Origin of the sequence: Streptomyces sp. NPDC015661, from assembly GCF_043077765.1 — a bacterium.
Lineage (GTDB): Bacteria > Actinomycetota > Actinomycetes > Streptomycetales > Streptomycetaceae > Streptomyces.
On the sequence record NZ_JBIBST010000022.1, the window covers coordinates 1 to 55914 of the forward strand.

The window sequence follows — 55914 nt, forward strand, 5'->3', positions numbered from 1 at the left end:
GGAACGACGCGACGACATCCACGAAGCCTTCCTCGGCCTCGCTACCTGCCTCATCACCCACCGACACGTCCAACGCCTTTGTTAGGACCTCTAAGCGCAGATGCGCTTGAAGGCACTCGCACCCGGTCGGGCACGGAACCTCACCTCATGCCCTGCATCGTCGGTGAAGACGGCCTCGGTCTCGGATTCCAGCGTCATCGTGCCGCGCTGGGTGGGGTTGTCCCATCCTTCGGGCGGGTTTCCCGAGCCGTCGGAGAGCGGGGTCTCCGCTTCGAAGTACGTCGAGCCGATACGGGCCTCGCCGATTCCGCAGTGCGTAGAGAGGTCGAAGGGAATCGTCCGGACGGACGGTGTCGCCCGGACGGCTACTGCGCCCTCTTCGGCCTTGGCACAGCCCGTGAGTACCCCCGCAGCCAGCGCGAGGGCGAGGATGATCTGCCCAGTTCTCTCAGCCATGGCCCTTCGACGCGCGCGACAGGTCGACGGTTCCGCACCTCGCGGCTGCAGGTCACGCGGAGACCGGCGCGAAGCGACGTCCATCGGCCCGGGCGGCCCAACCGGTGCCGGCAGCCCTTTCGAGGGCCGGTCTACCCTTGCGTCGTGACATGGAACGAAGCTGAGTACCTCGACTACCTGGAGTCCGAGCGGCGTTGCTACGCATGGGTCATGCAGCATCACGGCGGGCTGACGGCGGACGAGGCCAGTGGGGCCGCCCTGGAGCATTACCCGTACGAGCCGGCGGAGGTGCCGTTTCGCGGGCTGGTCTTTCACGACGAGGCGTGGCACTGGGCGATGCTGGAGATCCACGGCGACCGGTACGTGGTGGAACACCCCGGGCTGGTACAGCCGTCACCTGACTACCGAGCCCTTGGGTAGCCCGTCAACGAACGCGTTCGACCACCGCTGCGGTCCTCGCGACGCCGGCGTGAAGGACCCCAACGCGTACGGCACGCTACCCGCCTGCTTACCGCCGGGGGCCTCGGTCGATGCGGTCGTCGCCGAGACCCCTGGCGCTGGGCGCCGCCGCAGCGGCTACGGCGCTGCGGGGACGGTGTCCTCGAAGGTGGTCGCCGCCGCCCGGTACGTGGCGACCTTCGCGGCCACCTGGGCCGGAGTGAGGACCTGGTCCTTGACGTGCAGGACGTAGTCGACCTTCTGGTCGTAGGAGCGCGGGGTGGTCGAGGTCTGACCCGCCAGGTCGATCAGCCACTGGTTGAAGTTGAGGGACATGGGGCGTTCGGGGAGGTAGCGGGCGTCGTGACGGCCGAACTCCTGGCCGTCGATGTAGTAGACGATCGCGTTGTCGTCGATGGTCAGGACGAGGTCGTGCCAGCCGTCGTAGCTCGTGCGGGACTCGGAGTGCTGGTTGACGGCCTCCCAGGGGTCGGGCCGGTAGGTCTCCCACGAGGTCGTGTAGAGGATGTTCGCGGGCTCGCCCCAGCCGCCGTTGGGGAGGTACTCGAAGTCGTACTCGGCGTAGTCGTCGGCCATCGGGGCCTTGAGGTCGTTGATGGTGAAGAAGGTCTGGACGAGGTGGTCGCCGTCCGGGCCGGATGCCGGCGCGTCGGAGAAGCGCACGCGCGCCGCGTACGTGCCGTTCTTGAACTTCGTGGCCCTGGTGAGGATCTCGGTGTGCCTGGTGGACTCGCCGGTGCCCGCGGTGGAGGTCCGCAGGTTCATGATCGAGTTGGTGCCCTCCTTGGCGAAGGTGACGTTCTCGGGGGCCCAGGTGGCGCCGGGCACACCGGGACCGCCGGAGTTGGAACGCACGCTCCAGCCGTGGGCGTCGATCGCCGGGTCCGTGTGTCCGGTGTAGTCGAAGTCGTCGAAGAGCGCGGCGCCACCGGTGGGCGGTGGCGTGGTCGGGTCGGTCGGCGTCGGGGTGGGTTCGTTTCCGGTGGGGGCGGTGCCCCAGGCCTGGATGCCGGCCACTGTCGCGGTGACCTTGTCCCAGTCGGCGTACGTGGTCTGGTTCGGGCCGAAGGAGTAGTCGTCGTTCTGGTTGAGCGGCTGCCAGTTGGAGCGGTAGAAGCGCAGCTGCATGTCTCCGGTGTCCGCGCCGGGGGCGAGCGAGCCGGCGCCGGCGGTGAAGCCGACCTCGAGGTAGCGGTCGGCCGTCGCGGTGGGGTTGGTCAGGGTGCCGAAGGTGCCGGTCAGGTTGGCGCAGCCCTTGACGGCCCAGGAGCAGGCGTAGGTGTACGAGGCTCCCGCGTCGGCCTTGAAGTAGTAGCGCACCTTGACCTGGCTCAGCGGGATGCTCGACGTCCCGGTGTTGACCACCTTGAGCCAGGGCTCGGCCTGGTCGCTGCCGGTGGCGCTCTGCCGGTACTGGACGGTCACGGCCTCGCCGGTGGCCGCCGCCGGGAGCGCGGTGAGGGCGGTCGCGCCGAGCCCGGTCATCGCGGCGACGGCGAGCGCGGCTCGGATCCGCGGGCTCCTGGCCGTTTTCCGGTCGCTCATGGGGATTCCTTTCCTTCGGTGGGGGTGAGTCGGCGCGGCACCCCGAGGGTGTCGAGCCGGGTCCTGTGGTGGCGGAGGCGCTCCTGGAAGCCGGGCCAGTCGTGGCGGCCGGTCCAGACGACCTCCGCGAGGGCGCAGAGCCGGGGGAAGGTGAGGTACTCGGCGTGCGCCGCGGTCGGCACGTACTCGGTCCACAGCTGGGCCTGGGAGCCGAGGACCCGGGCGGCCTCCTCGGGGCTCCAGTCGGCCGGCGCCGGGTCGTTGCCGTGGACGGCGCGCAGGTCGACGATCTCGCCGGCCTGGCCGGGCGGCTCCTCGGGCCCGGCGGACTGCGGGTAGTCGAGGTACGTGGTGCGGTGGGGGGCCATGACGACGTGGTGGCCGCGGCGGACGGCGGTGCGGCCGTGGTCGAGGTCGCGCCAGGGCATGACGGTGAAGTACGTCGGGAGGTCGGCGCCGTTCTCGGTCCAGCTCAGCGGCCGTCGGCCGGCATCGAGGAGGTGGCGCCCGATCCGCTCCATGAACCAGCCGTGGAGGGCATCGGGCCCCGGCAGCCCTTCCTCGGCCGCCCGTCGGTGGGCGGCCGAGGAGGCGTGCCATTCGGTGGTGGGGCACTCCTCGCCGCCGATGTGGACGTACGGGGAGGGGAAGACGTCCATCACCTCGTCGAGGACGGTGCGGCAGAAGTCGAGGGCCTGGTCGTGAACACCGAGGATGGTGTCGCACACGCCCCACTGGTCCCAGACGTCGTAGGTACGGCCGGGGGTGTTGCCGAGTCCGGGATAGGCGGCGAGGGCCGCGCGGACGTGCCCGGGCATCTCGATCTCGGGCACGACGGTGATGCCGCGTTCCGCCGCGTAGGTCACCAGGCCGGTGAGTTCGGCGCGGGTGTAGGCGCCGCCGTGGGGTGCTCCGCCGACCTCGGTCAGGCGTGGGAGGGCGGGGACCGGCATGCGCCAGCCCTGGTCGTCGGTGAGGTGGAGGTGGAGGACGTTGAGCTTGTGGAGCGCGAGGAGGTCCACGTACCGCCGGAGGTAGGAGACGGGACGGAAGCGGCGGGCGACGTCGAGCATGGAGCCGCGCCAGGGGAAGCGGGGTCTGTCGGTGATCTGCACACACGGCACGGACCACATGACGCCACCCACCGGTGCGGCGGAGAGGGCCTCGACGGGCAGGAGTTGACGGAGGGTCTGGATTCCGGCGAGCAGTCCCTGGGGGCGGGCGGCCCGCAGCAGCACCCCCTCGGTACCGACGGTGAGTCCGTAGCCCTCCTCGCCGAGGCCGGTGAGGGCGGGGTCGAGGGCCAGGACGACGGAGCCGTCCGGGCGGGCGGGCAGGAGCAGTCCGGTGGCGGGGCCGAGCAGGGTGCGCAGCAGCCGGGCCGCGCCTTCGGCGCCGGGCGAGATCCTGAGCGCGGTCGCCGCGTCGAAGGTGAAGCTGCCGGGCAGGGGCACGAGCTGGGTGGGGGCGGGGACGAGTCGGGGCGGGGGCATGGGAGGCGTCATCCCTTCACGGCTCCACCGGTCATTCCGGCGGCGACCCGGCCCTGCAGGACCAGGAAGAGGAGGAGGACGGGCAGGGCGAAGAGGGTGGAGGCTGCCATGGTGGCGCCCCAGTCGGTGCCGAAGACGTTGGAGAAGGACGAGAGCCAGACGGGCAGGGTGCGGTCGTCCTGGTCCTTGATGATCAGCATGTTGGCGAAGGCGAACTCGTTCCAGGCGGTGATGAATCCGAAGAGCGAGGTGGCGAGCAGCCCGGGGGCGAGCAGCGGGAGGGTCACCCGGCGGAAGGCCCCGGCGCGGGTGCAGCCGTCGACCTGCGCGGCCTCTTCGAGCTCGGCCGGCACGGCGGCCAGGAAGGAGCGGAGGGTGACGATGGTGAAGGGCAGCGTGACCATGAAGTAGATGAGGCTGAGGGTGGTCAGGCGGTCGAGCAGGTCGGCGTCCCGGGCGATGACGTACATCGGGATCAACAGCGCTTCCCAGGGCGCGACTTGGGCGACGAACACCATGAGGATGAAGCCGCGGCGGCCACGCCAGCGCATCCGGGCGACGGCGAAGGCGGCGGCGAGCGCCACCACGAGCGCGAGCAGGACGCAGCCGGCGGTCACGAGCAGACTGTTGCGCCAGAAGATCCAGAACCCGTCCGCGGCGACGGCGTGCCGGAAGTGCTCCAGGGTGACGGACACGGGCAGGAAGTGCGGCGTCTCGGACTGGATGTCACGGGTGGGCCGGAAGGCCGTGAGGACCATCCAGTACACGGGGAAGACAGCGAGGACGAAGACGAGCGCCGCGGCGGTGTTCAGGGGAATGCGGCGCAGGGCGCGCGGTGTCACCGGTCGGCCTCCTGTCGGAGCATCTGGCGGAAGTAGGCGATCAGCGCGGCCACGAGGAGCAGGACGGTCAGGGTGGAGACGGCCGCCCCGAGGTCGTAGCGGTGCAGGGACTGCGCCACCCGGTAGGCGTAGACGGGCAGGGTGGTCGTGGCCTGGCCGGGTCCGCCCTTGGTGACGGCCCAGATCTGGGCGAAGCAGCGGAACACCCAGATGATCTCCAGGCAGAGGACGAGTCCGAAGATCGGCCGCAGGAGGGGGAGGGTGACCGAGCGGAAGATCCGCCAGGCGCCGGCGCCGTCCAGCCGGGCCGACTCGTACAGCTCGGCCGGGACGGTCAGCAGTGCCGAGTGCAGCGTGACGGCGGCGAAGGGCACCGACTGCCAGACCACGAGGAGCACCAGGACGGTGAAGGCGGCGGGGCCGTCGGCCAGCCACGAGTACCCCTCGAAGGATTCGAATCCGAGGTGTACGAGTACCCAGTCGACCACTCCGAGGCGGGAGGCGAAGAGCCACTGGAAGACGGTCGTGGTCGCGATGACCGGGCTGGCCCAGGCGAGGACGAGTCCGCTCGTCACCAGGATCCGCATCCGCCGGCCGAGTCGTTGCAGCATGACCGCGACCAGGGTGCCGATCACCATGATCAGGACGACGTTGGCCAGGGTCCACCAGAAGGTGCGCCGCACGACCTCCCAGAACTCGGGGTCGGCCAGGACGGTCCGGTAGTTGCGGAAGCCCACGAACCCGGCGCCGCCGCGGATGAGTTCGCCCATGCCGTACTCCTGGAAGGAGATCAGCAGATTGCGGACGAGGGGATATCCGAGGAGAAGTGCTCCGCCGAGGACGGTAGGGGCGACCAGGAGGTACGGCCAGAGGGCCGTCCCATGAGGGCGGATGGCGAGCCGAGGCCGGTCGGGATGGCTCCTCGGGCGAGGCCCTTCGGGATGATTCATCGGGCGAGGCCCGTCGGCATCGCTCCTCGGGCAAGGCCGGTCGGGATGGCTCTTCAGGCGAGGCCGGTCGGCATCGCTCCTCGGCCGAGGCCCGTCGGCATCGCTCCTCGGCCGAGGCCCGTCGGCATCGCTCCTCGGGCCAGGCCCGTCGGCATGGCTCTCTGGCCGAGGCCCGTCGAGGAATCTCACGAGCCCAGGGTCTTGGTGATGCTCCGGGACGCGGTCGCGGCCGCCCGGGAGGGATCGGTGCCGGTGAGAACGGCGGTCATGTACTGCTTGATCGGGTTGGTGGCCTCGACGGCAGCCCACTGCGGGGAGTTCGGTGTCGCCCGGCCTTGCGCCGCACCGGCGGCCATGGCGGCCGTTCCCGCGTCGTCCTGGATGACGTGCGCGAGGGAGGTCCGGTTGGGGACGTAGCTCATCGTCCTGGCCATGTCCGTCTGCCACTTCTCGCCGGCCAGTGCCTTGACCACCCGGTAGGCGGCATCGGGGTGTGTCGAGGCCTCGGGGACGATCAGGTCGGAGCCGCCGGTGAAGACCGCGCCGGGCTTGTCCGCCGACTTGCCGGGGATGGGGAAGAAACCGAGCTTGCCCTTGAGGGCGGGGTTGATCTCCTCGACGATCTTCGCACCGCCGGGGACGGCGATGATCTGGGCGACGTCGCCCTTGGCGAAGACCTCGGCCTGCGGGGGCTTGGCCTCGTCGGAGTCCTTCGGGCCCTTGCCGAGGGCCTGGAGCTGCCCGTAGAAGTCCATGCCGGCGAGGGCCTGCGGCGTGTCGAGCGCGCCCTTCCACGTCTTGCCGTCCTTGACGGCGAGGTCACCGCCTGCCTCCCAGACGAAGCCGGAGAGGGTGTACCAGTTCTGGCCGGGGAGGTAGATGCCCTGGGTCTTGCCGTGATTGAGCTTGGCGGTGGCGGCGAGCCATTCGGCCTGGGTCTTCGGCGGCGCGGTGATGCCCGCCCGGGCGAAGAGGTCCTTGTGGTAGATGACGACGCGGTTGGCCGCGTACCAGGGGATGCCGTACTGCCTGCCGTCGACCTTCCCGGGCTCGGCGAGCCCGGGCAGCCAGTCGGTGCCGCCCAGTTCGGCGGTCCTGGCGCTCAGGTCCCGTACGCCGCCGCTCGCCGCGTACTGCGCGACCTGGGTGTTGCCCACCTCGATGACGTCGGGGGCGTCCTTGCTGGCGAGGGCGGCCGTGACCTTCTCGCCGATGCCGTCCCACTCCTGGATCTGTATGTCGAGATCGATGTCCTTGTGCTCGGCCTCGAAGCCGGTGCGGAAGCGGGTGAGGAAGGCGTCGGTGACGCTGTCCTTCATGATCCAGACGGTGACCTTTGCCGGCCCCGAGGAGGCATCGGGGTCACCGGACCCGCTGCATGCGGTGGCCGCGAGGGCTACGGCCGCCGCGAGGGCGACGCTTCTGGCGAGAGGACGAGTCTTCACGGGCACCTCGATCGGTAGACGATGGGCAGACGAATGGGAAGTTGACCAATTGGTAAGGTGGTCGGGTGTGTGACCAGAAGGTGGCACGGACCGCCTGAGCCGTCAATCCCCCTAAAAACATGAGCTGTTCACTGACTGAAGGCCAACACGTCCGGCTACGATCGGGCTTACCAGTTGACCAGTCAGGAGAATCGCATGAAGGGCAGCTCCTCCAGTGGAGTGCTGAAGAGGGAGCGGGTACGGGAGCACCTGCTGGGTCTGATCGAAGCGGGCCGCCCGGGCGACCCCATTCCGTCGGAGCGCACCCTCTGTGCCGCCCTCGGCGTCTCCCGCCCCACCCTGCGCGCGGCCGTCGACGGACTGGTGGCCACGGGGGCGCTGGTGCGGGAGCACGGACGCGGCATGTTCGTCGCCCCTGCCAAGATCGTCCAGCAACTCGCGCCCGACGAGGCGGCCTTCGGCGTCCCCCGCGCCTCGGGCAGCTGGTCCAGCACCGTCCTGGAAGCCGCCACCGTCCGGGCCGGTGCCCGCATCGGCCGCCGGCTCCGCCTCTCCCCCGCCGCCGAACTGCTCTACGTCGCCCGGCTCCGGCTCGTCGACGGCGCGCCGATCGCCATCGAGCACCTGCACATCCCCGCGGACCTCGTCGGCGCCGCGCTCACCCCCGAAGAGCTCGAAGCGGGCGACCTCTACGACCACCTGCGGGAACACCATCAGGTCCGGGTCCGGGAGGCGACGCAGTCCATCGAACCCACCGTCGTCAGCGAGGACGAGGCCGCGCTCCTGGGCATCCCCGTCCTCTCGCCCGCGCTGCTGATCGAGCGCCTCACCCTCGACGCCGCCGGGCGCCCCGTCGAGTACGTCCATTCGGTCTACCGGGGCGACCGCTACCGCATCGTCTCCCGTCTCGACTTCACCCGCGACGGCCTCGTGACCTCCTCGACCGAGGGGGATGCATACTGACCTGCGGCGTACGGCACACCGGGGAGGGGACGGCATGGAGCTCAAGCGGGAACGGGTACGGGAACATCTGCTGAGCCTGATCGACGCCCGCCGCGCCGGTGATGCCATCCCGTCCGAGCGCACGCTCTGTGCCGACCTCGGCGTCTCCCGCCCCACCCTGCGGGCCGCGGTCGACGAACTGGTGGCCACGGGCCTGCTGGTACGGGAGCACGGACGGGGCATGTTCGTCGCACCCGACAAGATCACCCAGGAGCTGGTCGCCGAGCACCACACCGCCGGCGCGCCCCGGAGCCGGGGCACCTGGACGAGTACGGTGCTCGCCCTCCGTACCGTACGGGCCGGAGCACGGATCGGCCGCAAGCTCGCGCTCTCCCCGGCGGCGGAGCTGGTCCACGTGACCCGCCTCCGGTACGTCGACGGCACTCCGATCGCCCTGGAGCACCTGCACGTCCCGGCCGACCTGGTCCCCGGTCTCACCGCCGCCGACATGGAGGGCGGCTTCTACGCGCACCTGCGCGAGAAGCGGGGCATCCGACCGGCCCGCGCCGTCCAGTCGATCGAGCCGACCGTGCTCAGCGAGGAGGAGGCGGCGGTCCTGGACGTGCCGGTCCTCTCACCCGCGCTGCTCTTCGACCGAATCACCTCCGACGCGGCCGACAGACCCGTCGAGTACGTCCGCTCCCTCTATCGCGGGGACCGGTACCGCATCGTCTCCCGGCTCACCGTGGGCGATCGGCTCTCCGACCATCCGGTCTCCGACCATCCGACGGCGGAGACCCCCCGGTCCGGGGCGTGGTGGGGGACGGTGGAGTGACCGCGGCGCGTTCGTGAGGATCACGGTGCGGTCGGCACGGCACCGGACACGCGAGGCCCGGCGCCGGTGACGATGAGGGAGACGTTCTGGCCGCCGAAGCCGAAGGAGTTGCTGAGCACGGCCTCCTGGGGGATCTCCCGTCGCTCTGCGACGACGTCGAGGTCGATGTCGGGAGCGACGCCGGCCGCGGAGAGGTTGCGGGTCGGCGGGATGACGCCGTGCTTCACGCTGAGGACGGCGATGAGCGCCTCGATCGCGCCGGCGGCGCCGAAGAGATGGCCGAGTGCCGCCTTGGGGGCTGTCACGGTGGCGCGGCCGAAGACCTCCCTGATCGCGTGCGCCTCGGCGACGTCGCCGACCGGAGTTCCGGTGGCGTGCGCGTTGATGTGGCCGATCTGCTCGGGCGCCAGACCGGCTTGCGCGAGGGCCTTGCGCATGGCGGCGGTCTGACCGGAGCCGTCGGGCGCGGGCGCCGTGATGTGGTGGGCGTCGGCGGCGATGCCGGCGCCCGCGAGTACCGCGTGGACGCGCGCGCCTCGGGCGGCGGCGTGTTCGGCGCTTTCGAGCACCATGACGGCGGCGCCTTCGCTGAGGACGAATCCGCTGCGGTCCGCGGCGAACGGCCGGGAGGCTGAAGCGGGTTCGGCCGTGTGCCGCGACAGCGCCTGTGCCTGGACGAAGCCGGCGACGGTGATCGGGGTGATGGCGGCCTCGGTTCCGCCCGCGATGACGACGTCCGCCTCGCCGGCGCGGATGAGCCTGGCTCCCAGGGCGATCGCCTCGGCACCGGAGGAGCACGCCGAGACGGGCGTGTAGACCCCCGCCCGTGCGCCGTATTCGATGCTGACCAGCGCCGCCGCCGCATTGGGCATGAGCATCGGGACCGTACGTGGTGAGACGCGCCGAGTCCCGGCCGCCTCCAGTGCGTCGTCTTCCTTCAGCAGTGTCTGTACGCCCCCGATGCCCGTGCCGATCGCCGATGCGAGCCGGTCCGGGTCCACCTCGGGGGCGCCCGCGTCGTCCCAGGCCTCGGCCGCCGCGGCGAGGGCCGCCTGCTGCGAACGGTCGAGCCGCCTGGCCTGCACCGGCGGCAACGACTGGGCGGGGTCGATCGCCATCGTCCCCGCGACGGTGTCGGGAAGGCCGGCGCTCTCGTGGCCGGGCAGGACGCCACAGCGGATGCCGGACGCGCCGGCCAGCAGGGCCTCCCAGGTGGACTGCACGTCTCCACCCAGTGGCGTGATCGCGCCCAGTCCGGTCACGACGACTTCGGTCCGGTGCATGCCCCTGAACCTTTCTTGTATGCGATACAAACGAACGCTCATTGTTGTATCACATACAATTCGGGGGTGGAGAAGAAGCGAACCGAAACCCGATCAACGCCGGCCCGGTCGCGTGACCGCGGTCGCGCGACGAGACACCGGCTGATCGAGGCCACCGCACAGCTCTGCGAGGAGCGGCCCGGCGCCGAGCTGAGCGTCGCCGAGATCGCGAACGCGGCAGGCGTCTTCCCCAATCAAGTGACCTACCACTTCGGCTCCAAGGACTCGCTGCTCGTGCACGCCGCCTTCCTCGGCCTGCTGCACGACGCCCGACGGATCGAGCGCATCGGCCGCCAAGCCTCCGACGCGGCGACATTCCGACGCAACATCGCCCGCGCCGTACTGGCCATGCCCTCGCTGCCCTCGGTCGCGCGAGCACTCGCCGCCGGGATCTCCAAGCCCGAACTCGCCCCCGTCATCGACCGGCACCTCCAGTTGCTGTTCCGGCAGTCCGAGCGCTTCGTCGGCCGGCTCATCGACAGTCGCGGCTGGAGGACCCGTCGACCGCTCAGCGTGGAGACCAGGACGTTCTGGAGCACCGCCCTCGGCGCGGTACTGCTCGTCCGCGCGGGTGCACACGGCACCAACGCCGACCTCGACCTCGCCGGAGCACTGACCATCCACGACGAACCCGAGGACGGATAGGACCTGTCGCGAGAGTGGATCTTGTTCGTCGGTGATCACGCCCTGTGGGGCGCGGGGCCTGACGGACGGCCAGTGGGCCCGGCTTGAGCCGATGCCGTCTCGGGGTATCAAGCCGGACCATTCGCAGACAGCTCGCCGGTCTGCCGAGTGCATCGGACGTGGGCCGGTCGAAACACTGCAGCCGCCTCCGGGTAACGTACGTCCCTTCGGGCACCGTCGGGGCCTGGAGTCCAAGAGGTGAACGGCCGATGACGTCTGACGAACTGTCCGTCGTGTGGAGCTTGCCCCCTGAGGACGCCCGAGCCGGGTGGCGGGCCTTGTGCTGGAGCGCCGGACCGAGTGACGTACTCGCGGTGCTACTGGTCCAGGAGCAAAACCTGCGCCATTCCTCGCATATCAAGGGATGGGTGGGATGGAGCGTGGAGGCTCCGTGTGACGGGGTCCTGGTCGTGGTGGCGGGCGGGGTGGAGCATCGCACCTCCGTGACCGGCATACCCGCGTGGACCGGCCACCTGGCTCTCCTCCCGCGGTCACGGTTCCTGCTGGCGTCAGGTCGCACGTTCCAGGACCAGAACGGGACCTGGGAGAGAAACGCGGTCGTGTACTCCGGCGATGGACAGCCGGTGAGTCACTTCTGCGTCGGTGACGACATCGACTACATCCTCACCGACCGCGACGGCGGCATCTGGACCTCGTACGGTGATGAGGGCATCTACGGAGGCCACCCGGAGTCAGGGGCCGGCCTGGCCCGCTGGGACGCCGACGGTACCCACACCTGGGGCCCTCGAGGACGCCTTCCCATATGGCCCCTCGGCGGAAACGCTGCCGCCACCGAGGACGCCGTCACCTGGCTCGCCTGGTACAGCCACAAGGGTGCCTTCCTCTCCCGGGTCGACCCCGCCACCGGCGACATCACCAACTACCGCAACCCCCTGAGAGACACCGACGGCATCGCCGTTCGCGGCACCCGGATGCTCCTCACTCGCCGCTTCCACAACCGTCCCAGCATCGAACTGAGCCGCGCGGAGCTCGTCGACGATGCCTGCGTGATCACCGCCCAGGAGACGCTGCGACTACCGGGACCAGTGGTCCTGCGCTGCGCCCAGGGCCGCGACGGCGTGCTCTGGCTTCGCGCCGGTGACAGCTGGATACTCCTGGAAGCTTGAGCCATCAAGGCCCGACCACCTGGTCCCGCGACCGAAATGCCGGCTGATCGACGGCACGGTGGCGCGTGAGCCGGTTGCGCGACGGGTCGGAACCCTCAGGACGAGCCGCGGGCGGTCCACAGCTCGGTCAGGAGCGCCTCGTCCGGGCCGAGGTCCGTCCAGGTGCCGTGCCAGGCCAGGACGGCGAGCGCGCAGGTCGGGAACTTGGTCCGTACGCGATCCAGCGCGTCGTCGACCGAGTCCCCCGCGAGCAGCATGACCAGGTCTTCCAGGCCCGGGTTGTGCCCGACGATCAGCAGGGTGCCGACCTCGTCGGGCACGTCGTGGAGGACCTCCAGGAGATCCTGTTCGTCCGCCCCGTACAGCCGCGGGTCGTGGCGGGTCGCGACAGGGCGCTCCAGTTCCGCGGCGGCCAGTCCCCAGGTCTCGCGGGCCCGCCGGGCCGGGGAGCACAGCACCAGATCGGGCAGCCCGCCGCCCTCCGCCAGGAAGCGTCCGGCCGCCGGGGCATCGCGCAGGCCGCGCGGGCCGAGAGGGCGGTCCCGGTCTGGTACGCCCTCGGGCCGGGCGCTCTTGGCGTGTCTCAGGACGAACAGTCGGCGCGGCCCGGAATCGCCGGACCGCGTGGGCCCCGGAGCCTCGGCGGGCGAAGGAACCTCGGCGGGCGAGGAAACCTCGGGGCGCTCAGCAGTCCCGCTCGACGCAGGAGCCCCGGCGGGATCAGGAGTCAAGGCAGGCGCAGGAGTCCCGGTGGGGTCGGGGGCCTCAGTGGACGGTGGCACATTCCTGAGCGTAGGGGGTGCGGCGGCTGTCGGCCATGGACGTCACGGATACGTCCGTACGTCGTCGTTGTAGTCGCGGGCCCGGTCCCGTACGACCTCGGGCAGTGTGTCCGCCGCCAGATCGGCGAGGGTCGTGCTCTCCAGCACCTGCCGCAGGCTCGTCCGTACGGCACGCCACACGTCCGGCATGCAGGCCGCCGCGCCCTGGTACTCCAGGCCCGTCAGTTTCAGGTCCCGCACGCTGACCAGCGGTCCGTCCATCGCTCTGATGACGTCGGCGAGGGTGATCTCCGCGGGCGGACGGGTGAGGCTGTATCCGCCGTCGGGGCCGCGCACGCTCCGTACCAGGCGTCCCTGTCTCAACTCGCTGAGCACGACGAAGAGGAAGCGGACAGGAATGTCCTGGCGCCCGGCGATTTCCTCGGCCTTGAGGGGCCGGTCCGGGGAACAGGCCAACTCGGCCATGGCCCGGATGGCGTAGTCCGTTCGTGCTGAGATCCTCACGCACTCAATGTCTCACGAGTGACGGGACCCTGACCTGCGGCGGTGTGTTGCGGACTCGTCAACGGCGATCCGGCGTGGCGGTGTTGTCCTGAAGCGGCGTTGTCAGTGCACTTTGTTCATCGACATAGTGAACATTGACCGTGCAGTGCCCGCCCCTGGTTCGGAGGTATCCGTGGTGTCCGAGGTGTCTGTGGTGTCCGAAGGGCTTGTCCATTCCCCGGCGTCCGCCGAGACCTCCCCTCCGCGTCCGACCGTGGCCGTCGTCGGCGCGGGCGCGGCGGGTGCCCTCGTCGCCGTCCAGCTCTGCGAGGCGGCCGCCCGGCGCCGTACTCCGCTGGATCTGGTCCTCGTCGACCCCGCGCCGGAGGCAGGACGGGGTGTCGCGTACGCCACCGAGGTCCCCGAGCACCGGCTCAACGTGCCCGTGGGCGGCATGAGCTGTTACCCGGACGACCCGGGTCACTTCCGGCGCTGGCTCTGCCGGCACGGCGAACCCACCGTCACCGCGGCGGACTTCGCCTCCCGGTACCGCTACGGCTCGTATCTCGCCGACACCCTCGGGCGTGCCATCATCACGGCACACGGCACCGTGTCCGTGCGCCGGCTGCGCACCAGGGCGATCGGGTGTGCCGACGCGGCCGGTGGGCGGATGGAGCTCCGGCTCGCCGACGGCGGCACGGTGACGGCGGACAGCGTGGTCCTCGCCACCGGGCCCGCGGCAGGCCGGGCGGCTTGGGCCCCGGCCGAGCTCGTCGCCTCCGAAAGGTTCATCGCCCGCCCCTGGGCGCCGAGGGCGCTGGACGCCGTGGGCGAGTCGGACGACGTGCTCCTCGTGGGCAGCGGTCTCACCGCCGTCGATCTCGCGCTCGTCCTCGACCGGCCCGGCCGTACGGTGCACGCCGTGTCCCGCAGTGGGCTGCTCCCCCAGCCGCACGCCCTCGCCCCGCTGCCCCCGGTGGCACCGCCGCCGGGACTCGTCGGTCTCCCGTTCCCTCGCCTCCGCAGGGAACTGACGCGCCACTTCGCCGCCACCCGCCGCGTCCACGGCGACTGGCGGCCCGCACTCGACGGGCTGCGGCCCGAGATCGTACGGCTCTGGGAGGGCCTCACCGACGAGGACCGGGCGGAGTTCCTCGGCCGCGACGCCACCCTGTGGAACGTACACCGCCACCGGATGGCGCCGTCCACCGCCGAGACCGTCGCCCGGGCGCACGCCGCCCGCCGGCTGCGCGTCCACGCGGGCCGGGTCGCCGCGGTGGCGCCGGGAGAGGACGGTGGCCTCGTCGTCTCCCTCGCCGACGGCCGTGTCCTGCGGGTGGCCTGGGTGGTGGACTGTACGGGGCCGGGGCTGCGGGCCGACGCCGGCGGTGACCCGTTGTGGAGCGGGCTGCTGGCCGACGGCATGGCCGTACCCGGGCCGCTGGGCATCGGTGTGTCCACCGACAGGGGCCGGCTGGTCGCCGCCGCGGGCCATCGCGAGCGGGCGCTGTTCACGCTGGGCACGTCGCGCCGGGGCGAGCTGTGGGAGACGACCGCGATCCCCGAGATCCGGAGCCAGGCCAAGGAGGTCGCCGAGGCCGTTCTCGGTCCGCTCGCCGGCGCTCCCCGGCCCGTGCGCCGCCGGCCCACCGACCAGTTCGGACTGCCGCTGTCCACCCATGCGGCGGCGGCCGCGTCGTACCGCTGTGGACTGGGCCGGGTGATCACCGTACGGGCGAAGGCGGCCGAGGCGTTCGCGCGCGCCGTCGAACTGGACCCCGGATTCGCGCTCGGCCACGCCGCCCTCGCCCTGCTCGGGCACGAGTGCGGAGCGGACGTCGACGTCGCGCGGGAGCTCGCGGACGCCCAGCGCAGTGTGCGCGAACGCGGGGACGAGCGCGAGCGGTCGTTCGTCGACGTCGTCACGCGACGCGTCACGGCGCACGAGGCGCAGAAGGGCGGGGCCGGTGCGGGGCTCGGAGCCGTCGACGGGGACGCGGCACTCGTGGAGCATCTGGGCCGTTTCCCCGCGGACGCCTTCGCTCTCGGCATCGCGGTCCCCACGATCGCCTTCTCCGGCGTCACCGACCTCGACGGCACCCTCGCCCTGGACTTGGTGGAGCGGACCGCCTCGGCCTACGAGGGGCACTGGTTCCACACCTCCCTGCTCTCCTTCGTACGGCAGGAGCAGGGGCACATCGAGGAGGCCGGGGAGCTCGCGCGGGCGGCACTCGCCGCGGAACCCGCCTCCGGCCACGCCGTGCACGCCCTCACCCACGTCCACTACGAGTCCGGTGAGCACCTCGTCGGGCGGGACTGGCTCGACGGCTGGATCGGCAGCCACGGGCGCGGGGCCGTACACCGGGCGCACTTCTCCTGGCACGTGGCGCTCCACGAACTGGCCCTCGACGACACCGCGGCCGTGCGCCGCCGGTGGTTCGCCCAGCTCGCCCCGGGCCAGGTGAACGGGGTCCGGGCGCTCGTCGACTCCGGATCCCTGCTGTGGCGGGCCCGCATGTCCCGGAACTGGACCGGCCGCGTCCCCGTCGACGGCGTACTCGACGCGGTCGCGCGCGACCTGGTCGAACGCCCCGCGACCGCGTTCACGGCCCTGCACAGCGCTGTCGCGCTCGCCGCCGCGGGCGATCTCCCCGCACTCCGCCGCCTGCGAGCCCACGCGGCCGGCGCGGACCCGGTGCAGCGGGAGGTCATCGTCCCGCTGTGCGGGGCGCTGGAGGCGGTGGTGGAGGAGGAGTGGGCCACGGCGGTACGGGACCTCCGAGGACTACTGCCCTCGCTGCGCCGTGTGGGAGGCAGCGCTGCACAGCGCGAGGTGATCGAGGAGACCCTGCTGTACGCGCTGGTGAAGGCGGGCCACAGCGACAAGGCCCGCGACCTCCTCGAACAGCGCCTCGACCGCCGTGCATCACCGCTCGACAGCCGCAGGCTGGCCGGGCTGAGCGGGTGAGGGAGGTCGGCTGGGTGCGCGGGTGACGGAGGGGAGGCTGGCCGGGGATGCGCGGGTGGCGGAGAGGACGTCGGCCGGGGATCCAATCCAACCCACGTCAGGGCTGTCCCGTAACTGCCCTGTATCTGCAGCCGGGGTGGGGGGTCGGCAGCCTGGACCTCATCAACGTCAGAGGAAGATGAGTTCGACGCCCTTGTCCACGCAGAAGCGCAGGACGACCGTCAGTTGTTGAGCGTCCTGGATGTGCTGCTGGAGGAGTGGTTCGTCGGGCTCCTCCAGCCATTCGCCGGTGATCGCTTGCAGGCGGGGCAGCATCGCAGCGCAGTCAGGAGCAGAGAGGGCGTCACCACCGACATCCGGGTGATCGAGGAGCGGCTCCAGGGGGGTGGAGACGTCACTCCACGACCGGTCGCCTCCGAAGCCCCGCATCTCCGGGAGGCTGAACCCCTCGGACTGTGCGAGCCGTTCCCGGAACGCGTGGAAGCGGATGCAGGACCATGAGACGTCCGGGCTGCTGTTGTCTCCGTCTCCTGGGAACAGGGTCAGGCCCACGTGGTCCTCCTCGCTCGCGAAGTGGACAGGATCGGCCAGAACGAGCGTCATCGGCAACAGAAATGATCGCCGCGTGGCTGGTGTGATCACGGCGTCGGAGCCGTCTGGCGACGGTTCTGCGGCGCCAGGGTGCGGACGCGGTCCGCAAGGGCCGGCCGGCCTCATCGCGTTCCGACCGGTGCTGGTCAGCCTCAAGGGTCAGTTGTCCCCGAGTGCCAGCTTGATGCCGAAACCGACGAGTAGCGTGCCGGTGATCGCGTCGATCACCCGCTGCACCGAGCCGCGGTTCAGCCACCTGCGGACGAGCTGGGTGCCGAATATCAGCGCGCTGAACCAGACCAGCCCCTCCAGGTCGTGCACGGCCGCCAGGACGACTCCCATCAGCAGGTGCGGGGCTTCGCTGGGGATGAACTGAGGCAGCATCGCCATGTAGAACACGCCGTTCTTCGGGTTCAGCAGGCTGGTGCCCAGCCCACGCGCCCAGGAACGTGCCCACGTCGCCTCCGCGGACGTGACTCCCTCTCCATCCGCCGCATCCCCCGCCGTGCGGCGGCCGCGCTCCTTGATCGTCCGGCGGAGCATGCTGATGCCCAGCCATGCCAGGTACCCGGCACCGGCCACACGCAGCGCGTCGTACAGCAGATGGGATGCCGTGAGCACGGCCGTGGCCCCGGCAGCGGCGACCACGCCCCACACGAGCACGCCGGACAGGATCCCCAGCGCGGTCGCGAAGGCCCGGCGCCTGCCCAGAGTGATGGCGGATCGCAACACCAGCACGGTGTCCAGTCCCGGCATGATGGTGAGCATGCCCGCCACTACGGCGAAGGAGGCGATGGAAGAGGAAACGGTCATGCGGCCATCCTGAATCCGTGGCCACGATCACGTCCAATGCGCTCTGCTTCTCTGCGCATCAGCAGGACTGATACGTGGGCGTTCGGCATGCTCCGCCCCGCGCCACTCGCCACTCGCCACTCGCCACCCGTCGCCCACACCGGCACATCCGCCTTCAGTACTTCCTCGCGCGCGGGGCGTACGAGACGACGGCCTGCTGGCATTGGGGAGCTCTCGGCCCTGGGGCGGAAGTTTCCCGTGCGGGTGAGGATCAGGCCCCGTCGGCGCACCCCCAGCACCACGCCCCACCGCTGACTCCACCGCCGGAACCCGCTGTACCCGTGGGACAGGGCGCCCTGCTCCGTCACCGGCTTTTCAAGACCGATTCCATACAAGCGTATAGCGCCAGAACAGCCGTCGCCGCAACCGTGCACCTGGGAGGACCTTCCCGGCTTCACGGACGATGTCACCAAAGGCCATGTCCGCTGAGCGAGTAGCAGCCGTCATCGAAACGGGCCGAGGCGAGGGTCGACCCTTGTTCTTCAGCCAGCCCATGGCGGCGTTCGCCGGGATGGCGAGGGCACCGAGCAGGTGGTCCGCCGGCGTCCGGGGGCGGGAGAGGCCGACGACCACCAGGGTGCCTCCCGGCGCCAGATGACGGCGGCAACGGGCCAGCGTCTGGGCGAACGGCAGGTGGTGGATCGTGGCGACGCACGTGATCACGTCGTACGAGCCGGCGGGAAACTCGGCTGTCGCATCCACGACGAGGTAAGTGACGGGAAGCGCCGAAGGAGTCAGATTCCGTGCCTGCGCGATGATCACGGGATCGGAATCGACGGCCCGTACAGCGTCGGCCCGTCCGGCCAAGAGCCTCGCAAGATCGCCACTGCCGGAACCGACATCCAGGGCATCGTGGAAACGAGGGGGCAACTGCCGCAGAATCCAGCGATGGTAGTGGGCGTTGTGGTCCCAGGGATAAGTGGCGTTGAACCGTTCAAGAGCCCGCAACACACGCGACGACAAGGTCTTCATCGCCCCAGTCCATCAAACTCCCCGCGGCATGCACTCCCCGGGAACAGTCACCGCGCCCGGCACAACACGGAGGCTCGAGCGAACAAGCACAGATCTCCCTACGGACACGGGGAGAGAATCCCGCGCGGGTACGGAAAGCAGCACGCCGCCCCATAGGAGAGGATCCTCACTGGCAGCAGGCGGCCGCGCGCCAGCAGCTGGGCTTGGATCACCACCAGCCGCCGGCCCACGGCGTCAAGTGGCGGCCACAGCGACGGCACAGACCAGAGCAGCCATGGCTGCAACCACGTGACCGGAACGCGACCATGACCTCGCGGGTACGCGAGGCGTTCCCACCGGGATTGTCAGAAGCGAAGGCAATCTGATCGATCCTGCGCAAGGCTTGCCCCACAGGGAGCCAGGCTCCCGCTCGCAAGACCTAGCCATTGGGGGAAAAGTGAACTGGTACGTCGAAGTTCTCAAGAAGTACGTAGTGTTCAGTGGGCGTGCGCGCCGCAAGGAGCACTGGATGTTCTTCCTGTTCAACATCATCGCGGTGATCGTCGTCGCGACGGTCGACCTCGCGATCGGCACCTTCCCGCTCCTGTACCCGATTTACTTCCTGGCCGTGCTCCTGCCGCACCTGGGTGTGACCGTCCGCCGCCTGCACGACACCGGCCGCTCCGGCTGGTTCATCCTCCTCAGCCTGATTCCCCTCGTGGGCGGCATCATCCTGATCGTCTTCCTCGCCACCGAGAGCGAAGAGCGCCCGAACGCCTACGGACCGAACCCGAAGGCGGCCGCGGCCTACTGACGGTCCGTGTCCCCGCGCCGAAGCCCCGAAAGGTCGCCTTCCTGGGGTTTCGGCGCAACGAGAGAGCCCACAGCAAGTGACGGGCGGAGGCGTGCGCCGTCGAAGTTCACCTGGCCGCACTGGGACCAACCCACGCGAGCGCAGAGTCACTCCCCCGTTGCCGGCGGAGGAGTCCACACCTGCGGCAGGTAGGGCCGTTGATGCCGCCGGGCAGCGCTACTACGCGCCAGTGGCAGGCCACACCATCGGCGCCGCAACTGGCATCCTGGCACGGGGCGGAAACGCTCAGCGCGCGTCGAATGCCGCCTGCAGCGCCTTCGCCGTGGGAGCGATGACAACCGCGCCCCTCTGAAGCTCTGGAGAGAGGTGCCGACGGTCCTCCTCATGGAAGATCAGTGCCCCACCGCTTTGAGGGACGATCGAGGCTCCGAGGGCTGCCCCCAGCCGGGCAAGCACGCCGAGCATCGCGCCACGGGCAAAGTGCGTCGCTGTCACGCACGGCATCCCATGTTCGCCATGGGCCTCGTGGTAGACATCCGCTTCTCCCCCGTCCTCCGCGCGGAGCTGGGAGAAGCCTTCCTCCGGACCGCCCGCCACGACGTACGGCTCCGTCATCTGCCGGAACCGTTCGGTGTCCAACCCGACGACCTCACCGTCGACGAATCGGAGCAGGAAGATGCTGTAACTCACGGACCCACTCTGTCATCGTGGTGATCCGCCGGACAGAGCCTGGGCCCGGTCGGGCTGTACCTCGCCTGGCAAGGACGTCTTGTCACATCGACGGTGGACGAGTTCGTCCGTCTCCTGGGGCGCCCGCCGGCCCTTGCCCCCGCTGCGTGCCGCCTTCCGGGAGGCGCTCGCTGCACCAGTGGCCCCCGAGCTGCCCCGGTCCAGCCGTACTCGCCATGTGGCCGCGGGGTCGCGTGAGGCGACGGGTCGCTACACCTTGTTGAAGAGGATCTTGTGCTTGCCCGAGAAGAGGGGGTCGGCCCGGATGAGCTTGGCCTGGACGCTTGCGCCCAGGTCGAGCTTGGCGCCGGACGTGATCCTGCCCATCACGGCGGGTTCCGCCAGGTGCACGGTGCCCTCCTTCGGCTTGCCGTCCTCCGCGTCGGTGTTGATGACCGTACCGCCGAAGACCTCGTCCACCCTGTTCTTCAGCACCGCGGCCTCCACCAGGTCCACCGCGCGCCGGTCCGCCACTCTCCCCTTCCCCCGCGCCATGTCGCACGGCAGGCAGTTCAGGGCGTCGAGCACCCAGCTCGGCGGGGCCTGGTCGGCGCACGCGGCCACGCACAGCTCACCGGTGTACCGGTCGATCAGGCGCCGCAGCGGGGCAGTGCAGTGGGCGTAAGGGGCCGCGATCGCCGCGTGGCCCGTGTGCTCGGGGATGTGGTTGTCGCGGAAGGTGGTGTACTCCGCCTTGAGCAACATGGCCGTGGCCTCACTGAGGAAGGCCATGTGCTTCTGGTCGGCCGGATTCAGGGAGTTGGCCAGCGCGGCGTACGAGACGCCGGGCTTCCAGTCGATTCCCAGCAGCTTCGCGACGTCGTGCACGCGCTGGACCACCTGCGGGTCGGTCTGCTCCTGCTGGGTTCGCAGGATCCCCGTACCGCTGTCCAGCATGATCCGTGCCGCGGCCATTCCGGTCATGAGGGAGATCTGCTCGTTCCAGCCTTCCACGGGCAGCGTTGCCACGTACCTCAGCCGGAACGTTCCGTCCTCCAGGGTGACCTCCTGGTCCGGCAGGTTCACCGAGATCCCGCCCCGCGCGGCCTCGACGGCCTCCCGCAGTTTGCCGATCTCGCGCAGCAGGGCGACGGACTCCTCGGCCGTACCGGCGTCGATGTCCTGCTGGACGCCCTCGTAATTGAGCTTGGCCCGGCTGCGGACCTTGGCCCTGCTCACGGTCGAGTCGGTCACGTTGCCGTCGGCGTCGAGGTCGTGCTGCCACAGGAGAGCGGGGACGACCTGGTCCGGGAGCAGGCTGGCCGGCCCCTCGGAGATCGAGGGCGGGTGCAGGGGCACCTTGAGATCGGGGAAGTACAGCGTCTCGATCCGGTCGTGGGCCTCCGCGTCGAGCGGGCTCCCGGCCTTCACGAAGGCCGCCACGTCGGCGATGGCGTAGTGCACGCGGTACCCGCCGCCGGGCCGCCGCTCCAGATACATGGCCTGGTCGAGGTCCTTCGAGGCCGGCGGGTCGATGGTGAACAACGGCAGGTGGGTGGCGTCCTTGTCGGGCAGCTGGAGCGCGGCTTTGGCGGCCTCCGCCGCTTCGAGCACATGTGCGGGAAATTCCGTGGTGGCCTTCAACTCCGCCCGGAGCTGCTGCAGCGCCTGGAGCAGGGCGTCCTGGGCCTCGCGGGACATGTGCATCTGGGGGCGTCGCATGTGCCGAGCGTAGGGCAGCGACCACGCAGCGGCACGGGGAGAGGGGCCGGGCGGGTGGAGTAGGCGGACGCCCTTGGATGACGAGCAGGCATGGAGAGGCTTGGGTGGGATGGCCGGACGAGGCCTCACAGCCCATGCCCTTGCGAACAGGCCCACTCCCCCGGATCGGGGAGCAGCTCTCCATCAGTGCGCCCAGGGCAGTCGCACCGCCTCGATCTCGACGTCGTCCAGCAAGGCCTTGATCAGGGCTGGGGGCCCTGCGACTTTGGTGGCCCACAGGTCGTAGTCGGTGCACAGGACCCAGGAACGGTCATCGGCCCAGAGGTTGGACGGGCTGAAGTCGGCCTCGGCGTGGTCGTAGAGGATCTCGGCATCGCCCAGCCGACCCGCACGCACGTGCGGGCTGTCGAAGTCCGTCGCTCCGAGCATCAGCGGGTTGTAGTAGGCCAGGCACCAGGTTTCAGGGCCCGTCGGGCTGTACTGAGTGAGGATGGCGACCAGCCGGTTCCAGGTCTCGCGGTCCAGGCTCCCCTCGGTCGGCGCGACCATGCCGAGGGGCCAGCTGCCTTCCTTCTTGGCCGAAGGAAAGCAACGGTAGGAGGGCAGCAGCCCGTCCGGCACGACCGGGTCGCCGGTCCTCCCGGCCAGCTCGGCCCAGCGCAGCCGTCGCCAGCCGGGGCCCGGATGCCGGGAACGGCCCAGCCCTCCACCCGTGACCACACCCACGGCATCGAGGTCGATGCCGGCGACGACACGGGGCGAGGCGCTCCCGTCTGCCAGACGTGCCTGGCGGTACTCGTGGTACGACACATCAGCAGGCCCCTGCTCGTGCTCGTACATGGCGTTCAGCACCCACACCGCGTCGGGCATCGCCGGTGGCATGAATCCGGTGATGCCGTCGCCGCACAGCTCCAGCAGCCAGTCGGCCGCCCCGGACGGCACGAGCGGCCACAGGCTGGACAGCAGGTTCGGCTCCTCGGGCATGCGCTCATACTCCCAGGCCCGAACCTGCCCCTCCCGCGAGGGGCGACAAGCCGACTTCCTTGCAGATTTTCCGTGTACGTAACCGGGGGGCGAGGTGCGGCTCAAGAACCGGCGAGCCGACCAACGGGAAGGAATCCATGCCCACACACGGTGGTCAGTCCCACTGCTGGGCGGTGAGGGACTCGACCGGCTGCGGCTTGCCGATCACCGCCAGCGCGATGAAGAAGTTGATCTGACCGATCGCGATCGTCAGCGTGGCCAGCGCCTTCTCGTCGTAGTGCCGCGCCGCCTCCGCGTACACCTCGTCCGTCACGCGCTCACGACCGTGCGGGGCGGGCTGCAGCGTCGCCTCCACCAGTGCGAGAGCCGCCCGCTCGGCAGGCGTGAAGTACGGAGCGTCCTGCCAGGACGCGACCGCCGTGATCCGCTCCTCCGACTCCCCCGCCTTCCGCAGGAAGCTCGTGTTCAAGACGGTCAGGTACGTGTTGTGCACGATCTGCCCCGCCCGCAGGTGCACCAGGTTGATCGTCGTGCGCGGAACGGACTTGTTACCGGTCGCACGGAAAAGCGCGGCACTGACATCGGCCAGCTCGGGCACGAACTCGCCAGGGTTCGGCATGCGGGAGATCGAAGCAGCAGCGTTGTTCGACATAGCGGGGTTCTCCATCGTCCGGTCGATCCGTGGCACCGGCGCTCTCGCCGGCGTCTTCACAGCACTGACGGAACCGCGGACGGGAATGTGACAGACCCCGAGGAAGAACTCTGCCGCCCCTCGCATGAGGCGCTGGAGGTGTTCCAAGGAAGTGATCTCGGGGTGGCCCGATGGACAGTCGAGCACGAGCACGAGCACGAGCCCGAGGCCGGGTCCCCCCGGGTTCTCGGCCGGTTCTTGCCGGGCAGTATCCAGGATGCGGGAACCGAAGCACCCCCATGGCCCACTGCGGTGATGGGTCCGCATGGTCGTTCATGGTGGTTGTGCCGTCGTACGAGTAGGCCCGCCCGGGGTGTCTGATCCGAGCGGGCCTCCTCCTCACATGACGGACGGTGCGAGGGTACGAGCAGGTGTCGCTCTCACCCGCACAACGCCACCTCCTGCCATTCCTTCAGCGCGCCGTCGATCGGGTGAGGCTGCGGATTCCCCTGCCCGTCCGGCTTGCTCCACCTCATCAGGTTGAGCGCCATCGACATCTGGCGGCCGCCGTCGGCGCGGGTCATGGACATCGTTCCGGCGCCCCAGACGGTCCCCCCGTTGCCCCAGAACGTGCCGCAGCCCGGGATGTCGATCTTCTCCAGGCCCAGACCGTAGGCGGACGTCGAGCCGTCCAGCTCGATCACGGGAGTCGTGCGCTGCATCTCCGCCAGCGACGCGCGGCTCACGATCTGTCCGTCGAGCAGTTTGCCGAAGAACCGGTTGAGGTCGTCCATGGTGGACACCAGGTCGGCCGTGCCGGCCACCCATGACATGTTGTAGACGCTGTAGTCACGCGGCGGGTCGATCAGGCCCCACAGCGACTCGTACATCCGGGCGTGCGGTCCCTTGATCTGCGTACCCGTCGGGAAGTAGGTGTGCTTCAGGCCCGCCCGCAGGATCACGTTCCTCGTCATGTAGTCCTCGGCCCGCTCACCGGTCACCTTCTCCAACAGCTGACACAGGATGAGGTAGTTGGTGTTCGAGTACACCCCGGGCGCGGCGCCCGGCTCGGCCGCCGGGGGTGCCGACACGCCCAGTTCGATCAGCTCGGCCCGGCTGAACTGCCGGAACCGGTTGTCGTCCAGGCTCTTCGGCGAGGGCACCTGGAGCGACGGGAAGGCGTACCGGATGTAGTCGGGGATGCCGCTGGTGTGGTTCAGCAGCATGCGGATCGTGATCTTCCGGCCGCGTTCGCCCGGAACCAGGTCGGGGAGGTAGTCGGCGATCGGCGCGTCCAGGCGGATCCTGCCCTGTTCCGCCTGCTGCAGGATCGCCGCCGCCGTGAGGGTCTTGGTGATGCTGCCCACGCGCTGCAGCATGTCCGGGGTGACCGGGCGGCCGGTGGCCACATCCGCGGCCCCCGACGCACCGCGCCAGAACCGGTGGCCGGAGTCCCGTACCTCCGCGAACACGCCTGGTACGCCCGCCTCATGGACGCCCTCCAGGGCGGACCGCAAGGAAGCCGCCCGGTCCGAGGTGCTCTGCGGCGGCGCCGCCTCGTCCGAGGTGCTCTGCGGCGGCGCCGCCTCGTCCGAGGTCGTGTGTGGTCCAGCCGCCTCGTCCGCGATGCTGTGCGGCGGCGCCGCCGCCGCCAACGTCCCCGCCCCGAGGGTCAGCGCGGCCATGCCACCGCACAGGGCCATTCGGATCTTCATCACTGTCGTCCCTTCGTCCTCATCAGTCGGTCAGCGTCAGCGCGCGCCGCAGCGCGTCCGCGATCGCCGCCATCTGGCGCTGCGAGACCTCGGCGGAGAGAATCGCCTGCGAGCCGTGGAAGGTGCCCGGCCACTGGTGCAGTTCCACCGACACCCCCGCCTGAAGGAGCCGCAGCGCGTACGCGATGTCGTCGTCGCGGTTCGGGTCGTACTCCGCCGTGGCGATGTAGGCCGGCGGCAGCCCCGACAGGTCCTCCGCGCGCCCGGCCGCCGCGTACGGCGTCGCGGTCGCCGAGCCCAGGTAGTGGCGCCACGACTGGGTGGCGATGTCCCGCGTGACCCAGGGCGTCTCCGTGAAGTTCCGCTGCGACCAGGTCTCCTGGCGGTCGTCGAGCTGGGCCTCGTTGAGCAGCTGGAAGCGGATCCGCGGGCCCTGCTCGTCCCGTGCCCGCAGGGCCACGGCGGCCGCGAGGCCTCCGCCCGCGCTGTGCCCGGCGACCGCGAGCCGTTCGGGGTCGAATCCGAGTTCGGCGGCGTGTCCGGCAGCCCAGAGCAGCACCGCGTACACGTCGTCCAGCGCGGCTGGGAACGGGTCCTCGGGGGCCGTCCGGTAGCTCACGGAGATCACCACCGCGCCGGACCCCTGGGCCACCCGGGCGGCCCAGGCGTGCTCGGTGTCCACGTCGCCGACGACGTATCCGCCGCCGTGGAGCCAGATGACCGCGCCGCACGCCGCGCGCGGACGGTAGATCCGTACCGGCACGTCGGGATCGGCGGGCACCAGGCGGTCCTCGATCTCGAGGTCCGTGGTGTCCGGGGCGGGCCTGGCGGTCGCCAGTGCGGCGTACTGCTTGCGTTCGGCGACCGGGTCGGTCAGGTCCGCCTTGGGGAACAGGGGGACGAATGCTTGGAGTTCGGGATCCATGACGGCCATCCTGGCGGGCGCCCGTCGGCGAATCATCCGCCATCCGTCGCGCAAACCAGTCCGATCGCGCGCCACCCGGCGCGCACGCGTCCGTCCCCCCGTACGAGCGGGCCGAGGTCCCTCCTCAGGGTCGCCGGCTCGCGGGGCTGTCCCCGCGCGGGCGAGGCGTCGATCCGGTTCGTGCCGTTCCGCAGGGCGGGGAGCAGTCAGCCGCTGCGCTTGCTGCAGGCGGGTGACCTGCTTCGTGATGAGCACGGGCGGAAAGGCACGTACATCGCGGCCGGCGATCGACAGTTTGCTGAAGGTCACCACCGTGCTCCCGGCCCGCACCACGGTGCACTCGACCACAGACAGGCCCGGCTTGACCGGGGCGGCGATCTCGAAACGTACCGCCTCCTCACCGACCCTCGGGGCGGCGAGAACAGTGACGGTTCCCCTGTACGAACCGGCCGGGCTCTGCCGCTCGAAGGACCTGCAGGTCTTCAGGCCCTCGCGCACCTTCGCGAACGCCTCCCTGGCACCGGAGCCCTCGTAGGACGCCAGCAGGGAGCTCCCGCCATGGGTGTCGCCCCTCCCGGACAAGGACTCGACCTTCTCGTCGCCCGGCTCGGACCCAAAGGTGGAGGCGGGTTCGCCGACCAGATCCGGGGTGGTCCCGACCGGCAGCGCGGCCTGCACCAGTTCCTCCGCCGTCAGCTGCCTGGCAACCCGGGCAGCGGCAGAGGTTGAGGCCGGTGCTGTGGCTGGGGCTGAGGCCTGGTCTGTGGCCTGGGCCGACGGTGAAGCCGGGGACGAGGCCGAAGCCGCAGCCGGTTCGGATGCCGACGTCTGCGTGGACGACAGTACCTGAGGACCGGCCGGGAGTCCGGCCCGGAGTGTCGTCGTAAGCCTGGGCCTGGTCGGCGAAGTGCGCTCGGCCTGTGACGTGCGTCCTGGCGGCGTGCCGGGGCGGCCGCTCAGAGGTGGCCGTCGAGGAACTGCCGTACCTCGGCGACGGTCATGGGCCCCGCGCCGTGCGCCACCGCCTCTCCCTCCTTCAGCAGCACGTAGGACGGGGCTCCGGTGACCTCGTATCGCTTGGTTGCGGCCGGACAGCGCGTGATGTCGGTGCGGACGACCGTCAGACGACCCATGTACTCCTCGGCGATGCCACCCACGACGAGGTCCATTTCCCGGCAGGGCTCGATTGCCTTCGGCCACGTCCCGGTGAAGTACGCGAGGACCGGGTCACTGCTCATCCCGAGGATGAAATCGAACTCCGCGTCCTCACGGGGTTGGTGAAACCGCTTCGCCATGGAAGCTCCTGATCTCGCGTTCCGTCGTCGACGTCCCTATCTTCCCCCGCTGGACGCACCTGGGTGCGACCGGAGCGAGCGCCCCTACAGCCTCGAACGGCATCGTGAGCATGACCGGAACCGGTGGAAGTTGACGTACTCCCCGCCCTAAAGGGCGCGGATTCCGGCCTGGGTCGTCTGACCCTTTCGGTGGCTTCCTGCTTCAACGCGCTGTGCCGGGACGTTCGCCCTGGTCTTACCTGCGCTCTGCGAGGCGTTTAGCCTGTCCGCCCGTCCGGCGGCCAGGATGTTGCGTGCGGCGTTCACGTCGCGGTCATGGACGGTCCCGCACTCCTGACAGGTCCACTCACGGATGTTCAGGGGCTTGAGGCCGTCCTTGACACCGCAGGCTGAGCAGACCTGAGAGGTCGGCTCGAACCGGCCGGTCTTCCCGAAGTACCGGCCGTGCCTGGCGGCCTTGTACTCCAGCATCGCGACGAACTGCGACCAGCCCGCGTCGTGCACGGACTTCGCCAGGCGAGTACGGGCCAGGCCCTTGACTGCCAGGTCTTCCACATAGATCGCTTGGTTGTCGCGGATCAGGGTTGTGGAGAGCTTGTGCAGCCAGTCCCGCCGCTGGTCCGCCACTCGGGCGTGCCGGCGTGCGACCTCGGCCCGCGCCTTGGCGCGGTTGTTGCTGCCCTTGGCCTTACGGCTCAAGGTCTTCTGCATCTTCTTGAGTTTCTTCTCAGCCCGGCGCAGGAACCTGGGACTGTCCACCTTGGTGCCGTCGCAGAGGACCGCGAAGTGTCCGAGGCCGAGGTCGATGCCGGTCTCGGTTCCCAGCTCGGGCAGCACCTCGGGGTCGGTGTCCACGACGAAGCTCATGAAGTACCGGTCCGATGAGTCCTTGACCAGAGTCATGGAGGTCGGGGTGGCGGGGAGGGAACGAGACCACTTCACGCGGACGTTGCCGACCTTGGCGACATACACCGTTTTGTTGTCCTGGAGAGAGAACGCGTTGGTGTTGAAGCGGATGGACTGCCGGGTGTCCTTCTTGGACTTGAAGCGGGGAGCGCCCATCCTGGGCCGCTTGCCCTTGAGGCCGTCGAAGAAATTCTTGTATGCGGTGTCCAGGTCCCGAAGGGACTGCTGGAGGATCACCGACGACACGTCGGCGAGCCACGCCCGTTCCTCGGTGCGTTTGGCCTGCGTGATGTGCAGCTTCGACAGCTCTGCCGACTTCACGAACGGCAGACCGGCCTCGTACGCCTCTTTCCGGGCGCGCAGGCAGTCGTTCCACACCACGCGGGCGCACCCGAACGCCCGGGCCAGCGCACGGCGCTGAGTGGCGTCCGGATAGACCCGGTAGGAGTAGCGAAGCTGCACAACCGCGATCATAGGAGGTTGCTCTCACGGCTACGACCGATGAGTGAGTTCCGCCGTGGCAGACATGTGGTCCCGGCGATGCACGTCCACCTGGTCTTCGTGACGAAGTACCGGCGCGGAGTGTTCAACGACGAGATGCTGACACGGGTCGAAGACATCACGCGAAAGGTGTACGTCGACTTCGAAGCAGAGCTGAAGGAGTTCAACGGCGAACGCGACCACGTGCACCTCCTGGTGCACTTCCCGCCCAAGGTCGCGATCATCCGCCAGTACATCGAGCAGCAAAAACGTCCGCTGTGATCTGCGGGTCAGAGCAGTGATGAGATGCATTCATCCCCGGCCTGAAGGCCGGGGTTTTCCGCAAGAGTCCCGGTAAATCCGTCGACAGTCCCCTCGGCACCCGGGAGAGTGGCTGCCCGTGACGAGCAGCGAACTGTGGACCCGTGCGACCGCCGACCGCTACGACGCCGAGGAGACCGAGATGTCCTCGGCCGCCGTTCTCGGACCGACTCTCGCGTTCCTCTCCGACCTCGCCGGAGACGGCCGGGCGCTGGAGTTCGCCATCGGGACCGGACGCGTGGGCGTCCCGCTCCGGGAACGCGGCGTGCCGGTCGCGGGCATCGAACTGTCCGAGCACATGGCGGCGGTGCTGCGGCGCAAGGTCGACGAGGAGACTCTCCCGGTCGCCATCGGGGACATGGCCACCACCGTCGTCCCCGGCCGGTTCTCCCTCGTCTATCTCGTCTACAACACCATCACGAACCTGCTCACCCAGGACGAGCAGGTCGAGTGCTTCCGGAATGCCGCACGTCATCTGGAACCCGGCGGCCGATTCGTCATCGAGCTGGGCGTGCCGCCCCTACGGTTCCTGCCGCCCGGCCAGGTCGCGGTGCCGTTCGACGTCTCCGAGCGGCATCTCGGCTTCGACACCTTCGACCTCGTCGAGCAGATTCTCGTCTCGCACCACTTCACCCTCGACAGCAAGGGCGAGGGTGAGGGTGACGACGGCCGCTACCGCCGCGGCGCCTCCCGGCACCGGTACGCCTGGCCGGCAGAGCTCGACCTGATGGCACGGATCGCCGGGCTCGAGCTCGAGCGTCGCGTGGCGGACTGGGAGGGGGCGCCGTTCACCCAGGACTCCGCGAAGCACATCTCCGTGTGGCGCAAGCCGGCCTGAGTCCGGCAGCGGATGTGCAGGCCGAGACCGGAGCCCATGGGCCCACCGGGGAGGGCGGGTCAGCTGGGTGACGTTGTTGTCGCTGCCGCTGGTCAAGGTGGCGGCGCGTGGGATGTTCGCGTCACCGATGCTCCGGTGCACCAGCCCTCCTGCGAGGCCCTCACTGCACGTACGCTGCGATCATGAACGACCCCGTCCTCACCGCCCGCGAACTCGTGCGGGACCGATTCCCCTCCGCCCGGGCGGCCTTCCTTGCCGGCAGCGTGCTGACCGACCGCCGGACGCCCACCTCCGATCTGGACCTTGTGGTCCTCCTGGACGGGCCGCCCGCGCCGTACCGGGAGAACCTCCTCTACGGCGGCTGGCCGGTGGAGCTGTTCGTGCAGACGGAGGCCGCGTGGCACGGCTTCGTCGACCAGGAGACCGCGAAGCGGAGATCGCCCCTGCTCGCCATGTGCGCTGACGGCATGCTCCTGGTGGACGCCGACGGCCTGGGTGCCGCGCTCCAGGCCGAGGCACGCAAGCGCTGGGCCGCGGGCCCACTGCCGCTCTCGGACCATGAGCGTGACTACCAGCGGTACATCCTGACCGACCTGCTCGACGACCTGCGTGGCTGCCCGGACCCCGCGGAGCGGGTGTACGTGGTCTCACACATCCTCCAGCGCGCCTCGGAACTGGCTCTGCTGATCGGCGGGCATTGGCTCGGTGGGGGCAAGTGGCTGTCACGTCGGCTGGCCAAGGCCGAGCCCGCGCTGCACCGCGCGCTGTCCGAAGCCGCCCCGCAGGCGATCGCCGGGGACACGCAGGTTTTCACCGCGGCCGTGACAGAAGTACTGGACCTGGCGGGCGGCCCCTTGTGGGACGGGTACGCCATCCGATGACTGACCGTTCAGTATCTGGGGATCGGCGCGGCGGAAGCGGAGGGGCGCTTCGCCGCCGACCTGGACGGTTGGAGCACGGCTTCGGCGTCCCGTGCGCTCTCGGTAGCGTGATCGTCTGCCGCATGGAATGACCATGCGCCCGGGCCGGCCCGTACCAGGGCCACCGGCGGAGAGTAGCGAGGCTGCAATGAGTGAACTGAAGAAGCCCGAGATCGAGGTTCCGGAGGGTGACGCTCCCACCGAGCTGACCTTCCGCGACCTGGTCGTCGGGGACGGACCCGAGGCGAAGCCGGGCAGGGTTGTCCAGGTTCACTACGTCGGGGTCACCTTCGAGTCCGGAAAGGAGTTCGACGCCTCCTGGGACCGGGGCCAGCCGTTCAAGTTCGCCGTGGGCGGCGGCAGGGTCATCAAGGGGTGGGATCGAGGCATCAGGGGAATGAAGGTCGGCGGCCGGCGCGAGATCATCGTTCCCCCGCGCCTCGGCTACGGCAAGCAGTCCCCCTCGTCGTTGATCCCGCCGGGCTCGACGCTGATCTTCGTGGTGGACCTGCTCTCGGTGGTCTGAGGCGGGCCTGGGCCTGCAGCAGACCGCCTCCGGCTCCGGCTCCGGCTCCGGCTCCGGCGGACACATCCCCCGTACGACACGGCCCCGTCGCTCCGGGCTCGTGAAGCGGTCGGTGGTCACCCGATCGTTCCGGGCATGGATCATCGGGCCCTGGAAGGGTGGTGATTCCTACGGTGAAGACATCAGAGGGAAGGACACGCACCCGTGCTGGAGCAGCTCAACCAGGCGCTCGACCACATCGAGCGCTGCCTCGAAGCGGAGGCGGGCCGGGAGGTCGACGTCGCCGAGACCGCCCGGATCGCGATGACGTCGGAGTACCACTTCCGACGCCTGTTCTCGGCGCTCGCGGGGATGCCGCTCTCCGTGTACGTACGGCGCCGGCGCATGACGCTGGCCGGGGCCGAGGTACTGGGCGGGGAGCGGACGCTGCTCGACGTGGCCGTGCGGTACGGGTACGGCTCGGGCGAGGCGTTCGCCCGGGCGTTCCGGTCGGTGCACGGCATCGGACCGGGCGAGGCCCGGCGCACGGGTGCGACGCTCACGGCGCAGCCGCGCATGTCCTTCCGTGTCGTCGTCGAAGGGAGTACGACCATGCGGTACCGGATCGTGGAGAAGGAAGCGTTTCGGGTCGTCGGCAGGAAAGCGCGGGTCCCGCTCGTGCACGAGGGCGTCAACGCGGCGGCCGCGGCTCATGTGCAGAGCCTGGACGAGCAGGCGATCATACGGATGAAGGAGCTGGCCGACGGGGAACCGAAGGGGGTCCTGTCGGCGGTGGTGCACCTGACCGACAGCCGGGAGGAGGGCGCCGAGGTGGACTACTGGATCGGTGTGGTCGCCGGCACGGAGGCAGCCTCGGAGGAGCTCGACGCCCTCGACGTTCCCGCCGGGACCTGGGCGGTCTTCGACAACCACGGTCCCTATCCCAGCGCCCTGCAGGAGCTGTGGCGGGACGTGTTCACCCAGTGGTTCCCCTCCAACCCGTACGCGAGCCGGCCCGGTCCGGAGCTGCTGCGGACGCAGCCGGTGGAGATCGGCGCGGAGACCGATTCCCAGCTGTGGATCCCGGTCGAGCGGATCAGCGGTGAGGCCGGGGCCTGACCTACCGGCACCTGGGTGGCGACTTCGACCGGAAGGCGCCACCCAGGTCCACGCTGAATCCCGAGCACGAGCACGAGCGGGCGCACGAGCACGAGCAGGCGCACGCGCACGATCGAGCGGACGAGCAGGCGCACGCGCACGTCCGAGCGCACGAGCAGGCGCACGCCCGCGGACGCCGGCGCCGGACGGTGCGCGCCGAGCCCAGTGGCGGGTCAGGCCAGGCCGTCCCAGCCCCAGCGCGGGGTGGGCCCGGGGTCGCCGAGGTCCGTCCCCGGGGCCGAGGCCGAGACGTCCTTCGCGATCCGCGTGCCCCAGTCGAAGTACTCCAGCACCCGGCGACGCAGCAGGGCGTCGTCCGGCAGCTCCTTCTCCACGGCCGCCGCCATCAGCTCCATCCAGCGCAGCCGCTGTTCCTCCGTGATCCCGAGCCCGAGATGGGCACGGAGCAGGGCCTGGTGCCCGCCGAGCTCCGCCGTGAACTCGGCCGGTCCCGAGAACACCTCGGCCAGCCACACGGCCACGTGCTCCACATGGGTGGCGGTGAAGTCGGCGAAGACGGGCGCGAGGAGCGGGTCCGCCAGGACCGCCTCGTAAAACGTCCCGGAGAGCCGGCGCAGCGCGTCGGCACCGCCCACAGCCTCGTACAGAGTGTTGGTGTGCTCGGCACTCATGGAAGCCCTCCAGTGATCCAGGTTGCGTCCTCCCCACCTTCACACAACACGGCCCGGATCCCGGCATGTTCGCTCTCGGCGCGACGGGGCGCCCAGGCTCCCGCACACGTGTCGCGGGCCGGACGCGAGCCCGTCGCAGGCCGGGCGACGAACCCGTCGCGCGGTGGGCACGAGCCCGTGCGAGTGTCGGGGGCCGTCGGAGTGAGCCATCCGGCCGCATCCCGCCGGGGCTCGGTGAGGGCGCGGCAGAAGGCGGCGCACTGCGGCTGAGGCCGGGCGGGCGGACACTGGTGGAGAGGGAGAGCGGAAGACGGAGGCGGAGCCTGAGGCTGAGGCTGAGCCTGCGGCTGAGGCTGAGGCTGAGGCTGAGCCTGAGGCTGAGGCGGCGAGGAGGTACGCGGGTGCGCCCTGTCGTGGCGGCAGACGTTTGCCGGGTCTTCACGCGGAAGACCTTCCAGGTTGACATGCCCACTTCTAGCCTGCCGGTTGCACCGCTCCCGTAGTCATCACCCTCAACCGGAGGTAGTCGTGTCCGGCGCGCCCAGAAAACGCCGCACCGCCCTTCTGTCCGCCCTCGGCCTCGCGGCCGCGTCGATCGGCCTGTGGGCCGGTTTCGGCGGCACGTCGCAGGCCCAGGCCGCGGCGACCGTACCCACCCCCGACCACGTCGTCGTCGTGGTCTTCGAGAACCACGCGTACAGCCAGATCATCGGCAGCTCCAGCGCTCCGTACATCAACTCGCTGAAGACCGGCGGCGCCAACCTCACCCAGTCGTACGCCGAGACCCACCCCAGCCAGCCCAACTACTTCGCGCTGTTCTCCGGCTCCACCCAGGGCATCACGGACGACAGCTGCTACACGCCCGGCTTCTCGTCCGCGCCCAACCTGGCCTCCGAGCTGATCGCCGCGGGCAAGACCTGGAAGAGCTACAACGAGACGCTCCCCAGCCAGGGTTCGACCACGTGCAGCAGCGGCAAGTACGCCCGCAAGCACAACCCGTGGTTCGGCTTCTCGAACGTCCCGACCTCGTCGGCGTACACCTTCGCGCAGTTCCCGACGGACTACACCACGCTGCCGCAGGTGTCCTTCGTGGTTCCGAACCTGTGCAGCGACATGCACGACTGTTCCGTCAGCACCGGTGACACCTGGCTGAAGAACAACCTGGGCGCCTACGCGACCTGGGCGAAGACCCACAACAGCCTGCTCGTCGTGACCTTCGACGAGGACAACCGGCTCGCCGGCAACAAGATCGCGACCGTTCTCTACGGCCAGCAGGTGGTCCCGGGCTCGACGTCCGCGACCACGTACAACCACTACAACCTGCTGCGCACGATCGAGGACATGTACGGCACCACGCACGCCGGCCAGGCCGCCAACGCGACCCCGATCACCGGCATCTGGACGCCCTGACGTGTACGTAGCGGACAGTCGCAGCACCCCCGCGACGGCCGCGACGGCCGCCGCCCGGGACCTCGGTCCCGGGCGGCGCGCCGCCGTCGCACCCACCGTGCTCGCGCTCGGCACGGTCAGCCTCGTCACGGACGTGTCCTCGGAGATGGTCACGGCGGTGCTGCCGCTCTACCTGGTCGCCGGGCTCGGCCTCTCGCCGCTCGGCTTCGGCCTGCTCGACGGCGTGTACAACGGTTTCAGCGCGCTCGTACGACTCGTCGGCGGCCATCTCGCCGACCGCGGCGGCCGGCACAAGACGGTCGCGGCACTCGGCTACGGACTCTCCGCACTGTGCAAGCCCCTGCTTCTGGTGGCCGGTTCCCTGCCGCTGATCGGTGCCGTGCTCGCCGCGGACCGCACCGGCAAGGGGTTGCGGACCGCGCCCCGCGATGCCCTGATCTCGCTGGCGTCGCCGCAGGAGACGCGCGGCCGGGCCTTCGGAGTACACCGGGCGATGGACACCGCGGGAGCCCTGATCGGTCCGCTCGTCGCCTTTCTGATTCTTCGTCAGACGGTGGACGGCTACGACGCGGTGTTCACGGTCAGCTTCTGCGTGGCCGCTGTCGGCGTGCTCATCCTGCTGCTCTTCGTACCCTCGCGCCCCCGCCCCCTGGCGGCCCCGGCGTCCGACGGAGCGCCGCGCGCCTCCCTGAAGGCCGCACTGGCCCTGCTCCGGGTGCCCGATGTGCGCCGACTCGCCCTGTGCGCCCTGCTGTTGGGACTCGCGACGGTCAGCGACTCCTTCGTCTACCTGTTGTTGCAGCGGCGGCTCGGCGTCGCCGACCGCTGGTTCGCGCTGCTGCCGATCGGCACCGCCGCCGCCTTCCTGCTGCTCGCCGTCCCGCTGGGCCGGCTCGCCGACCGGATCGGCCGCTGGCGGGTGTTCCTGGGCGGTCACGTCGCCCTGCTGCTCGTGTACGGGGCCCTGCTCAGCGGCTGGCAGAGCCCGGCGCTCCCCTGGCTGGTCCTCACACTCCACGGCGGCTTCTACGCGGCGACCGACGGCGTACTGATGGCCGCGGCGGCCGGATTCGTACCGCCCGAACTCCGTTCGTCCGGGCTGGCGTTGATCCAGACGGGCCAGGCGCTCGCCCGTTTCGGCTGCTCGATCGCCTTCGGCGCGGCGTGGACCGCGTGGGGGGACCGCTGGGCGGTCGGGGCGGCGACGGCCGGGCTCGCGGTGTGCGGGGCGGTGGCGTTCGCGCTACGGCCTGCGGCCGAGGGTCCGGCGTGGGGTACGGGGACGGATGCGACCCCGGGCAGGGGTACGACCCCGGGTGCAGCCGCTACCCCGGGCAGGGGGACGACCCCGGGTGCAGCCACTACCCCGGGCATGGCCAGGACCTCGCCCACCGCCACGAACGCGGACGCGGACGCGGACGCGACCACGAACGCGGACACGGCCACGGCCACGGCCACGGACGCCTGCACGGACACAGACGCGACCACGGACACGCCTTCGGAGGATAAGCCCGCATGACCCCGCTGACCCTGCGCGGCAAACTGCTCGTCCTGCTCGCTGCGCTCGCCGTGCTCGGCGGTGTGGCTGCCGCGTCCCTGCTGCACGCGGCCGACCGGGCCGCCGAGAAGGACCGCCCGCAGGCGGGCGGCCCGGCGATCGGGTCCGGGCGGGTCTCGCTCGCGGCCGGCGCCGACCGCCGTATCGTCTTCCGCAACATGGCCTGGGGCCCGCACCGCGACGAACTGGCCACCGTGCCGGCCGGCGCCCCCGCCGGTCCGCGGACCGCGTCCGGCGTGAAGTGCCTGCGCTTCTACGCGGCCGGCGGCACCGGCATCTGCCTGCAGGCCGTACGCGGCACGGTGGAGGACACATACCGGGCGGTCGTCCTGGACTCCGCGCTCAAGGAGCGGGCCCACTACCCGCTCCCCGGCATCCCGACCCGCGCCCGGGTCTCGCCGTCGGGCCGCCTGGTCGCGTGGACGGTGTTCGTCGGCGGCGACTCGTACGCCAGCGCGACCTTCTCCACGCGTACCGCCGTCCTGGACACCGAGACGGGCCGGCTCACCACGTCCCTGGAGGAATTCCGGGTCGTCAAGGACGGCAAGGACTACCGCGCTGCCGACACCAACTTCTGGGGCGTCACCTTCTCCCGAGACGACCGGCACTTCTACGCCACCATGGCGACCGCAGGGCAGACCTATCTGGTGCGCGGCGACCTGACTGCCCGTACCGTCACGACCGTCCACCAGAACGTCGAGTGCCCGTCCCTCTCCCCCGACGAGACCAAGGTCGTCTACAAGAAGCGGGTCGCGGGCGCGCCCGCCGACGCGCCGTGGCACGAGTACGCCCTGGACCTGGCCACTCTGCGGGAGACCGCGCTCGCGGAGCCCCGCAGCGTCGACGACCAGGCCGTCTGGCTCGACGACCACACGGTCTCCTACTCCCTGCCGGGCGACTACGGCGCCGACCTCTACGCCGTCCCGGCCGACGGCTCGGGCGCCCCGAAGCGCCTGATGACGGCGGCATTGGCACCGGCGTTCCTGGAGTGACGCCCAGATCCCCGGCGGCACCTGTCGACTCACTCCGCCGGTCAGCGGCTCGCCAAGTCCAGCGCGAGCGCCGCCCGCTCGGCCGGGGTGCCGTACGGAGCGTCGTGCCAGGACGCGACCGCGAGTCCGGCGATCCAGACGCGCAGCGGGGACCGTGACAGGAACGCGGCCGGGGTCAAGGTGGTGGACAGCAGCACGTAACCGATGCCGGAGGCGGTGATCGTGGCGGCAAGGAGCCAGCCGACGACGACCGCCCGGCGCCGCAGCAGTGCACCGTGGCGGGAGCTGCACAACCGCTCGGCGTACGCGGTCGCGACAGCGGCGTGTGCCGCCATACGGCGTCCAGGTCTGCGCCGGGCGGGAAGCGGCCGTCGAGTCCGAGCACGACGGTGCCGTGCGTGAAGGCCCAGAAGGAGCGTGCGACGTCGATGTCGCCGTGGGCCGCGTGGGCCGCGTGGGCCGGCGGCGCAGCTGCGCGGTCTTCGAGCCCCTCGGGGAGTGCGGTGCGGGCGATCGGCCGACTGTCGGTGATCCGGTAGAGGTGCGGACGGGCGAGGGCGTGCCGGCGGCAGGCGCGGGCGCACACCAGCAAGGGCGGTTCGACGCCGATCTCCGTCTCGGCGACCTCCAGCTCCTCCACCAACCGGGTCATCCCCTGAACCTGGAGCCCAGCCTCGACAGCGGCCTTGTCGGGGAAGTGCTTGTACAGGAAAGGCGCCCCGGATACGGACAAGCGCTCGGCGATGCGCCGCATCGACAAACGCCTCCGGCCCCTCGGCATCGAGCAGCTCCCGGGCAGCGGCCATGATCTGCTGCGCCCGGTCCGTCACGGCAGACCCGCCGGGCGAGCGCGATCCGAGCGCGCTGTCCGGCCGACCGCGAGGTCTCCACCGCCGTAGCGCCGGCACGTGAGGTGCCGAGGCTCAGTCCCGAGCGGGCCGGAGGAATTCGGCGCCGACGGACCGGGCCGTCTCCTCGACCGCCTCCCGGTTCTGGTCCTCCGCCGTGAACAGGACCATGCCGATGCTGCCCTTGTCGGCCCATATACACATCGCCCGGAGCGTGCCGGTGGCCACCTCGGTGTACCTGAGGCAGCGCATCCAGCCCTGGTACGGGCCGGCCCCGGCGCGCCAGGTGTCGTGGATGATGCCGACCCCGTCCGTGTCCGTGGGCACGAGTCCATTGGCGTCGTACACGTACGACTCGCGCAGCTCGTGGAAGTCCCCGGTCATGACGGCCACGAGGTACTCGGCGGCGGCATCCGGGGCCGCGTCCTGGGCGACGTACACCCGGGCCGCCGACGCCTGCCGATCGCTTTCCGGCACGGCGCCGAACGGATCGAACTCCTCACGAAGGTCGAAGCCCTTCAGGCCCCGGAAGGTGTCGTGGGTGACGATGTCGTAGCGGGGGTACGCGAGGGAGGAGCCGTACGCCGCGACGCCGATCACCAGCAGGAGGGCGAGTCCGGCCCCGGCGAAGGCGTACTCGCGCGGGGTGACGCGGGGCACGGGTGGCAGCTCCGGCGGCCCGAACCCGTCGCCCTCGGCGTCGGCTTCGCCGTCGGGACCGGGAGCTTCGCCGTCCGGACCGGCTTCGCCCGCCTGACCGCCTTCGCCCGCCTGACCGGCCATGCCCGCCGGACCGGCTTCGGTCATGGCCGCGGCCATCCGCTCCGAAGCCCGCGTACGGGCGGCCCTCAGCTGCTTTCGGAGGCTGAGGAAGGGCAGCCCCAGCAGCAGCCCCACCCCTGTGGCCACGCCGTACGGCACCGACGGCAGGACGGTCAGGCGCAGGACGACGAGCAGAGCGACGACAACGCCGACGACGAAGCGGTACTCGAGACCCCGGCGCAGCAGCAGGCGCGACCAGCGGCGGCCGGGGGCGGCGAGGGCGGCGGTCGTCTCGGCGAGGACGGCAAGGCGCAGGTCGCGCGGGGCCGCCGCGGCCCACTGGGCGGCCTGGGCGGCGGCGTCCTGGGGCGTGGGCGCGTCGGCGAAGACGCGGGCCGCGTCGAACGACTGGACCCGGCGCACCGAGGCGCCGTCCCTTGCGCCGGCGGAGACGGAGCTGCCCGCGGTCTCGGCGCGTTGCAGTTCCAGGGAGTGCGGAGCGAGCTCGCGCAGGCGGGCGAGGAGTACGGGACCCCGCGCGTGCCTCCCCGGTCGGTCGATGGCATCGGTGCGGGCGCAGAGTTCCGCGTATCCGGCGAGTAGACCGATGTCGTCCGGAAAGGCGTCCAGGCCCTCGCGGAAGACTCGCTCGGCGGCGTCGTCGTGGTCGTCGTCGTCCTCGACCATGTGGGCTCGGGCGAGAGCGAGGAGGAGCCCGGCGTCGGGCCCGTCGGCGTCAAGGGCGCGCCGCCCGGCCGCTCGCGCTTCGGCCGGACGGCCGGCGGCGACCAGAGCGTCGACCCGCTCTCTCAGGTCGCCACGCACGTGGTCAGCGTCTTCATGACTGTCGTTCAAGAGTCCCCACCCCTGGTGCAGCACGCCGGACGAACGCGGCGGCGAGCGTCACTATCACCCGAACCGGAACCCTCGTCAACCCAGGGATCTACCTTCTGACCTCACGTTTTGCTGCATAACAGGGTGCAATCGGACGTATGGCGGACAGCTGCGCCACGGTGGACGGCACTCGGGGGTACTGAAGTGACACGGGTGGTCGGCAGTCACCGGACTCCGTCGTGCGCAAAGGAATGGATGGGCACAGGCGCCACCGCCGACCTCAGGCGGGCAGCGCCCCGACGGTCGAGCGCCGGTTCAAGATCCCGCCGTCACTTGCGGCCGACGCCCGCGTACATCGCCACGTCCGGGGTCTGCGTCTCCGGCCGCCACGCGGAGCACGACACGACTCCGGGCTCGAGCAGCTCCAGGCCGCCGAAGTAGCGGGCGACTGCGGCGGGGGTGCGCTGTGTGAGCTTCGGGGTGCCGTGCTCGTTCCAGAACGCCACCGCCGCGTCGACGTCGGGCATGTCGGGGTGGGTGACCGTGTGGGACAGGACGAGGTGGCTGCCGGGGGCGAGCGCGTCCAGGAGCCGGCGGACGATCGCGTACGACTCCTCGTCGTCCTCGACGAAGATGACGACCCCGAGCAGCATCAGCGCGACCGGCTGCGAGAGGTCGAGCGTCTTCGCCGCGGCGGCCAGGATCGTGTCGACGTCCCTCAGGTCGGCGTCCAGGTAGTCGGTGCGGCCCTCGGGCGTCCCGACCAGCAGGGCACGGGCGTGCGCGAGGACGAGCGGGTCGTTGTCCACGTACACGACGCGCGCGTCGGGGGCGACGCGCTGGGCGACCTCGTGCGTGTTGTCGGCGCTGGGCAGCCCCGTACCGATGTCCAGGAACTGTCGGATGCCCTGCTGCTCCGCCAGGTACCGCACCGCCCGTCCCAGGAACAGCCGGTCGGCCTTGGCGTACTCCCCGATCCCGGGATGCAGCTCACGGATCTGGTCGCCGGCCTCGCGATCGACCGGGTAATTGTCCTTGCCACCGGTCCAGTAGTTCCATATCCGGGCGGTGTGCGGCCGGGAGGTGTCAATGCGCGATTCGATGTCGGTCACGTCTCCAACGTATCGCAGCGCTCGGGCAACTCCCTTACACCACCGCCCCATTGGCCACACTCACCACCGCTCACGGGTCGGCTCGGACGACCGATCCCGCTTGCCCGTGGTCGCCGTAGGGCGAGTGATCCCGAAATGGTGCGGTGAGGTGACTCGGCCCAGGGCCCCGCGAGCCGCGACGGGTCCCTCGGTCCGGCGGTCGTACTCTCGAAGCCGTCACCGTCGAAGCCGTCACCTAGGAGGACTTCTGATGCGCAGCGTGACCTATTCGATGAGCATGTCACTCGACGGCTACATCGTCGGGCCGGACGGCGAATTCGACTGGACGACGCCCGACGAGGAGCTCTTCCGCTTCTGGATCGACGACATTCGAAAGGTCGACGTCCACCTGTTGGGACGACGGCTGTACGAGACGATGCTGTTCTGGGAGACCGCCGACCAGGACCCTTCGCTCGACGACTCCATGCGCGAGTGGACCTCGCTCTGGAAGCCGCTCCCGAAGGTGGTTTTCTCCACCACCCTGTCGGAGGTGCAGGGCACTGCCCGCCTGGCTTCCGGCAGCCTCGAGGAGGAGATCGCCCGGTTGCGGGCCGAGCCGGGGGAGGGTGAGATCGCGATCGGCGGCGCGACGCTGGCCGCCGAGGCGGCCGCGTTGGGTCTGATCGACGAGTACCGGGCCATGGTCTGTCCCGTGCTGGTCGGCGGTGGCACTTCGTTCTTCCCCCAGCACGAGCGCCGGGTGGACCTCGAACTCGTCGAGACTCGCACGTTCAGCTCGAAGGTGGTCTACCTCCGCTACCGCGTGGCGCGTTAGCCGACTGATGTCCCGACCCCTGGCGTCCGGCCCGTCGAGCGCAGTGGGCCTGCGGCGAGGGCAAGGGACCCTTCGGGTGCAGCGTGTCCCGGGCTCGGCGGATTGCGTCATGTCGCGGCCGCCGAGGGCGTCGTGCCGTGATCGACGCCGCCCGGCGGCCGCGGGCGTCGGACCGGCCGTCACTTGAGGGTGAGGCAGGTGGAGCTCCGCTCGTCCCTGTACTGGGTGCAGACCTGAGTGCCCTTGGGGACCTGCGGTCCGGTGTGTCCGCCGCGCCCCCACCAGACCGAGGCGAAGAAGCCGTTCGAGCCCTGGGTGAGGTTGGCCTTCTTCCAGCCGGCACCGTTCTTCCACGCCCGCCCAGGAGCCTTGTACGTCCAGCGCGCGTAGTAGACGGTGCCCTTGCGCGCCGGCTTCTTCGACGCGTACACCCAGCCGATACCCCGCTGCGAGGCACCTTCCTTGTGCCAGTACTCCACCACGATGCTCCGCTTGCACCCCCCGCCGGGATGCGCGACGCAGTTGCGGGCACGCAGGTCGGTGGAGGGGGCGGCGGTCGCTACCGGGATCGCGGCCATGAGCGCGGCCGTGGCCGCGGCAGTCAGGACGGTCGCGCGGGCTCGGTTCGGTGAAGTGATCATGCGCGGTACAACGAGGGCTCACGCGCGGCGTTCCGGCTGGGGACGGGATACAGCGTCCACGGCATGGCGGTAGACCGCCGGCGGTCTACCCCGACCAAGTCCACTCCGCTTCGGGAGATTGCCCAGGGGCTGTCCAGGCAGCTGTGGCCCGGTCAGTCAGGGACAGCCCCTCAAGTGCTCGGGCTCCTCCACAGATGCCGTTCGTCCAGGGTTCCGAACCGCACGTCTCCACGTTCCCGGTCGACAAGGATGGGCCAGCAGTCCAACAGCCGCTCCCTCAGATTGCGCGAGGCGAGGTACTGCCCAGAGTTGTAGGGCACGTTCAGGAGCCGGCCGCTCTCGCGGACACCCTCTGCATCCATGGCAAGCGGCTGGTCGTCAACGCGCCGGCTCTCAGCGAGAAACGCCACCGCGAGCTTCAGGGCTTCGTCCTGCTCCCTCTTCCGTCTCCAGTCCATCGACACGACGAGGGCACCCTGATTGCCCTGGGTTGATCTTCGCGTGACGGGTGTGAACACGGCTTTGAAACCGTCCTGGACGGCCCCTTTCAGTGGGCTGAGCCTGCGCCAGTTCGCCGGGCCGATCACGACTTTGCGGCGGGATGGTGTCAACCCGACGGGAGCTGCTCGGAGGTGAGGTGGCGTCGTTGTCAGTGGTGCCGTGCATGATCGGCGCATTAGCTCTTCGTGGCGATGGAGATAGGGAAGTGCCATGCCGATCACGAACCAGAAGGTAGCGGAACACACGTTCCTCCAGCATATGTACGACGACTCGTACTTCCCCGATCACGTGGTCGACCAGGGGAAGGCAATCCTGCTGCGGCTGTGCGAGCGTGTCGAGGCCGGGCAGCCGTCAGATCTGGCCACTTTGTATGCGCTCACCCAGGCTGCTACGGAGGAGTTCAACCTGCTCGACGGGGAGTTCGTGGCAGCCGGGAGCGGGATCGAGACGGTTGCACGTGAGTGGATCTGCGACGAGTTTTCCTTCGTCGCATCGGCCTACGGCTTCCCGGACGCGGATGCGGAGGAGCTGACCGCCTGCCGGGACTGGTGAACGACGGGAAGGCCACCTCCGGTCAAATCTTTCGTTCAGCGCTGCGACCAGCACGGTGGCCCGCCGACTACCGTGGGAACCGCACTTGTTGGCGGTTGCGTGGCTGGTCGGCCTGGTCAGGGGATGGCTCAGCGGATCCCGCGTCAGCGCAGGCAGGAGCGATTCTTGCGGGCGGGCGTACGCCTTGTCAGCCCGGACTCGATCGGGGCGGACCGGTGGCCGGCTTGGCTCGGTGCGGGGCCCCGGCCGCATGCTGATGGGCGGCGCGAAAGCCGTGGTATCGACGTTCAGTTCCCCCGTGATCGTGCGTTTCGCGCCGGCCGGGGCCTACGGACGCCTATCTCATTGGCGCTGGTTAACGAGCTCGTGCACGGTTAGCGGCGAGACGTCGAGGGCTTCGGTGCCACCGGTGCCCACCTCTGTCGTCGAGGGCCCAGGTCCGCGGTCTGCTGGTGGGAGAGCAGGCCGGCGACGGCCTGGACCATGTCACTCATGTGCTCGCGGCGGCCGAGTTGGCGGGCCAGGGCCCGCCAGTTCTTGAGGTGGGCGATGCCGTGCTCGACCCGGATGCGCCGGGAGGAGTGCGCCTTGCGCTGGCGCTCATGCATCTCCTCGTACCAGCCCGGGGCGTTCTTCTTGAACTTGCGGTGCGGTGGCGTCACGACGCGTCCGCCGGTCTGTGCTCCGAGTCCTTGGTAGCCGGCGTCGGCAAGGATCTCGACTGCTTGAGCGTCGGCCAGGAGCTTGACCAGCCCCAATTCGCGGGCGGGGGTGATGTCCGCGCAGCTTCCGGGTTTGGTCGGGCTGTAGAAAAGCAGCCGCCCGTCCCCGTCGGTGAAGACCATGGTCTTCACGGCGTTCTGCTTGTTCTTGCCGGAGATGAAGCGATCCCGATCCTTGCGGCCGGCAGCGGGCCGACGGACCCGGATCTCGGTGCCCCGCTCGGCGAGCAACGGCCGCACCTCACCGATGGCCCGCGTGATGGTGGAACGGTCCACACCGCACCAGCAGGCCAGCACATCGTGAGTGGCCCCGTGACGGAGATGGACGAGAGCGACCAGGAGCCGGTCGACGAACACGAACCGGTGCTTCGCACCGGCGCCCACCGCCCGCCTCCGCGGCCGGGAGGCAAGCCTGGCCTGGTGACGCTCGTGCCACAACGGACCCAACTCGGCCACGAGTTCAGCGATCACATCGGCCGACAGCCCCGTGATCCGGCGGTTGCTGATGATCACTGCGCGAGTCACGGTCCCCACCACCCGACCATGATCAACCATCCGGGGCTCGACGTCTCGCCGCTAACCGTGCACGAGCTCGTAAAGCCTGTCCCGTAAGTGGGGTTCAGCGATCGGCGCGTTTCAGGCGAAGCCCAGCGGTACGTGCTTCTCGACGCAGAGCTGCAGGACCGTCGCCAGCTTGCGACCGTCCTCGATGTGCTCGTGAAGGATGTCGTCGCCAGCCCGCGCCCACTGATCGATGATGCTCTCCAGGCGGGGCAGAATCGCCGCGCAGTCGGAGGGCGAGAGGTCGTCACCGCCGTCGTCCGGATGATCGAGGAGTGGCTCCAGCTCAGTGGACACCTCGCTCCACGGCCGTTCGCCTCCGAGGCCCCACATCTCGGAGAGGATGAACCCCTCGGCCAGGGCCAGGCGCCGCCGGAAGGCAGCAAAGCCGCTGTAGGACCAGGAGACATCAGCACTACTTGTGTCTCCATCACCCGGGAAAAGAACCAGCCCCATGCACCCTCCCTGGCCTGCGTGCTGAGCACCCAGGATCGACGAGATGAGGCGGGGCCAGCAACTGCGTTGATCTCCGCGTGGCTGCTGTGATCACTGCGCTGGAGTCGTCCTGGATAGCCCCGTTCCCAGCGCTGAGCCCGCGGCAGTTCGGCAAGCTGGTCACTGCGCTGCGGTGCGACGGAGCGGACCCTGTACGCAAGGGACGCCCGTGGAGTCTGCCGCTTGAGGACCGGCTGCTGCTGGTCGCCGCTTACCGGCGCACGAACCTGACGCTGCGGCAGCTGTCCCCACTGTTCGGGGTCTCGAAGTCGGCCGCCGACCGCATCATCGACCACCTTGGCCCCTCGCTCGCGCCCAGCCTCGCAAACGATTCCGGCAAGGACACCGTGCTGATCGTGGACGGCACCCTGGTGCCCACCCGCGACCACGCGGTGGCCGAGCAGTCGAAGAACCACCGGTACTCCACCCATCACCAGGTCGTCATCGACGCCGACACCCGGCTCGTGGTGGCCGTCGGCCGGCCATTGCCCGGCAACCGCAACGGCTGCAAGGCGTGGGAGCTGTCTGGTGCGAAGGCCGCCGTCGGACAGACCACTGTGATCGCGGACGGCGGTTACCGCGGTACCGGCCTGGTCATCCCGCACCGCCGCGAACCCGGCCAAGCTGAACTCACGGTCTGGAAGGAGGAGCACAACGCCTCCCACCGCAAGGTCCGCGCCCGCGTCGAGCACGCCTTTGCCCGTATAAAGACCTGGAAGATCCTGCGCGACTGCCGCGTCCAAGGCGACGGCGTGCACCACGCCATGCTCGGCATCGCCCGCCTGCACAACCTCACCCTCGGCTGTCCCGTAGACGATCTCCACTCAGGGGTATCCGGGATAGTCGGGGTGATCGGCATACGGTAGGGCGAGGTCGAGCAAGTCGTCGCATGGCCAGGGCTCGCCGTCGTACTGGCAATCGTCGCGGTTGTCCCACGGAAGTTCCGGGTCGCCTATGGCCGGACTGAACGCGTGGCGGGCGAGGACGCGTCGCTTGGCCTCGACCTCCCGGAGAACGCGGGCCGGGTCGTGCAGCGCCACGTGCAGGGCGATCGTGGGATGGAATCCGGCAAGTTCTCCTTGACAGAAGTCGACGGTGTGCCCCTGAGCAGCCCACTGCCCGCATCCGTCACCGTCGCAGCGTCGGGCCAGGTCGGCCTCCTCGTCCAGCCGTGCGTTGAGGAACATCACCAGATCTTGAGTCATGGGGTCATCCTGGATGATGCATCGGGCCCGGTCGCCCACTTTTCATGATGCAGCAAGCTCTGACTGACCGGTCGGCAACTGGGCGCCGCTGTTCGGGGTGTCGAGGTCGGCGGCGGACCGGATCATCGGCCACCTCGGGCCGATGCCCGCGCTCAAGTCTCGCAGGCGGTTCGCCAAGGGCGCCGTGCTCATCGTGGACGGCACTCTGGTCTCTACCCGGTAAGGATCTGCTGGCAGGCGCCCTCCCGCTGCCATCGCCGGAACAGGTCGCAGACCCGGTTCCACGGCCCGTGCTCGACGGGAACGTCCCGCCGCGGAGAACCAGTCCGGACACGAAACCGTATGCCCTCGATCAGCCGGCGCCGAGGCCAGACGGGTGGCCGCCCCGTGCTGGCGGCCTTCGGCAACAACGGCTCCAGCACCGTCCACTGCTCGTCCATGAGATCCCCCGACCCATGAACCGTGATCATTCACAGCTCGAGATCCACTTTCGATGCACGGCACGAGGGGGTATCCGTCGAGTCGCGCATGGCCGTCGGCGTTTCGGCCAACCTCCATGACCCGCACAATTGTTGTGCCGGCTGGGTCCGTGCATTCGCCATCCTTCGACACGCGCTCCGTCTCGGGGTCCAGTAAGCGACCGAAATACACGTGTTCGATAGCCCGGCTCGGTCGTTGAGCTTCACGAGCAGGCCCGATGACTGTCGAAGGGGGGACCCACAGTGACCTCGGTTGATTCGAACCAACGGCATGCCGTCGCACCCGACGAAGTGGCGACGCCGAGCGACTTCGCCGACGTCGGTGCCGCCTACGACGCGCACTCGCGCAGTGCGCGGGGCCGGCTGCGTCACGATCTCGTCGAACGCCGGCTGCGGGCGGAGCTCAATGGCCGCCCGCTCCGGGTCCTGGACGCCGGATGCGGGACCGGCGAGACGACCCTGCGACTCGCCTTGGCCGGGCACCTGGTGACCGCGGTGGACGCGTCCGACGGCATGCTCGCCGTCGTGGTCGACCGGCTGGCGGCCCACCCCGATCTGGAGGCACGGGTCCGCCTCCTCCGGGCCGATGTCGAGGACCTGGACATCGACACGCGGTTCGACCTGGTGTGCTGCCACGGAGTGCTGATGTACCTGGGCCGGGCGGACAAGGCGATCGCGCGGCTTGCGCGCCTCGTGGCGGACCACGGTCTGCTGAGCATCCTGACGAAGAACCGGCAGGCGATCGGCGTTCGTGAGGCCCTGCGGGGCGAGCACGCGACCGCGCGCCAGCTCATCGCGTCCGGTACGGGCGTGACCGTCGGCAGCCTCGGGATCCGCACTCGCGGGGACAGGGCCGAGGAGTTGGACCGGCTGGCGGCCGCACACGGGCTTTCGCCCCTTCCGTGGCAAGGAGTACGCATCCTCAACGATCACCGCGTCGACTGGGCGCCGGACGACGAGGAGTACGCCTCGGCGCTGGAGACGGAGTGGGCGGCTTCGACGCGCGACCCGTACCGGCAGCTCGCCCCTCTCGTACACACCCTCGCCCGCCGCGTACCGGAGCCCTCGGTGAATCCTCCGGCGCCCTGACCGCTGCCCGATCCCTCTCGGGCTCGCTGCTGTCGGTTTCGCCCGCACGTCGTCTCACCACCATGCCGACGCCCCAGGAAGGCGGCACCCATGTCCCCCGACCTCGACATCACGACGGCCGAGCGGCGCGCCGAGATGGTGCGCCGCCTCGACGCCGCCGGTGTCCTCACCGACCCCCGGCTGCGCGAGGCGCTGCTCTCGACGCGCCGGGAAGTCCTTCTCCCCCACGCGTACGTGCGGGTCAGCGGTCCCGGCGCGGATCCGATCGACTGGCGCCTTCTGGACGGCTCGCATCCGGACGACCGGGAGGAGTGGCTCGCCCTGATCCACAGCGACGAGTCGATCCTGCTCCAGCGCGACGGCGAGCCCCTTGACGCCCTCCCCCGTGGTCCCGTGACCGGCGGCCACATGACCTCCATGTCCTCTTTCACTCCCGCTACCGTCGAAGTCCTCCAGGAACTCGGGCTCGCCCCGGGCCGGCGGTACCTGGAGCTCGGTCCCGGGCCGGGGGTCTCCCTCGCTCTGGCCGCTTCCGTCACCGGCGTCGGACTCGCGACCGGCGTGGAGCGGGACGGGCACATGGCGGAATTCGCGCAGCGGCACCTCGACCGCCTCGGCGTCGGCGCTGTGGTGGTCGTGGGTGATGCGCTTCGAGGTCACGAGGGCCGGGCTCCGTACGACCGGATCCACTCCGGAATCGGTGTGCCGTGCGTTCCGCCGGCCTGGGTCGAGCAGCTCGCGCCCGGTGGGCGGTTGCTGACCACGCTCACCACCCGGACGCCCGGCTGGCACGGACAACTGCTCGTGACCCGTGCCGGAACGGGCCGGGTCGAAGCCGTCCTACGGGGCAGGCCTCGCGGGTACCGGCCGATGCTCGGCCACACGTGGCTCAACGCCGTGGATCACCGCGCCCGGATCAAAGCCGATCCCGGCACGGCACGGTCCACCCGGCTCGCCCCGCCCGCGGACGACGCCTACGGATTCTGGGTCGCCGCCGCGCACCTCGCGCCCGGCCTTGTGCGGGACTTCCAGGCGGAGACGATGACGGTCGTCGCCCCCGAGGACGACTCCTGGGCCGTGGTCGGCCCCGACGACGGCACCGTCCGCGTCCACGGACCGCGGGACGTGTGGGCCGAGCTCGAGGACCTGTACGCCCGCTGGGTCCGGGCCGGCTGCCCGGAGACGTACCGCGTCTGCCTCTCCGACAGCACCGGCATCCAGCCGGTCACTTCCGGCACCGGGCCGACGGCACTGAGCTGGTCGCTGCCGGCGCTCGCCGCCGTCCCCCGGCAGATGCCGTGACCGCGCACCCGCAGGGCGGACACCGACGAGGCCGGGATCGGCCACGTGGTCGCGTGCCGCCTCGGCGGGGTTGTCCGGCGAGGCCGGGCGTCCACACTCACGGCCGGCCCTGACGGGCCTCTGCCTCACTCGCCCACACCAGCCTCACCTCAGACAGGAGTTACTCGTGCCCCAGCCGCAGGACCCTCTTCGTCCACGTGTCGGCGGCCGCGCCACCGTGTGCAGGACACCGCTCTGCGAGCGGTCCGGAGGAGGCACGTGAGCGGCGGGCGGCACACCGTACCGGTGGACGTGCATCTGATCGCCGTCCGCGACGGCGATCAGGGGCCGGAGGTGCTGCTGTCCCGGCGGGCCGGCGACGTCTACGCCTCGGGCCTGTGGCACGCGCCGTCGGGCCACCTGGAGCGGGAGACCGTCGTGGACGCCGTCGTGCGCGAGGCGCTGGAAGAGACGGGTCTCGTCGTACAGCCGGCGGACGTGCGCGCGGCCGTCACGGTGCACCACCGGCCGCCGGGCGGGCAGGAGCGGGTCGGGTTCTTCTTCGAGGTCCGCCGGTGGCAGGGCACCGCGCGGGTCATGGAGCGGGACAAGTGCGACGCGGTGCGGTGGTTCCCGCTCGACCGGCTGCCGGAGCCGATGGTCGCCTACTGCCGGGCCGGCCTCGACGCCTACCGGGCCGGTGTGCCGGTCGCGCTGCACTTCCAGAGCCCTGGCGATCCGATCGCCCACGATCCGGAGGTCGACCGCCTCCGCCTCGTCCGCGGCCCGGGGCCTGCGGACCGGGGGCCGGGGCAGGGGCCGGGGCCGGGGCCGGGGCCGGGGCCGGGGCAGGGGCCGGGGCCGGGGCCGGGGCCGGCCGTACGGGACTTCGCCGAGCGCGCCGTAGGGCGCATCACCACATGGACGGACGTGTCCTGGCCCCGGGAGAACAGCCGTGTGTGGCGCGTGCGTGGTGCGGCGGGCGGCGAGTGGTTCGTGAAGGTTCACCAGAACGAGAAGTTCCACCAGCGGGAGACAGCCGCGCTGCGTGGTTGGGTTACCGGACTGGGCGGTGCCGGGCCCCGCCTCGTGGCCGCCGACCCGGGCCACCTGGTGGTCGTGATGACGGCGGTCGAGGGGCGGTCCCTGCACGGCAGCGTGCTGAACGGCGCCGAGGAGCGCGCGGTGTTCGCGGCCATCGGCACCCTCGCGGCCCGCATCCATGCGAGCGCTCTCCCCCAGGCGCCGACGGTTGCCGCTCCCCTTGGACCGTACGACCGGATGGACCGCCACCTGGACTCCGCGCGACCGCTGCTCGAACCGGGCGACGAGGAGTGGGTCCGCTCGGCCGTCGCCGCTGGCCGGAAGCTCGGGCCGCTCACGCCGGTCGTGACCCACGGCGACTTCCAGCTGCGCAACCTCCTGCTCGGTGACGACGGCACGGTGCGGGTCATCGACTTCGAGCGCAGTGAACCCCAGCCCCTGGTACGGGACTTCGTCCGCATCCTGGCCCACTTCGAGGGTCGGCCCGACCTGGCGGCAGCGTTCTTCGCCGGCTACGGCCGCCCACTGACCGGCGCGGAGCAGGCGCACCTGATCGCGAGCGCCGCCCTGGACTCGGTCTCCGGAATCGCCTTCGGGACTCGGGCCGGGGACCCGGAACTCGTCGAGCGTGGACGCCTCACCCTCGCCCGGCTCCGTACCGGAATCACATGGCCATTCCTCCGTCCACAAGGAGTCACGCGATGAATCCCGACATCGGCGCGCCGGCCGGCACAGGTCCCATCCCCAGAGCGGCGACACCGGACGACGCTGCCGAGATCGCCCGGCTGCGCTCCGAATGCATCCTCTCCGAGCCGCTCGACGCCACCTGGCTGGCCATCTGCCGCGACCAGATCGCCACCCGGCTCGGGTCCGGCGCAGATGCGCGCGCCTACGTGGTCGACGCCCCGGCCGGTGGACTCGCCTCGTGCGCGCTCGCCTTCATCCACCCTGTCCTCCCCGCCCCGAGCTACCCCCGCGGGCTTGCCGCCCGCATCCACGCCGTGGCCACCGAACCCGCGCACCGACGGCAGGGCCTCGCCCGGGCCGCGCTCGCAGCACTTCTGAAGCACCTGGAGGAGGACGGCGTCACCCTCTACGAGCTGCACGCGAGCGAGTCCGCCGTACCGCTGTACGAACAGCTGGGCTTCCGGCGCGATGCGGCGCTCATGCGGATGACGAAGGTGCGCTCCGTGCCGGAGACGGCGGCCTCGTGAATCCCCACCGGGCACCTGGACAGGGGCGCAAGGGCTTCCGGCTGCTCGGGGGCAGCGCAGCGCGCGAACTGGGGGGCGGTCTGGCCCGGGAACCTCCTGGGCCTGCCCCCGGTGACCGCGTACCCGATCGACCCGGGAGAGCCGGAACACCCGCCCGTACCGGGCGCACCGCCGGGGGCCGTCCGGCTCCGCCGTACCATGGCGGAGACCGTGGCCATCGGCGACTGGGTCTCCTCGGCACCGGTACGGGATGGGCTTCGGTCGGTACGTCCGCTGGGTGCGCCCATGGCCGCGTTGAGCGCCCGTCGATTCGTACGCCCTGGAAAGGTGAACACATGCCCGGCCCACCCGCCGTCGAGTTTCTCGACGACACCGAGATCACGTTCGTCGAGTATCCGCCACCCCTGCTCACCTCACGTGAGGAGAGAGAGGTGGAACGCATCTGGCGGGAGACCCGGCAACGCAACCCGGCCACGTTCGACGGACCGATCGCAGCCGCGCTCGGAGTCGACCGGTCCCGCAGCGGCCCACTGGTGGTGCGGTGGGCGCCGATGACGTACCGGGCCCGGGCCCTTCGGCGGCTCCGCCCGCACCACGAGGTCCCCGGGTCCTTGTACGTCACCGTGCTCCTGCCGACGGACAACGGGCTGCTGCTCGGTCGCGGAGCGCCCAGTACGGCGAACCCGGGGTACTGGACGCTCCCCGGCGGAGCCGTCGAGCCGCCCCCTCCGGGGAGGGGCCTGGACGTGGCCGAGCTGCAGCGGCACGCCGCCCGGGAACTGGTCGAGGAGACCGGTGTGCGTGTCCCGGCCGAGGAGCTGGAGCTGTGGGCGGTGACGCGGGGAGAGCGGTACGGCAGCCTCGGGTTCCACTTCGCCTCCCCCGCTCTCTCCAGCGCGCTCGTACGCCGACGCCATGCGGGCGTCCCGGTGGCCGAGTGCGAGCACGACATGGGACGGGAGCTCGACGAGCTCGCCTTCGTCGCCTCGTCTACCGAGGTCGCGGGCTTGGGGCCGACAGCGGACTACCTGCCGCAGATCCTCGGCCGGTACTTCACCGCGGACGGGTCGGAGGAGGGTCATCCGTCGTCGCGCCGCTGATCTCGGGCGTTGGCGCGGTCCGGCTCCCGCTGCGCGCCGGACCCGCCGCCCCGTCCGGCATGACCAGCGTGACTACGTGACTACGTGACTACGTGACTGGCGTGAACGGCATGACTTGCATCTGGTCACGGCTGCATACTCTGCTGCATACTTTCGGTATGCCAGACACCAGCGTCAGGATCGACGAGACCACGCGGGACCGGTTCAAGGCCCTCGCCGACGCCGCCGGACTGTCCGTGAAGGACTACCTGGAACGCGTCGCCGACGAGAAGGAGCGCGAGCAGCTCCTCGACACCGCCACAGCCGCCTTCCGGCGCGCCATCGGCGCCCCCGGCATCGTGAGCCGCTTCGACGCCGACTTCGGCGGGCTGCCGCCGGCCAAGCACGAGACCCCGCGGGCGGCCTGACCCGTGCAGCTGCTCGTCGACGCCCGCTGGCTGCTGGACCGCCAGGAAGACATCCTCCGCAGGGACCTCACGGTCAGCGACTACTCGGTCCTGGCCGGCATGGCCGCCCGTCACCGGGTGAACACCCCGCACATCGACCAGGCGGACCCGGACGCGTTCTGGCGCGCCGCGGTCTTCCTGCAGGAGTGCGTCCTGCTCCGTCCGCTGCCCGCCCGCAATGAGCTGTACGGCTACGGGGTTGCCATCGCCTACCTGGAAGCCTCCGGCCACCGCGTCGACACTTCGTACGAGCCCTGGCGCGACCTCATCCTCGACATTCAGGCCCTGCGGCTCACGAGCTACGACATCGCCGACCGGCTTCGGTCGTTCGGACAGCAGTCCTGAAGCGTGTTTGCAGAAGGCTGCGGATCTGCTTCGACCTGCCCGGACACGACCTTCTGCAACACCTTTCAGGTCCGTCTTCAAAGCCGCTTACGGAGCTGGCACCTGCTTCCGCGGAAACGACGGGTCGCTGCTACCTGCTGTCCCGCGCCTTCTCGTAAGCGGCCAGTTCCTCCGCATTGCCGATGAAGGCCGGGCCGCGGTGTGTTGGCAGGCGCTCGACCACCATCGCGACGGCGGCTCGTGCGCTGTCCGTCTCGGCGATCCGCGGGCTGCTCCGGCTCGGTCCTTCGACGTAGTACCGGTCGCCTCTCAGCGTGCCGATGTAGGGGATGTCCCAGGTGTGCGGGATCTCCGTGCACCTGCTGAAGTGCAACTCCCACATGCCGGTCCAGGGGTAGAGCTGACGGAGCAGCGGCTCGGCATACGCCACCCGCACCAGCTCGGCGAACGGCGCGAGTAGCGATGAGCCTTCCGGCCGGCGAGGTTCGCCGGCGGTGGTCAGGATCTTGTGCCAGGCTGCTTCGACAGTGTTGGTCATGCCGTGATTGTGCAGGTCCGGCGGCCCCGTCATCAAGGATCAGTGACTGGCGGATCATGGTCGGGCGCCTGGATGTGAACTCACGGACCAGGAGCGGGATTTACGGGCTCCGCTCACCCTCCGGGCCGTGACTGGCCGGCCGAGGGCGAGTGACCGACAGATCATCAACGGGATGTTCTACAAGATCCCCACCGGTGTTCCTCAGGCGGCCGAGCAGGGCCACCGCCACGAGCGTGCCGCCGATGCCGCGCTGCAGCCCTACTGCCCTTGACCGTGGCGCCGCCGGGCAGGAAGGGTGATCATCGTCGTCTGCTGTCAATGCTCCCCAGCGGAGCCGTTCTGGACAACGCGGAGAGTTCTACGCGCGGGGAAAGAAGCGCGCCTCTATCGGAAAGCACTATTCGACGGCCTCCTATTTAGATCTTCAACCACAACCGTTCATCGAGGAGCCCAATCCAGCGCAGGCCGGGAGAGACTTTCGGACGCACTGTCCAGAAAGAACCAAAGGAACGACCCATGCGCCCAAGACCTTTCGGCATGACCGCCTCCCTGGCCGCATTCGGACTACTCGGCTCCCTTGTCACCGCCTGCGGCTCGTCCGAGAGCGACGCGACCACGCTGCGGCTGGTGGTCCCCGAGTACGGCACCAGCCCGGCGACCAGCTCCAAGGCGTACTGGGACAAGCTGACCACCGCCTTCACCGCCGCCCATCCCGGCAACAAGGTCGAGGTGACGCTCTACCCGTGGGCCGACGTCGACCGCGAGGTCACGCGCATGGTCGAGGCGGACGACGCCCCCGACGTGGCTCTCATGGGCGCGTACTCCGACTTCGCCGCACAGGGCAATCTCTACCCCGCCGATGAGGTGCTGTCGGTCAGAGCGGAGGCGAACTTCCTGCGGCCGCTCGCGGACGCGGGCTCGGTCGGCGGCAGCCTCTACGGCCTGCCGTTCGTGGCCAGCAGCCGGCTGCTCTTCTACAACGAGGAGCTGTTCGACAAGGCCGGGGCGAAGCCGCCGCAGACCTGGTCGGAGCTGAAGGAGGCGGCCGAGGCGCTGAAGAAGGAGGGCGTGCGCTACCCGTACGCACTGCCGCTCGGCCCCGAGGAGGCGCACGCCGAGGCCCTGATCTGGGAACTGAGCAACGGCGGCGGGTACACCGACGACAGCGGCGGCTACAACATCGCGTCCGAGCAGAACACACAGACGTTCCGCTGGCTCAAGGAGAACCTGGTCGAGCCGGGGCTCGTGGGCCCGGTGGCGCCCGCCAGTCTCAACCGGCAGGACGCCTTCGACGCCTTCCTGCGCGGCGACGTCGGCATGCTCAACGGCTATCCCTCGCTCCTGCACGAGGCGAGGGAGAAGGGCATGAAGGTCGGCACCCTGCCCATGCCGGTCTCGGACTCGCTGGGTGACCAGGAGACCCCGCCGGCAGCGGGTGTCGCCGACTGGATGATGGCTTTCCGGCACGACGGCAATCGCGAACTGGTGACCGAGTTCCTGAACTTCGTCTACGAGGACAAGAACCTCAACGAGTTCGCGGGGCGCTACCACCTGCTGCCGTCGACGGTGTCGGCCACCGAGGCGTCCGAGTACGCGTCGGACGACCACAGCGCCGACCAGTTCCTGGCCGCCCTGCGCAGTGCCCAGCTCTACCCGGTCGACGAGCCGTCGTGGCTCGAGATCAGCAACACCATCAAGAGGAACATCGGCAAGGCCGTCGCGCCGTCCGCCGACCCCAAGGCGGTGCTGGAGCAGATCGCCCAGCAGGCCAAGGAAGCAACCCAGCAGTAGGAGCGTCCCCGCAGTCCCCGGGCCCATGAAGCCCTTCTCGTCGCTCACGAAGCACCCACAAGGTGCGCGAGCGACGACCACCCACCTCCCGGCACAGCGGTCCGCCGCGTCGCGGATCCTCCCGTCAAGGTGAGGGCACACCGACGCCACGCACGCTCAGGAGGGGTTACGAGTGCCATCAGCCGGACCCCTGCCGATACGCGTGCCGGTCGGGGACTGCTCCCCATCGGTGGGCGAGCCGAGCCGTCCAGCGCCGGGTCCTGTTGGTGGTCCACAACGTCACTTCGGCAGGCCGCCTCTTGGGCCTGCTTACGCTCTTCCACGACGACCTCCGTATC

Annotated in this window: 55 protein-coding genes and 4 pseudogenes; 27 read left to right on the top strand and 32 right to left on the bottom strand. The window is 70.2% G+C overall.

The features are described 5' to 3' along the window. Window positions 1-90: 90 nt before the first annotated feature. Window positions 91-456, bottom strand: coding sequence for a hypothetical protein (locus ACF07V_RS37355; RefSeq protein WP_392160408.1), 366 nt, complete (start codon window positions 454-456; stop codon window positions 91-93). Window positions 457-600: 144 nt separating this feature from the next. On the opposite strand from ACF07V_RS37355, the gene ACF07V_RS37360 reads away from it, so the two are divergent. Beyond that, entirely contained in the window at window positions 601-876 is a 276-nt protein-coding gene (locus ACF07V_RS37360) for a hypothetical protein (RefSeq protein ID WP_392160410.1), read from the top strand. A 156-nt stretch (window positions 877-1032) separates the two neighbouring features. On the opposite strand, the gene ACF07V_RS37365 is transcribed toward ACF07V_RS37360, so the two are convergent. From ACF07V_RS37365 to ACF07V_RS37385, 5 genes are all read right to left on the bottom strand, one after another. Further along, a complete protein-coding gene (locus tag ACF07V_RS37365; RefSeq protein WP_392160412.1) occupies window positions 1033-2460 on the bottom strand; it encodes a cellulose binding domain-containing protein in 1428 nt (475 codons plus the stop codon). After that, complete coding sequence (locus tag ACF07V_RS37370; RefSeq protein ID WP_392160414.1) at window positions 2457-3953, bottom strand: beta-N-acetylhexosaminidase; 1497 nt, start codon at window positions 3951-3953, stop codon at window positions 2457-2459. Before ACF07V_RS37370 ends, ACF07V_RS37365 begins: the two co-directional genes overlap by 4 nt. An 8-nt stretch (window positions 3954-3961) precedes the next feature. After that, entirely contained in the window at window positions 3962-4795 is an 834-nt protein-coding gene (locus tag ACF07V_RS37375) for a carbohydrate ABC transporter permease (protein ID WP_392160416.1), read from the bottom strand. Next, on the bottom strand, window positions 4792-5745 hold the full coding sequence (locus ACF07V_RS37380) for a carbohydrate ABC transporter permease (RefSeq protein WP_392160418.1): 954 nt from the start codon (window positions 5743-5745) through the stop codon (window positions 4792-4794). The genes ACF07V_RS37375 and ACF07V_RS37380 overlap by 4 nt, the downstream gene beginning before the upstream one ends. A 185-nt stretch (window positions 5746-5930) precedes the next feature. Then, entirely contained in the window at window positions 5931-7190 is a 1260-nt protein-coding gene (locus tag ACF07V_RS37385) for an extracellular solute-binding protein (protein WP_392160420.1), read from the bottom strand. Between the two features lie 195 nt (window positions 7191-7385). Between ACF07V_RS37385 and ACF07V_RS37390 the strand changes: the two genes are divergently transcribed. Together ACF07V_RS37390 and ACF07V_RS37395 are read left to right on the top strand one after the other, a co-directional pair. Next, the gene (locus tag ACF07V_RS37390) at window positions 7386-8153 is read left to right on the top strand and encodes a GntR family transcriptional regulator (RefSeq protein ID WP_392160422.1); all 768 of its coding nucleotides are present in this window, start codon (window positions 7386-7388) and stop codon (window positions 8151-8153) included. Window positions 8154-8187: 34 nt separating this feature from the next. Then, the gene (locus ACF07V_RS37395; protein WP_392160424.1) at window positions 8188-8967 is read left to right on the top strand and encodes a GntR family transcriptional regulator; all 780 of its coding nucleotides are present in this window, start codon (window positions 8188-8190) and stop codon (window positions 8965-8967) included. Between the two features lie 20 nt (window positions 8968-8987). Here the strand turns inward: ACF07V_RS37395 and ACF07V_RS37400 are convergent, their stop codons facing one another. Then, window positions 8988-10250 carry a beta-ketoacyl-[acyl-carrier-protein] synthase family protein gene (locus tag ACF07V_RS37400; protein WP_392160426.1) on the bottom strand — a complete coding sequence of 421 codons (1263 nt, stop codon included), beginning with the start codon at window positions 10248-10250 and terminating at the stop codon, window positions 8988-8990. Window positions 10251-10316: 66 nt separating this feature from the next. Between ACF07V_RS37400 and ACF07V_RS37405 the strand changes: the two genes are divergently transcribed. Continuing rightward, window positions 10317-10934, top strand: a complete 618-nt coding sequence (locus ACF07V_RS37405; RefSeq protein ID WP_392160428.1) for a TetR/AcrR family transcriptional regulator C-terminal domain-containing protein — start codon at window positions 10317-10319, stop codon at window positions 10932-10934. Between the two features lie 623 nt (window positions 10935-11557). After that, window positions 11558-12100 carry a hypothetical protein gene (locus ACF07V_RS37410; protein ID WP_392160430.1) on the top strand — a complete coding sequence of 181 codons (543 nt, stop codon included), beginning with the start codon at window positions 11558-11560 and terminating at the stop codon, window positions 12098-12100. A 95-nt stretch (window positions 12101-12195) separates the two neighbouring features. Here ACF07V_RS37410 and ACF07V_RS37415 read toward each other — a convergent pair whose 3' ends face one another. Both ACF07V_RS37415 and ACF07V_RS37420 read right to left on the bottom strand, forming a co-directional pair. Continuing rightward, on the bottom strand, window positions 12196-12882 hold the full coding sequence (locus ACF07V_RS37415) for a histidine phosphatase family protein (RefSeq protein ID WP_392160432.1): 687 nt from the start codon (window positions 12880-12882) through the stop codon (window positions 12196-12198). A gap of 42 nt (window positions 12883-12924) precedes the next feature. Further along, window positions 12925-13386, bottom strand: coding sequence for an RrF2 family transcriptional regulator (locus ACF07V_RS37420; RefSeq protein WP_392160434.1), 462 nt, complete (start codon window positions 13384-13386; stop codon window positions 12925-12927). A gap of 253 nt (window positions 13387-13639) precedes the next feature. On the opposite strand from ACF07V_RS37420, the gene ACF07V_RS37425 reads away from it, so the two are divergent. Next, entirely contained in the window at window positions 13640-16333 is a 2694-nt protein-coding gene (locus ACF07V_RS37425) for an FAD/NAD(P)-binding protein (RefSeq protein WP_392160521.1), read from the top strand. 168 nt (window positions 16334-16501) lie between these two features. On the opposite strand, the gene ACF07V_RS37430 is transcribed toward ACF07V_RS37425, so the two are convergent. From ACF07V_RS37430 to ACF07V_RS37440, 3 genes are all read right to left on the bottom strand, one after another. Then, window positions 16502-16885 carry a hypothetical protein gene (locus ACF07V_RS37430; RefSeq protein ID WP_392160436.1) on the bottom strand — a complete coding sequence of 128 codons (384 nt, stop codon included), beginning with the start codon at window positions 16883-16885 and terminating at the stop codon, window positions 16502-16504. A 198-nt stretch (window positions 16886-17083) separates the two neighbouring features. Further along, on the bottom strand, window positions 17084-17737 hold the full coding sequence (locus ACF07V_RS37435; protein ID WP_392160438.1) for a LysE family translocator: 654 nt from the start codon (window positions 17735-17737) through the stop codon (window positions 17084-17086). 354 nt (window positions 17738-18091) lie between these two features. Further along, window positions 18092-18748, bottom strand: a complete 657-nt coding sequence (locus tag ACF07V_RS37440) for a class I SAM-dependent methyltransferase (protein ID WP_392160440.1) — start codon at window positions 18746-18748, stop codon at window positions 18092-18094. A 436-nt stretch (window positions 18749-19184) separates the two neighbouring features. Between ACF07V_RS37440 and ACF07V_RS37445 the strand changes: the two genes are divergently transcribed. Continuing rightward, window positions 19185-19541 carry a DUF805 domain-containing protein gene (locus ACF07V_RS37445; RefSeq protein ID WP_392160441.1) on the top strand — a complete coding sequence of 119 codons (357 nt, stop codon included), beginning with the start codon at window positions 19185-19187 and terminating at the stop codon, window positions 19539-19541. A gap of 285 nt (window positions 19542-19826) precedes the next feature. On the opposite strand, the gene ACF07V_RS37450 is transcribed toward ACF07V_RS37445, so the two are convergent. From ACF07V_RS37450 to ACF07V_RS37485, 8 genes are all read right to left on the bottom strand, one after another. Then, window positions 19827-20231, bottom strand: coding sequence for a hypothetical protein (locus ACF07V_RS37450; protein WP_392160443.1), 405 nt, complete (start codon window positions 20229-20231; stop codon window positions 19827-19829). A gap of 249 nt (window positions 20232-20480) precedes the next feature. Then, window positions 20481-21932, bottom strand: a complete 1452-nt coding sequence (locus ACF07V_RS37455; protein ID WP_392160445.1) for an RNB domain-containing ribonuclease — start codon at window positions 21930-21932, stop codon at window positions 20481-20483. Window positions 21933-22115: 183 nt separating this feature from the next. Further along, complete coding sequence (locus ACF07V_RS37460) at window positions 22116-22916, bottom strand: hypothetical protein (RefSeq protein WP_392160447.1); 801 nt, start codon at window positions 22914-22916, stop codon at window positions 22116-22118. 154 nt (window positions 22917-23070) lie between these two features. Continuing rightward, window positions 23071-23568 carry a carboxymuconolactone decarboxylase family protein gene (locus tag ACF07V_RS37465; protein WP_392160522.1) on the bottom strand — a complete coding sequence of 166 codons (498 nt, stop codon included), beginning with the start codon at window positions 23566-23568 and terminating at the stop codon, window positions 23071-23073. Between the two features lie 419 nt (window positions 23569-23987). Beyond that, window positions 23988-25262, bottom strand: coding sequence for a serine hydrolase domain-containing protein (locus tag ACF07V_RS37470; RefSeq protein ID WP_392160449.1), 1275 nt, complete (start codon window positions 25260-25262; stop codon window positions 23988-23990). 22 nt (window positions 25263-25284) lie between these two features. Beyond that, window positions 25285-26187, bottom strand: a complete 903-nt coding sequence (locus ACF07V_RS37475) for an alpha/beta hydrolase (protein ID WP_392160451.1) — start codon at window positions 26185-26187, stop codon at window positions 25285-25287. A gap of 956 nt (window positions 26188-27143) precedes the next feature. Next, a complete protein-coding gene (locus ACF07V_RS37480; protein ID WP_392160453.1) occupies window positions 27144-27482 on the bottom strand; it encodes a thioredoxin family protein in 339 nt (112 codons plus the stop codon). Between the two features lie 147 nt (window positions 27483-27629). Continuing rightward, window positions 27630-28850 (bottom strand): RNA-guided endonuclease InsQ/TnpB family protein, encoded by a 1221-nt coding sequence (locus ACF07V_RS37485; RefSeq protein ID WP_392160455.1) that lies wholly within the window; start codon window positions 28848-28850, stop codon window positions 27630-27632. A 39-nt stretch (window positions 28851-28889) separates the two neighbouring features. Here ACF07V_RS37485 and tnpA point away from each other — a divergent pair. The 5 genes and pseudogenes from tnpA to ACF07V_RS37510 form a co-directional block, all read left to right on the top strand. Then, window positions 28890-29111, top strand: a pseudogene (gene tnpA, locus ACF07V_RS37490) (IS200/IS605 family transposase); the annotation flags it as partial. A gap of 157 nt (window positions 29112-29268) precedes the next feature. Then, window positions 29269-30027: a class I SAM-dependent DNA methyltransferase gene (locus ACF07V_RS37495; RefSeq protein WP_392160457.1), complete on the top strand. Its 759-nt coding sequence runs from the start codon at window positions 29269-29271 to the stop codon at window positions 30025-30027. A gap of 182 nt (window positions 30028-30209) precedes the next feature. Next, window positions 30210-30908 (top strand): nucleotidyltransferase domain-containing protein, encoded by a 699-nt coding sequence (locus tag ACF07V_RS37500; RefSeq protein ID WP_392160459.1) that lies wholly within the window; start codon window positions 30210-30212, stop codon window positions 30906-30908. Window positions 30909-31095: 187 nt separating this feature from the next. Continuing rightward, entirely contained in the window at window positions 31096-31473 is a 378-nt protein-coding gene (locus ACF07V_RS37505; RefSeq protein ID WP_392160461.1) for an FKBP-type peptidyl-prolyl cis-trans isomerase, read from the top strand. Between the two features lie 204 nt (window positions 31474-31677). Continuing rightward, entirely contained in the window at window positions 31678-32571 is an 894-nt protein-coding gene (locus ACF07V_RS37510; RefSeq protein WP_392160463.1) for a GyrI-like domain-containing protein, read from the top strand. A 212-nt stretch (window positions 32572-32783) separates the two neighbouring features. On the opposite strand, the gene ACF07V_RS37515 is transcribed toward ACF07V_RS37510, so the two are convergent. Next, the gene (locus tag ACF07V_RS37515) at window positions 32784-33242 is read right to left on the bottom strand and encodes a group II truncated hemoglobin (RefSeq protein WP_392160465.1); all 459 of its coding nucleotides are present in this window, start codon (window positions 33240-33242) and stop codon (window positions 32784-32786) included. A 528-nt stretch (window positions 33243-33770) separates the two neighbouring features. Here ACF07V_RS37515 and ACF07V_RS37520 point away from each other — a divergent pair. The 3 genes and pseudogenes from ACF07V_RS37520 to ACF07V_RS37530 all read left to right on the top strand — a co-directional run bounded on the left by ACF07V_RS37520 (window position 33771) and on the right by ACF07V_RS37530 (window position 37202). Beyond that, window positions 33771-34652 carry an alkaline phosphatase family protein gene (locus ACF07V_RS37520; RefSeq protein WP_392160467.1) on the top strand — a complete coding sequence of 294 codons (882 nt, stop codon included), beginning with the start codon at window positions 33771-33773 and terminating at the stop codon, window positions 34650-34652. Window position 34653: 1 nt separating this feature from the next. Next, window positions 34654-35910: pseudogene (locus ACF07V_RS37525) on the top strand (MFS transporter); the annotation flags it as partial. A gap of 266 nt (window positions 35911-36176) precedes the next feature. Continuing rightward, entirely contained in the window at window positions 36177-37202 is a 1026-nt protein-coding gene (locus tag ACF07V_RS37530) for a TolB-like translocation protein (RefSeq protein ID WP_392160524.1), read from the top strand. Between the two features lie 41 nt (window positions 37203-37243). Here the strand turns inward: ACF07V_RS37530 and ACF07V_RS37535 are convergent, their stop codons facing one another. From ACF07V_RS37535 to ACF07V_RS37550, 4 genes and pseudogenes are all read right to left on the bottom strand, one after another. Beyond that, on the bottom strand, window positions 37244-37537 hold the full coding sequence (locus tag ACF07V_RS37535; protein WP_392160530.1) for a hypothetical protein: 294 nt from the start codon (window positions 37535-37537) through the stop codon (window positions 37244-37246). Continuing rightward, a pseudogene (locus ACF07V_RS37540) lies at window positions 37531-38008 on the bottom strand (TetR/AcrR family transcriptional regulator); the annotation flags it as partial. The pseudogene ACF07V_RS37540 and the gene ACF07V_RS37535, both read right to left, overlap by 7 nt. Window positions 38009-38125: 117 nt before the next feature. Next, window positions 38126-39637, bottom strand: a complete 1512-nt coding sequence (locus ACF07V_RS37545; RefSeq protein ID WP_392160468.1) for a hypothetical protein — start codon at window positions 39635-39637, stop codon at window positions 38126-38128. A 338-nt stretch (window positions 39638-39975) separates the two neighbouring features. Continuing rightward, complete coding sequence (locus tag ACF07V_RS37550) at window positions 39976-40758, bottom strand: SAM-dependent methyltransferase (RefSeq protein ID WP_392160470.1); 783 nt, start codon at window positions 40756-40758, stop codon at window positions 39976-39978. Window positions 40759-41008: 250 nt separating this feature from the next. Here ACF07V_RS37550 and ACF07V_RS37555 point away from each other — a divergent pair, with 250 nt between their 5' ends. After that, complete coding sequence (locus ACF07V_RS37555) at window positions 41009-41572, top strand: dihydrofolate reductase family protein (protein ID WP_392160472.1); 564 nt, start codon at window positions 41009-41011, stop codon at window positions 41570-41572. Between the two features lie 179 nt (window positions 41573-41751). Here the strand turns inward: ACF07V_RS37555 and ACF07V_RS37560 are convergent, their stop codons facing one another. Continuing rightward, a complete protein-coding gene (locus ACF07V_RS37560; RefSeq protein ID WP_392160474.1) occupies window positions 41752-42213 on the bottom strand; it encodes a hypothetical protein in 462 nt (153 codons plus the stop codon). A gap of 170 nt (window positions 42214-42383) precedes the next feature. Further along, window positions 42384-42671 (bottom strand): hypothetical protein, encoded by a 288-nt coding sequence (locus ACF07V_RS37565; RefSeq protein WP_392160526.1) that lies wholly within the window; start codon window positions 42669-42671, stop codon window positions 42384-42386. A gap of 253 nt (window positions 42672-42924) precedes the next feature. On the opposite strand from ACF07V_RS37565, the gene ACF07V_RS37570 reads away from it, so the two are divergent. Beyond that, the gene (locus ACF07V_RS37570) at window positions 42925-43266 is read left to right on the top strand and encodes a DUF5713 family protein (RefSeq protein WP_392160476.1); all 342 of its coding nucleotides are present in this window, start codon (window positions 42925-42927) and stop codon (window positions 43264-43266) included. 374 nt (window positions 43267-43640) lie between these two features. Here ACF07V_RS37570 and ACF07V_RS37575 read toward each other — a convergent pair whose 3' ends face one another. Both ACF07V_RS37575 and ACF07V_RS37580 read right to left on the bottom strand, forming a co-directional pair. Then, window positions 43641-44501, bottom strand: a complete 861-nt coding sequence (locus ACF07V_RS37575; protein ID WP_392160478.1) for a transposase family protein — start codon at window positions 44499-44501, stop codon at window positions 43641-43643. A 123-nt stretch (window positions 44502-44624) separates the two neighbouring features. After that, window positions 44625-45005 (bottom strand): hypothetical protein, encoded by a 381-nt coding sequence (locus tag ACF07V_RS37580; protein ID WP_392160479.1) that lies wholly within the window; start codon window positions 45003-45005, stop codon window positions 44625-44627. Window positions 45006-45082: 77 nt separating this feature from the next. On the opposite strand from ACF07V_RS37580, the gene ACF07V_RS37585 reads away from it, so the two are divergent. Next, on the top strand, window positions 45083-45910 hold the full coding sequence (locus ACF07V_RS37585) for a transposase (RefSeq protein WP_392160481.1): 828 nt from the start codon (window positions 45083-45085) through the stop codon (window positions 45908-45910). Here ACF07V_RS37585 and ACF07V_RS37590 read toward each other — a convergent pair. Then, window positions 45869-46249 (bottom strand): DUF6221 family protein, encoded by a 381-nt coding sequence (locus ACF07V_RS37590; RefSeq protein ID WP_392160483.1) that lies wholly within the window; start codon window positions 46247-46249, stop codon window positions 45869-45871. The genes ACF07V_RS37585 and ACF07V_RS37590 overlap by 42 nt on opposite strands. An 82-nt stretch (window positions 46250-46331) precedes the next feature. Here ACF07V_RS37590 and ACF07V_RS37595 point away from each other — a divergent pair. Beyond that, window positions 46332-46469: pseudogene (locus ACF07V_RS37595) on the top strand (IS5/IS1182 family transposase); the annotation flags it as partial. On the opposite strand, the gene ACF07V_RS37600 reads toward ACF07V_RS37595, so the two are convergent. After that, window positions 46462-46719 carry a transposase gene (locus tag ACF07V_RS37600; RefSeq protein WP_392160484.1) on the bottom strand — a complete coding sequence of 86 codons (258 nt, stop codon included), beginning with the start codon at window positions 46717-46719 and terminating at the stop codon, window positions 46462-46464. The pseudogene ACF07V_RS37595 and the gene ACF07V_RS37600 overlap by 8 nt on opposite strands. 252 nt (window positions 46720-46971) lie before the next feature. On the opposite strand from ACF07V_RS37600, the gene ACF07V_RS37605 reads away from it, so the two are divergent. The 7 genes from ACF07V_RS37605 to ACF07V_RS37635 all read left to right on the top strand — a co-directional run bounded on the left by ACF07V_RS37605 (window position 46972) and on the right by ACF07V_RS37635 (window position 53247). Beyond that, complete coding sequence (locus ACF07V_RS37605) at window positions 46972-47817, top strand: class I SAM-dependent methyltransferase (RefSeq protein ID WP_392160485.1); 846 nt, start codon at window positions 46972-46974, stop codon at window positions 47815-47817. 90 nt (window positions 47818-47907) lie between these two features. Continuing rightward, a complete protein-coding gene (locus ACF07V_RS37610; RefSeq protein WP_392160487.1) occupies window positions 47908-49119 on the top strand; it encodes a methyltransferase in 1212 nt (403 codons plus the stop codon). A 258-nt stretch (window positions 49120-49377) separates the two neighbouring features. Then, a complete protein-coding gene (locus tag ACF07V_RS37615; protein ID WP_392160489.1) occupies window positions 49378-50847 on the top strand; it encodes a phosphotransferase in 1470 nt (489 codons plus the stop codon). After that, the gene (locus ACF07V_RS37620) at window positions 50844-51356 is read left to right on the top strand and encodes a GNAT family N-acetyltransferase (protein WP_392160491.1); all 513 of its coding nucleotides are present in this window, start codon (window positions 50844-50846) and stop codon (window positions 51354-51356) included. Before ACF07V_RS37615 ends, ACF07V_RS37620 begins: the two co-directional genes overlap by 4 nt. Window positions 51357-51691: 335 nt before the next feature. Continuing rightward, window positions 51692-52456, top strand: a complete 765-nt coding sequence (locus ACF07V_RS37625) for an NUDIX hydrolase (RefSeq protein ID WP_392160493.1) — start codon at window positions 51692-51694, stop codon at window positions 52454-52456. Between the two features lie 158 nt (window positions 52457-52614). Further along, the gene (locus ACF07V_RS37630) at window positions 52615-52863 is read left to right on the top strand and encodes an antitoxin MazE7 (protein WP_392160495.1); all 249 of its coding nucleotides are present in this window, start codon (window positions 52615-52617) and stop codon (window positions 52861-52863) included. A 3-nt stretch (window positions 52864-52866) separates the two neighbouring features. Beyond that, on the top strand, window positions 52867-53247 hold the full coding sequence (locus ACF07V_RS37635; RefSeq protein WP_392160497.1) for a toxin Doc: 381 nt from the start codon (window positions 52867-52869) through the stop codon (window positions 53245-53247). Between the two features lie 130 nt (window positions 53248-53377). On the opposite strand, the gene ACF07V_RS37640 is transcribed toward ACF07V_RS37635, so the two are convergent. Next, a complete protein-coding gene (locus ACF07V_RS37640; RefSeq protein WP_392160499.1) occupies window positions 53378-53785 on the bottom strand; it encodes a DUF6193 family natural product biosynthesis protein in 408 nt (135 codons plus the stop codon). Window positions 53786-54301: 516 nt separating this feature from the next. Between ACF07V_RS37640 and ACF07V_RS37645 the strand changes: the two genes are divergently transcribed. Further along, window positions 54302-55576 (top strand): extracellular solute-binding protein, encoded by a 1275-nt coding sequence (locus tag ACF07V_RS37645; protein WP_392160501.1) that lies wholly within the window; start codon window positions 54302-54304, stop codon window positions 55574-55576. The last annotated feature ends 338 nt before the right edge of the window (window positions 55577-55914 follow it).

Excerpts from the sequence above, each read along its gene's own strand:
- ACF07V_RS37355 (WP_392160408.1), bottom strand. The coding sequence starts at position 456 with ATGGCTGAGAGAACTGGGCAGATCATCCTCGCCCTCGCGCTGGCTGCG.
- ACF07V_RS37365 (WP_392160412.1), bottom strand. The coding sequence starts at position 2,460 with ATGAGCGACCGGAAAACGGCCAGGAGCCCGCGGATCCGAGCCGCGCTC.
- ACF07V_RS37370 (WP_392160414.1), bottom strand. The coding sequence starts at position 3,953 with ATGCCCCCGCCCCGACTCGTCCCCGCCCCCACCCAGCTCGTGCCCCTG.
- ACF07V_RS37380 (WP_392160418.1), bottom strand. The coding sequence starts at position 5,745 with ATGAATCATCCCGAAGGGCCTCGCCCGAGGAGCCATCCCGACCGGCCT.
- ACF07V_RS37390 (WP_392160422.1), top strand. The coding sequence starts at position 7,386 with ATGAAGGGCAGCTCCTCCAGTGGAGTGCTGAAGAGGGAGCGGGTACGG.
- ACF07V_RS37395 (WP_392160424.1), top strand. The coding sequence starts at position 8,188 with ATGGAGCTCAAGCGGGAACGGGTACGGGAACATCTGCTGAGCCTGATC.
- ACF07V_RS37400 (WP_392160426.1), bottom strand. The coding sequence starts at position 10,250 with ATGCACCGGACCGAAGTCGTCGTGACCGGACTGGGCGCGATCACGCCA.
- ACF07V_RS37435 (WP_392160438.1), bottom strand. The coding sequence starts at position 17,737 with ATGACCGTTTCCTCTTCCATCGCCTCCTTCGCCGTAGTGGCGGGCATG.
- ACF07V_RS37440 (WP_392160440.1), bottom strand. The coding sequence starts at position 18,748 with ATGAAGACCTTGTCGTCGCGTGTGTTGCGGGCTCTTGAACGGTTCAAC.
- ACF07V_RS37455 (WP_392160445.1), bottom strand. The coding sequence starts at position 21,932 with ATGCGACGCCCCCAGATGCACATGTCCCGCGAGGCCCAGGACGCCCTG.
- ACF07V_RS37460 (WP_392160447.1), bottom strand. The coding sequence starts at position 22,916 with ATGCCCGAGGAGCCGAACCTGCTGTCCAGCCTGTGGCCGCTCGTGCCG.
- ACF07V_RS37465 (WP_392160522.1), bottom strand. The coding sequence starts at position 23,568 with ATGTCGAACAACGCTGCTGCTTCGATCTCCCGCATGCCGAACCCTGGC.
- ACF07V_RS37470 (WP_392160449.1), bottom strand. The coding sequence starts at position 25,262 with ATGAAGATCCGAATGGCCCTGTGCGGTGGCATGGCCGCGCTGACCCTC.
- ACF07V_RS37475 (WP_392160451.1), bottom strand. The coding sequence starts at position 26,187 with ATGGATCCCGAACTCCAAGCATTCGTCCCCCTGTTCCCCAAGGCGGAC.
- ACF07V_RS37480 (WP_392160453.1), bottom strand. The coding sequence starts at position 27,482 with ATGGCGAAGCGGTTTCACCAACCCCGTGAGGACGCGGAGTTCGATTTC.
- ACF07V_RS37500 (WP_392160459.1), top strand. The coding sequence starts at position 30,210 with ATGAACGACCCCGTCCTCACCGCCCGCGAACTCGTGCGGGACCGATTC.
- ACF07V_RS37505 (WP_392160461.1), top strand. The coding sequence starts at position 31,096 with ATGAGTGAACTGAAGAAGCCCGAGATCGAGGTTCCGGAGGGTGACGCT.
- ACF07V_RS37515 (WP_392160465.1), bottom strand. The coding sequence starts at position 33,242 with ATGAGTGCCGAGCACACCAACACTCTGTACGAGGCTGTGGGCGGTGCC.
- ACF07V_RS37535 (WP_392160530.1), bottom strand. The coding sequence starts at position 37,537 with ATGGCGGCACACGCCGCTGTCGCGACCGCGTACGCCGAGCGGTTGTGC.
- ACF07V_RS37555 (WP_392160472.1), top strand. The coding sequence starts at position 41,009 with ATGCGCAGCGTGACCTATTCGATGAGCATGTCACTCGACGGCTACATC.
- ACF07V_RS37560 (WP_392160474.1), bottom strand. The coding sequence starts at position 42,213 with ATGATCACTTCACCGAACCGAGCCCGCGCGACCGTCCTGACTGCCGCG.
- ACF07V_RS37565 (WP_392160526.1), bottom strand. The coding sequence starts at position 42,671 with ATGGACTGGAGACGGAAGAGGGAGCAGGACGAAGCCCTGAAGCTCGCG.
- ACF07V_RS37570 (WP_392160476.1), top strand. The coding sequence starts at position 42,925 with ATGCCGATCACGAACCAGAAGGTAGCGGAACACACGTTCCTCCAGCAT.
- ACF07V_RS37580 (WP_392160479.1), bottom strand. The coding sequence starts at position 45,005 with ATGGGGCTGGTTCTTTTCCCGGGTGATGGAGACACAAGTAGTGCTGAT.
- ACF07V_RS37590 (WP_392160483.1), bottom strand. The coding sequence starts at position 46,249 with ATGACTCAAGATCTGGTGATGTTCCTCAACGCACGGCTGGACGAGGAG.
- ACF07V_RS37600 (WP_392160484.1), bottom strand. The coding sequence starts at position 46,719 with ATGATCACGGTTCATGGGTCGGGGGATCTCATGGACGAGCAGTGGACG.
- ACF07V_RS37610 (WP_392160487.1), top strand. The coding sequence starts at position 47,908 with ATGTCCCCCGACCTCGACATCACGACGGCCGAGCGGCGCGCCGAGATG.
- ACF07V_RS37620 (WP_392160491.1), top strand. The coding sequence starts at position 50,844 with ATGAATCCCGACATCGGCGCGCCGGCCGGCACAGGTCCCATCCCCAGA.
- ACF07V_RS37625 (WP_392160493.1), top strand. The coding sequence starts at position 51,692 with ATGCCCGGCCCACCCGCCGTCGAGTTTCTCGACGACACCGAGATCACG.
- ACF07V_RS37630 (WP_392160495.1), top strand. The coding sequence starts at position 52,615 with ATGCCAGACACCAGCGTCAGGATCGACGAGACCACGCGGGACCGGTTC.
- ACF07V_RS37640 (WP_392160499.1), bottom strand. The coding sequence starts at position 53,785 with ATGACCAACACTGTCGAAGCAGCCTGGCACAAGATCCTGACCACCGCC.
- ACF07V_RS37645 (WP_392160501.1), top strand. The coding sequence starts at position 54,302 with ATGCGCCCAAGACCTTTCGGCATGACCGCCTCCCTGGCCGCATTCGGA.